This is a genomic window from Thalassospira xiamenensis M-5 = DSM 17429 (assembly GCF_000300235.2).
GTDB classification, from domain to species: Bacteria; Pseudomonadota; Alphaproteobacteria; order Rhodospirillales; family Thalassospiraceae; genus Thalassospira; species Thalassospira xiamenensis.
The window spans coordinates 3,746,224-3,803,894 of the sequence record NZ_CP004388.1; the positions used below are offsets into that span (position 1 = coordinate 3,746,224).

The following is a 57,671-nucleotide window of genomic DNA, read 5'->3' on the forward strand; positions in this document are numbered from 1 at the left end:
ATTGTCGCCCGGATATTTCGGGTCGGCCCGCAGATATGCCGCACAGTGATCCAGGAAATCCCCGGCATTGAGCATCGCCATTTTCGGCTTGGACGTCGTGCCCGACGTGGTGCACAGGATCGCGCATTCATCACCGCGCGTATCGGCCACCATCACGTCATAGGCACCGGGATCTTTGGCCTCGACCTCGCGGCCAAGTTCATAAAGCTTTTCGATATCCATCAGGCGCGGGTCGTCATATTTCCGCATCCCGCGCGGATCGCAGTAAACGATATGTTCGACCGTCGGGATTTGTTCAGCCAGTTCGATCAGCTTGTCGCACTGTTCCTCGTCTTCGGCGATCAGAACACGCGCACCGGAATAAGTGATCAGATAGGCGACTTCTTCATGAAGGCTGTCCTGATACAGACCGACCGACATCGCACGCAGCGCATGGGCAGCGATTTCACCCCAGACCCATTCCGGCCGGTTTTCACCAATAACGCCAATCACGTCACCGGGCTTGATTCCCATATTGCGCAGGCCAAGCGCCATCCATTTGACGCGGTCGTTATAATCTTTCCACGTGAATTCCTGCCAGATGCCGAATTCCTTTTCGCGCATGGCAATTTCGTCAGCCCAGTGGCGCGCGTTATACGCCAGCACCTTCGGAAAGGTATCAAGCGCCTGCACATTGGCATATTCAGGGGTATAGCTGCTCATGTTCAGGCCACCTGCTCGTCTTCGTCGGTTGCGTCATCGTCTTCGCCGAGATAGGCCTTTTTGACATGCTTGTTGGCCATGACTTCCTCGGGCAGGCCAGCGGCAATCTTTCGACCGAAATCAAGAACCATGACCCGGTTGGAGATATCCATCACCACCCCCATGTCATGTTCGATCATGACAACCGTCATGCCCCATTCTTCATTCAGGTCGATGATAAAGCGCGCCATGTCCTCTTTTTCTTCGAGGTTCATGCCCGCCATCGGCTCATCAAGCAGGATCAGATCGGGACGAAGCGCAACCGCACGCGCCAGTTCGACACGCTTGCGCAAACCATAGGACAGCGTCCCGGCGGTTGCCTTGCGGATATGGGAGATTTCAAGAAAGTCGATCACATCCTCGCAGAAGCGCCGATGTTCAAGCTCTTCCTTCTGCGCGCCGGAAAACCAGTAAAGCGGCCCGGTAAAGCAATTGTTTTTAAGCAGGTGGTGCCGCCCGACCATGATGTTGTCAAGGACACTCATATGACCAAAAAGGGCCAGGTTCTGGAAGGTACGCCCGATGCCAAGTTCCGCCCGGTCATTGGGCTTGAGCCCCGTGACATCCTGCCCCTTGAAGGACACTGACCCGGTGGTTGGCTGATACCGACCCGAAATGCAGTTCAGCATCGATGTCTTGCCGGCCCCGTTCGGGCCAATGATTGAAAACAGCTCGCCGGGCTGGACGGAAAAGCTGACGTCGCTTAGCGCGCGCACGCCGCCAAACACAAGCGATACGTCGCTGATCTGCAAAATGGGACCCTGTGACGTCATAACGTCGCTTATCCTCCCTGACTTGGGCCGCAGGCACCCCTTCTTCCGGTTGACCGGATTTTAAGGTGGATACCCCGTGCCTCTTGTTCAGTTTCCCTGATGATGTGCCGGTTTTTATCTGACCCGGACCTTACGGAAACCGGGCTTGGCACATTTAATACGTATTTAAGTACCAATTTCAGCAAATGCCGTCAACGTGTTGCACAGCAACGCATTGAGACTTTTCACAAATTCGCGCCGCACAATTTTTGCGTTCTGGTCTGATGAATGCATTTCCACCTATAATTCCGTAAGGTCATCACGACACAACCCGCATACTGAAAGGCTGAAAATTATTGCATCGCAACATTCAGGTTCCTGTTCGCGCTGCACCAACTGTGCTCTGACAAATGCCGAAATTGTCCCCTGTTGCATTCAGGCGATCACCCGATTCGTTCCCCTTCGGACAGGATTTCCCCCGATAGTACAGGGCATCCTCTACATTCGAGTCTTTCAAGATATGGCGGCGATCCTGTGGACTCGCGAATGATCTCCGGGCGGATTTACGGTGTTTTTCACCCGAATCAGATACCTTCTGATTGCCATTACGCGCCAACCATTCACCAATTCGTTGTTATCGCAGGGATTTCAAGAATGACCCTTTTGCGGGTCTGGACTTTCCGGGGGAATTGTGGTGTAACCCCGTGGCACATACATATGTAGCCGTGACCCGCGTCACGAGATACAGATAGCCCACCGCTCGGCGCTCCGACGGTCGGGGTGTCTTGTCACGACAAGCCCTTTAACCACCTTGAGGAGGGTCTGATGTCCATTTGTGGCAAAGACAACCTGCAAACGCGCCGCACGCTGAATGTCGGGGACAAATCCTACGACTATTACAGCCTTAAAGTTGCTTCCGAAAAAATCGGCGACGTTTCCAAGCTTCCGTTTACGCTGAAGGTCGTTCTGGAAAACCTTCTGCGCTACGAAGACGATTTCACTGTCAAAACCGACGATGTCAAAGCTGTTGTCGAGTGGCTCAAATCCCGTTCGAGCTCGCACGAGATCAACTATCGTCCGGCCCGCGTTCTGATGCAGGACTTCACCGGCGTTCCTGCCGTTGTTGACCTTGCCGCGATGCGCGATGCCGTCGTCAAGATGGGCGGCGATGCCCAGAAGGTGAACCCGCTTTCACCTGTTGACCTCGTCATTGACCACTCGGTCATGATCGACTTCTTTGGCACCGACGACGCACTCGACAAAAACATGGAAGTCGAGTTCGAACGTAACGGCGAACGCTACGAGTTCCTGCGCTGGGGCCAGAATGCGTTCAACAATTTCCGCATCGTTCCGCCGGGGGCTGGCATCTGCCACCAGGTGAACGTCGAACATCTCGCCAAAGTCGTCTGGACCGGCCAGGATGATAACGGCAAAACCGTTGCCTACCCCGATACGCTGGTTGGTACCGATTCCCACACCACCATGGTCAACGGCCTTGCCGTTCTGGGCTGGGGTGTTGGCGGTCTCGAAGCCGAAGCAGCCATGCTCGGCCAGCCGATCTCGATGCTGATCCCCGAAGTCGTCGGTTTCAAACTGACCGGCTCGATGAAAGAAGGCATCACCGCAACCGACCTCGTGCTGCGCGTCGTTCAGATGCTCCGCGAGAAGGGCGTTGTTGGCAAGTTCGTCGAATTCTATGGCGACGCGCTGGATCATATGAGCCTGCCGGATCGTGCGACCATCGGTAACATGGCCCCGGAATACGGTGCGACCTGTGGCTTCTTCCCGATTGACGATGAAACGCTGAACTATATGCGTAACACCGGTCGTTCCGAAGAACAGATCGCACTGGTCGAAGCATATGCCAAAGAACAGGGCATGTGGCGCGACCCGAGCTTCGAAGCCGAATATACCTCGACCCTTGAACTCGACATCTCGACCGTTGAACCGGCTCTGTCCGGTCCGAAACGTCCGCAGGACCGCGTTCTGCTCAAAGATGCCGTTTCAAGCTTCACCAAGACCTTTGCCGACATGGCACCGGGTGTTGATGCGGATCGTTCTGTTCCGGTTTCGAACGAAAACTTCGCAATGAAAGACGGTAACGTCGTTATTGCCGCCATCACGTCCTGCACCAACACCTCGAACCCGAGCGTGCTGATCGCAGCCGGCCTGCTGGCGAAAAAAGCGGTTGAACTCGGCCTTAAAAGCAAACCGTGGGTGAAAACCTCGCTTGCACCGGGCTCGCTGGTTGTTGCCGACTATCTCGAAAAAGCCGGTCTTCAGACCTATCTCGACAAGCTCGGCTTTAACGTTGCCGGTTTCGGTTGCACCACCTGTATCGGGAACTCCGGTCCGCTGGCCGACCCGATCATCGAGGCAATTGACGGCAACGACATGCTCGTGACCGCCGTTCTGTCGGGCAACCGTAACTTCGAAGGTCGTATCAGCCCGCAGGTCAAGGCAAACTATCTTGCCTCCCCGCCGCTGGTTGTTGCCTATGCCCTTGCCGGTAACCTGAAGGTCGATCTGAACAAAGACCCGATCGGCACCGACAAAGATGGCAAAGACGTCTTCATGAAAGACATCTGGCCGACCAACAAGGAAATCGCGGACACCATCGCGTCCTCGATCTCTGCTTCGATGTACAAAGATCGTTATGACAACATCTTTGCCGGCCCGAAACCGTGGCAGGAAATCGAAGTCACCGAAGGCGAAACCTTCGAATGGGATGGCAAATCGACCTATGTCCAGAACCCGCCCTACTTCGTCAATATGGCGAAAGAACCGGGTGCGTTCTCGGAAGTTCATGGTGCACGTCCGCTCCTGATCCTTGCTGACTCCGTGACCACCGACCACATTTCTCCGGCCGGTTCGATCAAGGAAGAAAGCCCGGCAGGTGAATACCTCAAGGCGCACGGCGTTGCGGTTCGTGACTTCAACTCCTATGGCGCACGCCGCGGGAACCACGAAGTCATGATGCGCGGCACCTTTGCCAACATCCGTATCCGCAACGAAATGGCACCGGGCACCGAAGGCGGTGTGTCGGTTCATTACCCGTCTGGCGAACAGGGCTGGGTCTATGATGTTGCCATGCGTTACCAGGCAGAAGGCACCCCGCTGGTTGTCATCGCGGGTAAGGAATACGGCACCGGTTCGTCCCGTGACTGGGCAGCCAAAGGCACCAACCTGCTTGGCGTCAAAGCTGTTCTGGCCGAAAGCTTCGAACGTATCCACCGCACCAACCTGGTCTGCATGGGCGTCCTGCCGTTGCAGTTCAAGAATGGTGAAGGTCGTGCGACTTACAAGCTGGATGGCACCGAAGTCTTCGACGTTCTGGGTATCGGCAACGGTATCAACCCGATGCAGGACGTTACGGTTCGTATCACGCGCAAGGATGGCTCCACCGAAGAGATCATCGCCACCTGCCGTATCGATACCGAAAACGAAGTCCTTTACTACCAGAACGGCGGCATTCTGCAGTTCGTTCTGCGTAACATGATGAAAGCTGCCTGATTTCGTCTGAAATCAGAAGCTTGCTGAATGCGAAACACCCCCGTCTGTCAAGGACGGGGGTGTTTTTGCAGAAACCCGCACCTTTAAATTGCGCCAAATCCAAACCACATCTATCCATTGATTTATAACAAGTCAGCCGTCCCGACGATTTGATAGGGATGAGGCTAGAGCAATAATGCCCGCAAACCGGGCACCTGACAGGATTTGGACAGCAACAGGTTATCATGACGCGCCCCAGTTTTGCCGATGGCAATACCACCCACCTGACCGTAGGTACGATTTCCCCCGGCATCGTGTTGCGTTGCGGGCCGGAAACCGCGATTGGTCAGGCCATCGACATGATGCGCGAAGCCAATTGCAGCTCCATCATCGTGACACAGGATCACCTGCCGATCGGAATCTGGACGGAAAAGGATTGCCTGTCCCTGCCCGCCGACTGCGAAGCCACCCTGAACGAGCCGATATCGAAATGGATGTCGGCCCCGGTTCACAGCATATCGGTCCATGCCACGCCCGAAGCCGCCATCATCCGTATGCGCGAACGCCATGTCCGTCATCTGGTCAGCGTGGACGCGGAAAACCGCCTTGCCGGAATCATCAGCCAGTCTGACCTGATCCGCCAACAGGGCAGTTGGCGCAAACTGGGCGATGGGGATGTCGGGGCCGCCATCCGCCGCACGACAATCTTTGTCGATGGCGATATCCCGATGTCGGAACTGCGCGCGCGCATGCATGATGCCAAATGCGATTGTGCGATTGTCTATGATCCGTCGGTCGCGACCGACCCGGTTTCGATACTTGATCACACCGGGATCATTACCGAACGCGATATCCTGCGCAATCTTGCCAATGGCGATCACGCAACACCGGCCATCGAAATTGCCAGCCGCCCGCTGCGTGTCATTTCCGCCAAGTCCAGCCTGAACAACGCCCGCGACACGATGCTGGCCCAACATATCCGCCATCTTGCGGTGATTGATGAAACCGGCAATGTCATCGGTGTTCTGTCATTCGCCGATCTGCTGGAATTCATCGAACAGGATTACTTCGCCCATCTCAGGTCCGTGATGGAAGGCCGCGATGTCGAACTGACCAAGGCGCGCCGGTCGCTGTTTCTGGCAGACAAGATCATCGAAACATCACCTGACGGGATCATGGTCTGTGCCGCCGATGGCACGATCGAACTGGTCAATCCGGCCTTCACCCGGGTCACGGGTTACAACGCATCGGACGTGATCGGCAAAAACCCCAATATCCTGCAATCGGGTCGTCAGTCTCGCGAATTTTACACCTCGATGTGGCGCGATATTCAACAGCACGGCAAATGGGAAGGCGAAATCTGGAACCGCCGCAAATCCGGCGAAATTTATCCCGAATGGCTGTCGATCATCGCGATCCGTGATGCCGATGGCCAGATCAGCCAGTATGCCTCGATCTTTACCGACATCAGCGAACGCAAGAAAAACCGCGAAGACATTCTGCGGCTTGCCCATATTGACGAACTGACCGGCTATCCCAATCGCCGCCGGTTCCTTGAACTGCTGGCCCACGGCATCGGCGAGTCCCGCCGCAAGGGAACCCGCCTGACGATCCTGCTGCTCGATATCGATAACTTCCAGCGGGTGAACAACACACTGGGACACAGTGACGGTGACGACGTTCTGGTCGAAGTTGCGCGTCGCCTGCATCGCCGTCTGGATCAGGGGGGTGTTCTGGCGCGTGTTGGTGCGGATGAATATGCCATTCTGCTTTCGGGGGGGACTTCCGCCGATGATGATGCCGCACTGGCCGATGATCTTTTAAAAGCGTTAAACCAACCGCACCTGACCAGCAAGGGACAGGAAATCTATATTTCGGCCAGCATCGGCATCGCATCCTTCCCGCACGACGCCAACGATACCGCCAATCTTTTGCGCAATGCCGAAATTGCGATGATGCATTCCAAGGAACAAGGACGAAACCGCTTCAGCCGCTATAACCGCGCCAGTCATTCACGCAGCGATGCCGACCTTGCCCTTGAAAGTGCCCTGCGTCAGGCGCTGGATCGCGATGAATTTCATCTGGTCTATCAACCGCAATTCGAAGCCCGCACCGGCAACCTGCACGGGGTCGAAGCCCTTTTGCGCTGGAACCACCCGCAACGGGGGGCGATCCCCCCCTCGGTCTTTGTTCCGGTAGCCGAGGAAATGGGCGTGATCGGCGAACTGGGGCGCTGGGTATTGCGCCACGCCTGCCGTCAGGCGGTCGCATGGCGTGAAAAGGGCCTGCACAACGTCACGATGGCGGTGAATGTCTCGGTCCAGCAATTCTATGGCACCATTGATCTTGCCGAACAGATCAGAACCATTCTGGTCGAAAAGGGCATGGCGGCAGACCGGCTGGAAATCGAAATCACCGAAAGCCTGTTCATGCAGAATATCGAAGAAATGCGCGCCAACATGCAGCGCATTCGCGATCTGGGTGTCAAAATCGCACTCGATGATTTTGGCACCGGTTTTTCCAGTCTCAGCTACCTGCGCAAGCTGCCGTTTGACACGATCAAGATGGATCGCAGTTTTGTCGACGACATCAATCAGGGACGCGAAGGCAGTGCGCTTGCGATCACCATCCTGAATATGGCGCAGAACCTGCACAAAAAATGCGTCGCCGAAGGTGTCGAAACCAACGCGCAGCTCAAACTGCTGCGCGATGCCGGATGCGATTACATACAGGGATACCTTCTGGGCAAACCGATGTGTGCGGATGAAATCCTCACCCTGTCTCAGCAAAGACCGGCCGAAGCCTCCTGATCCGGTTTGATCCCCAGCAAAAAGGGCGGGGAAATTCCCCGCCCTTCGCATGTCTTCTGCTGTGAAAAAAGCGGCCTAAAGCACGCCAAGTCCCTTCAGCAGAATGAAGGCAATCGCAAGCGGTGCGATGAACTTCACGATAATGCCCCAGCCATTGATCCAGAACGGCACCACGCCATTATGGGCGGCAATATCTTCCTTGGCCTTGCCCCAGACAACCCAGCCAACAAACAGCGAGATGAACAGGCCACCAATCGGCAGCAGCAATTTCGAGCTGACATAATCCATCAGATCAAAGAAGCCGAGGCCAAAGATCTTGAACTCGCCCATAAGCCCCATCGACAGCGAGGACGGAATCCCCAGCAGGAAGATGATCACCCCCACCGTGATCGATGCCCATTTGCGGCTGATGCCACGGTCATCAACGAAATAGGCAACAACCACCTCAAGGATCGAAACCGCCGACGTCAATGCCGCAATACCCAGCAACAGGAAGAACATGAACGCAAAGATCGACCCCATCGGCATATGCGCAAACACCGCTGGCAACGTAATAAAGGTCAGCCCCGGACCGGCACTTGGATCAAAGCCGAATGCAAACACGGCTGGCAGGATCAAAAGACCGGCCATGACCGCAACCGACGTATCAAGCAGCGTCACCCAACCGGCCGAACTGGCGATATTTTCCTTTTTGCTCAGATACGAGCCATAGGTAATCATCGCCCCCATCCCAAGCGAGAGCGAGAAGAACGCCTGCGAAAGCGCTTCCGATACCGTTGCCCATGTCACTTTGGAAAAGTCCGGCGACAGCAGGAAGGCAATGCCTTCGCCCGCACCTGGCAGGGTCACGGAACGCACGATCAGCACCAGCAACAACGCAAACAGGGCCGGCATCAAAATCTTTGACGCACGTTCAATACCCGAACCAACACCCGCCAGGACGACAAAAACCGTCAACGCCATGAAGATCGCATGATAGATCAGCGGCGAAACCGGATCGGCAATGAACCCGCCAAAGATGCTGCCCAATGCGGCCGGGTCTTCAATCGCCAGCGCCCCGGTGATCGATTTGACCATATAGGAAATCGTCCAGCCAGCGACGACACTGTAAAATGACAGGATGATAAAGGCAGCCGCAACACCACAAAGCCCCACAAGCGGCCATGCACCGCCCTTGAGCTTTGCAAACGCGCCAATGGCGTTCTTTGCCGTCATCCGGCCAATGACCATTTCAGCCAGCATGACCGACAGGCCAATGGTGAAAACCAGCGCCAGATAAATCAGCAAGAAGGCACCACCGCCATTCTCGCCCGCCATATAGGGAAACTTCCAGATGTTGCCCAGCCCCACCGCCGACCCGGCAGCCGCCAGGATAAAGCCGAGGCGTGACCCCCAATGCTCTCGTTTAATCATTGCCTGCAAACCTTTCTTGGACTGGCATCCGCGGTAAGTCGCTCCCGCCGCAGTGCCGGTTCCTCATTTTTCTCTATAAACGCAAAGGTGATTTCACCTCACGCATTCCGTGAAGACCTTTTGCCTCCTTTCGGAATTGACCGGAGCTAATAACACCGATCTCCCGAAATCTCCTGTCTAAATTGCCGTGTTTTGCGCAAAAATCGGTCGTTTTGGCGCAAACGGACCTTTCAACGCCTTGTGATTGGTGGTTGATAGGCATTTTGGGGCATCATCCATCCATGAAACAGCTTCGCCCCATTATCTTCATGCTTGGAACCGCGTTCATGGGTGGTTTATCGCTGGCACATGCTGGCGAGTCCACGTCACCCCGCGCCGTGATCGAGCTTTACACATCCGAAGGATGCAATTCCTGCCCTCCGGCGGATCGTGTTCTTTACGAATTAAATCAGGAACATGGTGACCTTCTTGCCCTGTCGTTTCATGTCGATTACTGGAACTATCTGGGCTGGGAAGATCCGTTTTCCAGTGCGGCCAATACCGAACGGCAACGCGAATATGCTGGTCGCATGCGTGAACGCTATGTCTACACCCCGCAGGTCGTGATCAATGGCGATCAGGTCGTTCGCGCCACCGAAAAAGGCCGAATCGTCACCACCAGCAATGAAACGACCCCGCTTCGGGAATGGGCGGAACTGGCCCTGCTATCGGATAATCAAACCAGCCCCGCCAGTGGCAAATTAAAGCTCGGCATGCTCAATACCCCACCTGCCGGGCAGTCCTATCAGCTTTGGCTGATCGGGTTTGATCGCGAACAGGCACGCGACGTCCGGTCTGGCGAAAATGCCGGACGGCGTCTGGTTCATGCCAATGTCGTGCGCGAAATGATCGATCTTGGGCAGTGGGACGGCATGCAGCGCGAACTTGATTTCGCCCTGAACCAGCCTTGCGACGGCGGTGTCGCGGTCCTTGTTCAGGAAGGCCGCGGCGGCCCGGTTCGAAGTGCCTCGGTCATCCGCTTCTGATCTGCTATCGCTTTGCCCGCGCCGCAGCCGATTTTTGATCGCTGCGGCGTTTCGCGTCTTTTTGGATTGATTTGAAACAATGTCATCACATCCAATGTCGGATAAAGCATGATTAATGACGTCGGGCGCGGTATAGAAAAAGCGCATCCGGCACGAATTCCGACAGTCAAACGAGTTAGATGACAGTTTTTACCGGTTCTGATCTGACCTGTCTGCGTGGCGAACGTCTGGTCTTTGGCGATCTTTCCTTTAGCGCCAATACCGGCGATGCCGTGATGCTGCGCGGTCGCAATGGTGCAGGAAAATCAAGCCTTTTGCGCCTGATGGCGGGCCTCATGGCCCCGCGCCGCGGCACCATCCGCTGGCAGGGTGACGATATCGCCGATGATAAAATCGGCCATCGCGCGCGCCTGCATTACCTTGGTCATCAGGACGCGATCAAACCGGTCCTGACCGTTCGCGATAATCTGCGCCTGTGGGCCGAACTGCGCGGTATTTCCGATATTGATGCCGAAATCGATCAGGCGCTTCGCGCCCTTGATATTCATCACCTTGGCAAAACCGCCGGGCGATATCTTTCAAGTGGTCAAAAACGCCGCACCGCCCTTGCCCGTATCCTGCTGGGTCAAAGCGACCTTTGGCTGCTCGACGAGCCGACCGTTGGCCTTGATCGCGAAAGCTGTGCCGAACTGGCGCGTCTGATCGCCGAATTCCGGGCCAAAGGCGGCATCGTGATTTATTCCACCCATGTCGATCTGGATATCGCGGCACCGATCATCCTTGATCTTGATCCGTTTGCCATCCCGATGATGGAATGGCTGATCGAACATGATGATGAAGATGCCAACCAGCATCTCTCACTCGACATGGATCAAGGCAGAACGACGGAGGCCGCGATATGAATGCCTTTGTCGCCATCCTGCGTCGTGATTTGCGATTGGCCCTGCGTCAGGGCGCGGATTCCGTGATGGTGGTTGCCTTCTTTATCGTAACCACCACCCTGTTTCCGTTTGGTGTCGGCCCCGAAGCCAATATTCTGGCGCGCATTGCATCGGGTGTGATCTGGGTCTCGGCCCTGCTGGCGGCCATGCTGTCACTCGAACGTGTCTTTCAGACCGATTACGAGGATGGCACGCTGGAATTGCTGACCCTGTCGCCTGCACCGCTGGAATTGCTGGTTCTGGGCAAGGTGTGCGCCCATTGGCTGACGACCGGCCTGCCGCTGATTATTGCGGCACCCGTGATGGCCGTGATGCTCAATATGGATCAGGATGGCTTTGGCACCCTGATGATCGCCATGCTGATCGGCACACCGGCACTCAGCCTGATCGGGGCGATTGGTGCGGCACTGATTTTGGGAGCACGACGCGGCGGTGTGCTGGTGTCATTGCTGGTCCTGCCACTATATATACCGGTACTGATTTTCGGTGCCGGTGCGGTCGAGGCCGCATTGCTTGGCATTTCCGCCCAGGCACAGTTACAGATCATGGGGGCGATCCTGTTACTGTCTTTGGCTGCTGCCCCGTTTGCCACGGCCCACGCCATCCGGCAGGCCGTGGAATAACTTAAAACAGACGACCTTCGGCGGCATCGCCGCAAACGGACGAGAGAAAATGCATCGTTTCGCCAAACCAAGCGTGTTTCTGAAACTGACCGGGGCCATGATGCCCTGGGTGGTCGCGCTGACCGTCATTCTGACCGCCACCGGGCTTTATCTGGCCCTGATCGGATCGCCGGTTGACTATCAGCAGGGCAACACCGTCCGCATCATGTATATCCACGTGCCCGCGGCATGGATGGGCCTGTTCTGTTATGTCGGCATGGCTCTTTGCGGGGCCATGAGCCTGATCTGGAAACATCCGCTTGCCGATATCTGCGCGCGCGCCACCGCACCGGTTGGCGCAACATTCACCGCCCTTACGCTTATTACCGGGTCGCTTTGGGGCGAACCGATGTGGGGAACATGGTGGGTGTGGGATGCGCGTCTGACATCAATGCTGATCCTGCTGTTCCTCTATCTTGGCTATATCGCGCTTGTGAATGCCTTTGACGATCCCGAACGCGGATCAAAGGCCGGATCGGCCCTGGCACTGGTCGGCGCGATCAATGTGCCGATCGTCAAATTTTCCGTCGACTGGTGGAATACCCTGCATCAACCGGCATCGGTTGCCCGCATGGGCGGGCCCAGCATCGATCCCAGCATGCTCGCCCCGCTTCTGATCATGGCCTTTGCCTTCACCGGTTATTATTTCATCGTTCTGGTGCTGCGCGTTCGCCTTGAACTCAACCAGCGGCGCATCCGTGCGCTTCAACTCAGCGGCCTGTTTGACGAACGCCCCGTTGCCAGCGGCGATCATGACGAACTCGCCTATGATCAGGGTCACAACGCCGGAGCCAGCAAATGAACGAATTCTTCTCAATGGGCGGCTATGGCAGCTATATCTGGGCCAGTTACGGTATCGCAGCCCTTGCGATGATCATTCTTCTGATCATGACCCTGCGTGGCCTTCGTCAGAGCCAGACCGAACTTGATCAGCTTGAAACTGTTCTGAAAGCTCGCCGTCCCAGACGTGCCCGCACAACAGACCAGTCCCCGACTTCCTGAGCCCAAGCCTTCCTGAGCGGAGAATATCAAAGTGTCTCTTTCGCGTGCCAAATCCCGCAAACGTCAACGCATGTATATCGTCATGGCTGCCCTTCTGGCGGTCGGGGCGGCGGCTGCCTTGGCCCTTACGGCATTTGAAGATTCGGTTGTGTTCTTCTTCAGCCCGACCGAAATCGCCGAAAAATCGCCGATTGATCCCGATCAGCGCCTGCGCGTCGGCGGCCTCGTCGAAGAAGGATCGCTTAAAAAACTCGGCGGCGGTGAAACCGTCACCTTTATCGTCACCGACATGGCAAATGCGGTCACCATTTCCTATACCGGCATCCTTCCCGACCTGTTCCGCGAAGGCCAAGGCGTCGTCGCCGAGGGCCATATGGGTTCCGAGGGCCAGTTCATCGCATCCGAAGTTCTGGCCAAGCATGATGAAAACTACATGCCGCCCGAGGTCGCTGACTCATTGAAAAAAAGCGGTTATTGGGAAGAAATCGAAGCCCGCAACGCCGAAGAGATGCGTAATTAAGCCACATTCTGCCATCATAAAAACCTCATATTGAAGCCATCAAAGCGGCATTAAACTGGGTGGATGCCTTGCTGTTTGACAGCAGGGGCTGAGTGGTGTTCGTTTGGTGAACACCACATATCGGGGAAATCTGAAGAACGCATGATCGCAGAGTTTGGACATTTTGCCCTTATCCTGATTCTTGCATTGGGAACCTGTCAGGCCGTCCTGTTCTGTCCGGCCCTGTTTCGCGCAAGCTATCGCGCGCTCGGCCCGACAACGGCCCCGACAACGACAATGACACCGGCAATTGCTGGCGGAACCTTGCCAGATGGACTGACCGGCAATATCCGGACTTCCGAAAATGTCGGTGTCGGTGTCTGGCCCCTGCCCTTTGCCATGTGCGTTCTGGCAATCATTGCCGAAGCCGCCCTGATCCATTCCTTTATTGTCAGTGATTTTACCCTGCCCGTGGTGGCCGATTACAGTCATTCATCTACCCCGATGATTTACCGTATCGGTGCCTCCGTCATCTCCGATAGCGGCGCCATGCTGTTCTGGGTTGCGACCAGCACACTGGCGACACTGATATACGTCCTGCAAAGCATTGCGCGCGGCGTTACCGAACAGGATCGTGTCGCCCTTGGTATCCTTGGCATCATTGTCGCCCTTCTGGCGGCGGTAACAATCATTGATGCCGATCCGTTTATCCGGTCGGGCATCGCACCGCTTGACGGCAACGGTCTTGATCCGGAATTGCAGGACCTTGCCGGTATGGCACGCGGGCCGATCCTGTATGCCGGTCTTGCCGGATTATCGGTGATTTTCGCGGTGACCTTTGCCGCACTGCCGGGTGCGAAGCTTGACCGTGCATGGTCGGAACAACTACGCCCGTGGACGATGGTTTCCTGGACATTGCTGGGCGGTGCCATCGCCATCAACGCCTACCGTGCTTATACCGAACAGGCATGGGGCAACTGGTGGTACTGGGATACATCCGAAAATGCATTATTGCTGCCCTGGCTGTTGACCACGGCATTCCTGCATTGTCGGGCTGTTCTTGAAAAAACCGAAACCCTGAAACCCTGGACGGCTCTTTTGGCGCTATCGGCCTTTGCTGCGGGCTGGTTCGGGACATTCCTCGTACGCTCCGATCTATTGGGTCCGTTGCCAACCGCCCTGCTCAGCAGCGGCGACGCTGTTGCCCTTCTGGTTGCCTTCTGCGTTCTGTTTGGCGGGGCCTATTTCATGTTCTGGCGGTGCGCGACCGACATGATCGATGACAAGGACTTCTCGCTGGTATCGCGCGAAAGCGGCATGTTCCTCAACAGTGTGATGCTCTCGGTTGCGGCGGCCACCGTTCTGATCGGCACCATTTATCCGCTGTTCCTGCGCTGGCTGGGCGGCGATATCATAACGGTTGGCCCACCGTTCTTTGTTCAGGCCCTGATCCCCATCGGTTTGCCACTTCTGTTTCTGATGGGCTTTGCCCCGACGCTGCGCTGGCGCAAGGACGAAACATGGCAGATCGGGCGGCGGATGAAGCTGGCCGCCATGATGTCGCTGATCGTGATCCTGTTTGTCTGGATGCGCTTTATCGATGCGTCTCCCCTGCCATTGCTCGGGATCGGTCTTGCGGCCTGGGTCTTTACCGCTGCCCTTGGTGATCTTTGGGAACGCCTGTGGCGTCAACCCGACCACGGCGAAGGCAAATACCGCAATCTGCAGCTTCTTGGTCCGCGCTATCTCAGCATGACCTTTGCCCATATCGGGATCGCCATCCTGATCGCCGGGGGATCGGCCAGTGCCATCTGGGAACAGCAGATATCGCTTTCGGCGCGCACCGGACAAAGTATTCAGATCGGCCCCTATAACCTGCAATACGAAGGTGTGGCGCTGCTGCCCGGTGAAAACTTCGCCACCCGCAAGGCGACCTTCATCATCTATCGCAACGCCCAGCCCGTCGCCGAACTGTTCCCCGAAGTCCGCTATTATCCGATCCGCGGCATCGAAACCAAGGAAGCCGATATCTGGCATGGACGCGATGGGGATTTGCATGTTTCCGTCGGCGAACGGGCCGAAGATGGCGGGCGTGTCGTGACCGTCCGGTTCCTGCCAATGATGCCCTGGGTTTGGGGCGGAATGTTACTGATGCTGATCGGCGGTGCCATCAGTATCTGTACGCGCATTGTCCTGCGCTATAAGAAAAACGGAGTTCCCGCTTCATGAGATTCTGGATCGCAGTCATCCCGCTGGTACTCTTTGCTGCTCTTGCCGGTGTCTTTCTGACGAATATTGGTAAAGATACATCTGTTGTGCCGTCGGCCTTGCTGGGTAAACCGGCCCCCGATTTCCAGTTGCCCCCATTGCCAGGCCGTGACCGCGGATTGTCACGCGCCGATATTTCAAAGGGCGAGGTGTCGGTTCTGAACGTGTTCGCCAGCTGGTGCATTCCATGTCGTGCGGAACATCCGCTCATCAAGCGCCTCGCGCGTGAGGCTGACGTTCCGGTTTATGGCCTGAACTACAAGGAAAAAGACCCGCAGGACGGTGTCAACTGGCTTGATGAACTTGGCGATCCCTATGCAGCGGTCGGGATGGATTTATCCGGGCGGACCGGTATTGATTTCGGGGTCTATGGTGTGCCGGAAACCTTTATTATCGATGGCACCGGTCAGATCCGGTACAAACATGTCGGGCCCATCTCAAATCAGGTTCTTGAAGAAGTCTTACTGCCAAAGATTGCGGAGTTAAAAGGATGATCCGTCGAAATTATTCACTGTTCGCGGCCTTTGTCATTCTGCTGGGCCTGCATACGGCACCGGCTTTTGCGGTCAATCCTGACGAGATGCTGTCCAATCCCAAGCTTGAAGAACGCGCGCGCGACATCAGTCAGGGCTTGCGCTGTCTGGTCTGTCAAAACCAGTCGATTGACGATTCCGATGCCGATCTGGCCCGTGATCTGCGCATTCTGGTGCGTGAACGTCTGGTTGCTGGCGACACCAACGAAGAAGTCGTTGATTACATCGTCGAACGCTATGGCGATTATGTTCTGCTGAACCCGCCGCTGAAACCCGAAACCTACATCCTGTGGATCAGCCCCGCCGTTCTGGCATTTCTGGCCCTGATTGCGGTGATCGCCTTTTACCGCCGCAAACAGCGCGAAGACGGTGCGGGCCCGAAATCGCTTTCCAATCAGGAACAGAAGCGGCTTGATGAAATCCTTGGCACGTCACAGGATCGCTCGTAACGATGCAGTTTGGCCGCCCCGCATATAGTATTCTCCCGTCGCGAGGTTCCTTTTGATCTGGCTTGGCCTTGTCATACTTGCCGCGTTTGGCGGGCTTGCGATCTATGCCAGCCTGCCGCGTCGGCCTGCGGGGGTGGATAACCACAATACACCCGATGCCCGCCGCGCCTTTGGCCCGATGGCGCGGATCGGCTTTTCAACCCTGCCCATGATTGCCGCAGTTATTTTGTATAGCGCGATCGGCATGCCACAAATTCCGTCGCGCCCCTATTCCGAACGGGCGGGGGAACGCAATCTTGCCGCCGCTGCGGCCGCGGCAAACGATGTGACTGATCCCGACTTTCAGACCGATCAGCAGATCCGCCGTCTGCTCAGCCAGATCGTCCTGTCGCTTGAAGCCAATCCCCGCAATTTGCAGGGCTGGGTCGTTCTGGCGCGTGGGTCATTGCGTCTGGGCGATATCGAGCGGGCGGTTGCCGCCTTTGCGCGTGCCTATGCGCTTTCCGGTCATAATCCGTTACTCGCCATCGAATATGCCGATACACGCATTACCGCCCAACAAGGCCAGATTGACAAGGTGTCCCGCGATCTGATCCTGCATGCGCTTGGCCAGATGCCCAACCATCAGCTCAGCCGCTATTACTATGGCATGATGCTCAAACAGCAGGACAAGTATCAGCAGGCCCTGAATGTCTTTACCGATCTCTATCGTGACATTCCAAAGGACGACCCGCTCAGCGGTGCGACCGAGGCGGAAATACAATTGCTGAACGCAGAAATCGCCGACGCAACACAGGCCGAACCGAACTAAAGCGTTTTGTGCCCTTCGCTATTGCGTAATCAGGGGACAACCGGTTTTGGTTGCCAGTTCCGGATCACATTTCGGATCGGTACAGATCATGTCGAACTGCTCCAGCTTGGCAAAAAGCATCGGCTTGATGACATTGAACTTTGTTGAATCGACAACAAGGATCTTGTTGGCCGCGGTCTCAAGAACCGCCTGTTTGATATCAACCTCATGGGGGTTGGAACAACTGACACCCCGGCTGATATTGACCCCGCCCGCCGACATGAAGGCGGTATTGATATTCAGGTTCAGAATGGCATTCACGCTGTTGCTATCGGCAAAGGATGCCGAAGACGCGTGATACATCCCGCCCAGCATGATGACCCGAAGGCCCGGCTTTTTGCACAGGATTTCGGCAACATTGATCGAATAGCAGATCGCCGTGATATCCCGATTTTCTGGTAACGCATTGGCGAGATAGGGAATGGTCGTCCCGCAATCAAGAAATATGGTATCGCCCGGTTTGACATAACGCGCGGCAATCTGACAGGCTGTGCGTTTGAGATCGGTATGCGAACCGCGTTCACGGTCCAAGATGTATCCAAGGCCACCGGCTGCTGGCGACTTGAGCGTGATGTACCCCCCCATATATGTGAAAATATTTTCACAATTGGCGACATCACGGCGGACCGTCATTTCCGAAACGCCCAGCAGATCGGCGGCATCTTTCAACCGAATGACATTGCTGACCTCCAGATTGCGGGTCAGGGCTTCTATCCGGTCCTGCGATTTGATCGACATTCAGACTCCGTTCACTGCCGATATACTGGCTGACAGGCCGCAGACACACCTGAAATGATGTCGGCAACCGCTCAGCACAACCATAAATTTCATCCTAAAACCCCTGATTATAGCGAGACGGGCAGCAACTCAATCAAGTTCTGTTCTGATATGTTTTTGGCTTGACCGGATGTTAACCCGATGACAGGATCATTTCAATAAATGTTAAAAATTTAACAAAACGGCGATAGCAACCCGTTATCGTCGAGGGAAACGTTACATGTCGAATGCTCCACTTCCCGCCGTTGCAGGCGATCTTGCCGCTTATATTGATCACACCCTTCTGGCGGCCGATGCCACCCCCGATCAGATTGTCTCGCTGTGCGCCGATGCGCGAAAACACGCTTTCAAGGCGGTCTGTGTTAATCCGATCTATATCCCGCTGGTCGTGCGCGAACTGGCCGATACCAATGTTCTGGCATGCTCGGTGGTGTGTTTCCCGTTCGGGGCCGATCCGGTTTCCGCCAAGGTTTCCGAAACCCGCTGGGTGGTTGAACAGGGTGCCCGCGAAGTCGATATGGTCATAGCACTTGGCCTGCTCAAGGCTGGCGATACCGATGCCGTTCGCGCCGATATTGCCGCGGTAAAAGAAGCCTGCGGCGATGCCACCCTCAAGGTCATCATCGAAACAGCCCTGCTCACCGACGAACAGAAAGTCCTTGCCTGCGAACTGTCCAAACAGGCCGGTGCCGATTTCGTCAAAACCTCGACCGGTTTCGCCGGCGGTGGTGCCACTGCCGAAGACATCGCCCTGATGCGCAAAACCGTTGGCCCGGATATCGGGGTCAAGGCGTCGGGCGGGGTTCGCACCACCGAAGACGCATTCAAGATGATTGCAGCCGGGGCATCGCGCATCGGTGCCAGCGCCAGCATTAAGATTATCGGTCAGTAAACGGTGCCGGTGGCCGCATCCCGGCCACCGGAAAATTGCTGTTTTCGGAACGAACCGCATGAAAAGCCTTGGCTTTCATGCCAATAAGACGCAGAAAACTGCCAGCTATAAAAACGATTTCAATTTGGAGGTAACAATGAACAAGCTTCTTTCATCGCTTGTCGTCGCCGGTTCCCTGCTTGCAGGTGCGGCCCACGCAGACGAAGCGGTCAAAACGCCGGACATCATTTCGAAATTCACATCCGAAACCACCGGCAAGGAATATTCCATCGCCACCGTGGTCAAGGTTGACGGCATCGCATGGTTTGACCGTATGCGCGAAGGTGTCGAACAGTTCGGCGCAGACACCGGTCACGATACCTGGATGGTCGGACCGAGTGCCGCGGACGCTGCCGCACAGGTGCAGCTGATTGAAAACCTGATCGCACAGGGCGTTGATGCCATCAACATCGTGCCGTTCTCGGTCGAAGCCGTCGAACCGGTTCTGAAAAAGGCCCGTGACCGCGGTATCATCGTGATCGCCCACGAAGCATCAAACCTGAAAAACGCCGACTACATCCTCGAAGCGTTTGATAACAAGGCATATGGCGCGAAGCTGATGGAAGTCCTCGGGACCTCCATGGGTGGCAAGGGCAAATATGCCGCCACCGTCGGCAGCCTGACCTCCAAATCCCAGAATGAATGGATCGACGGTGCCGTCGAATACCAGAAAGAACATTTCCCGGACATGGAACTGGCGACCGAGCGTCTCGAAACCTATGACGACGCCAACACCGACTACACCAAACTCAAAGAAACCCTGACCACCTACCCGGACCTTCAGGGTATCGTTGGCGGCCCGATGCCGACCTCAGCAGGTGCCGGTCGTCTGATCGCCGAACGCGGTCTTCAGGGTAAACTGCACTTCGCAGGGACCGGTCTGGTGTCGGTTGCCGGTGAATATCTGGCAAATGGCGACATCGAATACATCCAGTTCTGGGATCCGGCGGTTGCTGGCTATGCCATGAACATGCTGGCCATTATGGCGCTCGACGGCAAAGGCGACCAGATCAAGGCTGGTCTCGACCTTGGCCTTCCGGGTTACACCAACCTCAGCACCCCGGAAGGCAGCAATGCCAACCTGGTTTATGGCCAGGGCTGGGTCGGTGTGACCAAGGAAAACATGGACAAGTATAACTTCTGATTTCATCCTTTGGTGAAGGCGTCCATTAAGGACGCCTTCATTTTATTATGAGATCAGGCCCTTTGTTTCACGTTGACGGGCTTGTCATGTCTGAAAATTTCATTGAATTGCGAAACGTCCGGAAAGAATTTGCCGGCGTTGTTGCGCTTAAGGATCTTTCGCTGACGATCCGAAAAGGCGAAATCCACTGTCTTGCCGGTGAAAACGGTTCGGGCAAATCGACCCTGATCAAGATCATGTCCGGTGTATATCAGCCAAATGCCGGCGAGATTTACATTGATGGCAACAAGGTTGAAAGCCTGTCTCCCATGGCCTCCATCGAACATGGGGTTCAGGTGATCTATCAGGACTTCTCCCTGTTCGGGAACCTGACCGTGGCCGAAAACCTTGCCATGAATGTGCAGCTTCGCGAACAGCGTCAGGTTCTGAACTGGCGCAAGGTCCGCGAGATTGCCAAGGAAGCGGTCAAACGTCTCGGGGTTGATCTTGACCTTGATACCGATGTCGAAAAACTGTCCACGGCGGGCAAACAGCTTGTCGCGATTGCCCGTGCGCTGATGTCAGATGCCCGTCTGATCATCATGGACGAACCGACAACCGCCCTGACCGGCAAGGAAATCGAAACGCTTTTTCGCATCGTCAAGGATATCCAGTCGCGCGGGATTGCCATTTTGTTTGTCAGTCACAAAATGCGCGAAATGCTGGAAATCAGCGAACATATCACCGTCATCCGTAACGGCCAGAAAGTGGCCGACGGCCCGACCGGCGATTTTGACGAAGCCCTGATCACCCGTCACATGACCGGGTCTGATATCATTTCCGAACCCTATATCTGGGACCAGCAGAAATATGGTTCGATGCCGCCGCGCATTGAAACCAAAAACCTGACCCACGGAAACGATCTCGACAATATCAACCTCGCGATCAAACCGGGCGAAATTGTCGGTGTTTCCGGCCTGCTTGGATCGGGTCGCACCGAACTTGCCCTGTCCCTGTTTGGCATGATGCCCGGTTACAGCGGCACCATTTCGATCAACGGCACGCAAACCGTACTTGATACGCCGCAAAAGGCGATCAGGGCCGGGGTTGCCTATGTTCCGGAAGACCGTCTCAGCGAAGGACTGTTTCTAACCCAGGGCATTGATCGCAATATGCTTGCGACCAGTTACGAAAAACTGGCCCCCGGCCTGCTGATTGATCATAACAAGGCCGAAGAATGGGTTGAAACCATGATCCGCGACATGCAGATAGCAACCCCCACCGGCAAAAAGCTGGTCAAGGAACTGTCGGGCGGCAACCAGCAACGTGTGGTGATTGCCCGCTGGCTTCTGACCAATGCCAAATTCCTGATCCTGAACGGCCCGACCGTCGGGGTGGATGTCGGATCGAAGGCGGAAATTCACCGGATCATTCGCGAACTGGCCCAAAAAGAAGGGCTGGCCGTGCTGATGATTTCCGACGACGTGCCGGAACTGGTCCATAACTGTAACCGTATTGTCCTGATGCATCGCGGAGCCTTTGTCGAGGAAATGGCATCTGCCGATACCTCCGAAGACCAGATCAGCGACAAGCTCAAGAATTTAACGTAAGGAAAAACTCGATGGCCTGGTTTCAAAAATCAGAGGTGGTCATCGCGGGCATTCTTGTGCTTGCCATGATCCTGATCGGGCTGGTCAACCCCGCCTTCTGGAGCCTGGACAACATGTTCAGCCTTCTGCGCAGCAACGTGATCATCGGCATCATGGCGCTTGGCGTTTTGCTGGTGATGATTTCCGGCGGGATTGATGTTTCGTTCCCGGCATTCGCTGTTGCCGCGATGTATCTGACCATCAAGGGCATGCTGTATTTCAATTATGACGGTGTTGTCCTGCCCTTCGTTGCCGCGGCGACGATGGGGGCGCTGTTTGGCTGCCTGAATGCGTTCTTTGTTTATAAATTCCGCATGATCCCGCTGATCGTGACCTTGGGTACGGGCAGCATGGTGCGCGGGTTCCTGCTGGGCGTTGTTGGCACCAGCATGATCAACATCAACAAAATGCCCGATGCCCTGATTGATTTCGGAAAGTCCGATATCATCAGCATGGTCAAACCCGATGGCACAACCTATGGCCTGACCGCGATGGTTGCTGTCTATGTCGTTCTGGCCGTGGCCCTGCATATTGTGCTGCGTTACACCATGATCGGCCGCGGGGTTTATGCCATGGGCGGCGATCCCGAAGCCGCCAGCCGCGTTGGCTTCAACATCCGCAAGATCACCTTCTTCATCTATTGTGTGGCCGGGGCCTTGGCCGGGTTTGCCGGCCTCCTGCACAGCGGCATGATCTGGCTTGCCAACCCGCGCGATTTCGTCGGTCTTGAACTGGACGTGATCGCGGCTGTGGTTCTGGGCGGTGCTTCCATCTTTGGGGGGCGCGGTTCCGTTCTGGGAACCATGCTGGGTGTGTTCATGCTGGTGATGGTGAAAAACAGCCTGATCATCATGAAGATCGACACGACGTGGCAGCGCGTTGTTGTCGGCGTCATCATTGTAATTGCCACCGCCATTACGGCATGGCGTGACCGCCGTGCGAATGCGTGAGGGGGCCGATATGAAACGTGAACTCGATTTCCGCAACCTTCTGAACAAGGACAACAATATCGTTCAGCTGATCGCCATGACGATCCTGATCTTTGTTGTCATGACCGCCCTTAGCCCAGACAAGTTCCTGCGCTATTACAATTTTGAATCCATCACCTACACCTTCCCGGAACTGGGCCTTCTGTCGATTGCGATGATGATTGCCATGCTGACCGGCGGCATTGACCTTTCGGTGATCGGCATTGCCAACCTGTCGGGGATCTTTGCCGGGGTGATGTTCAAGAAATTCGCTACCGACGCCGGTGTTGCCGATACCGGTTTTGGCATTGTTCTGCTGGGTGGTGTTGTCGCCCTTGGCACCGGGCTTGTCGCTGGGGCTTTGAACGGTCTGTTGATTACCCGGTTAAAAATCACGCCCATTCTGGCCACCCTTGGCACCGGGCAGGTCTTTACCGGCCTTGCCATCGTCATGACCGGCGGTCCGGCAATTGTCGGCTTCCCCGAAGCCTGGGCCTTTATCGGCAATGGCAAGATCTTTGGTCTGGCAACGCCGTTTGTCCTGTTCGTGGTTCTGGCCTGCCTGATTGCCTTCATGCTGCGCCGCACGACCTTTGGCATCAATCTGATGCTGATCGGTACCAACCCGAAGGCCGCCCTGTTTGCCGGTCTGAAACGCGAAAAGATGGTCCTGCTCAGCTACATGCTGACCGGGGTGATGGCGTCCATCGCCGGAATCATTCTTTCGGGGCGCACCAATGCGGCAAAGTCGGATTACGGCACATCCTATCTGCTTCAGGCGGTTCTGATTGCGGTTCTGGGCGGCACCAACCCGGCCGGTGGCCGTGGCACGGTGCTCGGTGTGTCGATCGCGGTTGCGGCCCTGATGCTGCTGTCAAGCGGCTTCCAGATTCTGCGGTTTTCCAACCATCTGATCGATTTTATCTGGGGCGTGTTCCTTCTGCTGGTGATTGCGCTCAACGCCTATAAAAACCGTTCGCGTTAAACGAGGTGACTTCATGACTGCGTCAACCAAGGTTAACCTGCGCAAAACCTTCTTCGGCGACGCCGAACATGTCATCGCATCGCACGGTGGCATGTCGGCCAGCCTGTTTCGCTATGAAACCGGCATCGAAGCAGTCCGGCTGAAAAACGAACGCGGCTATCTGGTCATTCTGCCCTTCATGGGGCAGATGATCTGGGATGCGGTGTTTGATGGCGTGGATCTGACCATGGAAAACATGTTCAGCATGCCGCGCCCGGCCAACGTCATTGTCGAAACCTATGGCTGTTTTGCGTTCCATTCGGGGCTGCTGACCAATGGCTGCCCCGGTCCGACCGATACCCATCCGCTGCATGGTGAAATGCCCTGTGCCGAAATGGACAGTGCCGCCATTGAATTTGGCCATGACGACGACGGTGCCTTTATGGCGATCAGTGGCACCCGCGAATATGTCATGGGCTTCGGTGCGCATTACATGGCGCGGCCCCGTGTGGTTCTGCGCCCGGATGCGACGCTTTTCGATATTCAGATGAATGTCGAAAACCTGTCGGGTGCGGCAATGGACCTGATGTATATGTGCCACGTCAATTTCGCGTTCTGTGACGGCGCACAAATCATCCAGCCCGCCGGTTTCACTCCCACCGACACCATCGTTCGCACCGAAGTCCCGGCACATGTGCCGCGCAACCCGGATTACGATGCGTTTCTTGAAACGCTGGCGCAAAATCCGGCGGCGATGGAAACCCTCGACGAACCGCATCGCTATGATCCCGAACAGGTGTTTTACATCCGCAACGCCAAAACCGATGCGCATGGCAACACCGCCTGCATGATGCGCCGGGTCGAAGGCGATGGCTTCCACATTGCCTATAACACCAATGATTTTCCCAAAACGGTCCGCTGGATACTGGCAAATCAGGATCAGAAGGTCGCGGCCTTTGCCCTGCCATCCACCTGCGAACCCGAAGGCTTCAACGCCGAAAAAGCCAAGGGACATGTCATTTCCCTGCGATCTGGCGAAAGCCGGAATTTCTCGGTAAGGCTGGGCTATATGACGCAGGCCGAAAGTGACACGGCCGAACAGGCGATCCGTTCGCTGTAAATCAGGAGAATGAATATGGCAGGCAAAATTGCCATTGTCGGAAGCAACATGGTCGATCTGATCACCTATACGGATCGTATGCCGTTGCCCGGCGAAACCATCGAAGCACCACGTTTCGAAATGGGATGTGGCGGCAAGGGTGCCAATCAGGCCATCGCGGCGGCACGTCTTGGCGCCGATGTCATGATGGTCACCAAGGTCGGCGACGATATCTTTGCTGATAACACCATCCGCAATTTCGAAACATCGGGCATTGATACCCGCTTTGTCGAACGGGTACCGGGCACCTCAAGCGGCGTCGCCCCGATCTTTGTCGAACCGTCAGGCGAAAACTGCATCCTGATTGTCAAAGGGGCCAATGCACAGCTGTCCCCGGCTGATGTCGACCGTGCTGCCGATGCGCTCAAGGAATGCGACCTGATTTTGATGCAGCTCGAAATTCCGCTGGAAACGGTGTATCACACCGTCGCCTTTGGTGCCGAACATGGCATTGAAACGCTGGTTAATCCGGCCCCGGCCCCGGCTGACCTCGACAGCACCAAAATCGAAAAGGCCACATTCCTCGTCCCGAACCAGACGGAACTTGCGACGATTTCGGGTATGGCCGTGAATTCACTGGCCGATGCCGAAGCCGCCGCAAGAAGCCTGATCGCACGTGGTGTCAAAACCGTAATTGTGACACTGGGCGGCGATGGCGCGCTTCTGATCAATGGGAACGATGCGGCGGTTCATATTGATCCGGTATCGGTCAAACCGGTTGATACGACCGGTGCTGGCGATGCCTTTATCGGCAGCTTTGCGCGCTACTATGCCGAAAACCGTGACGTCAAAGCCGCCCTTGAAATGGCCGTGCGGTATGCGGCTGACAGCATCACCCGTCCGGGTACCCAGAAATCATATGCAACCGTGCAGGATTTCGAAAAGTTCTGCCAATCGCTGTAATCAGGTCTGATCTTCGGACAACAAAAAAACGGGTGCAGGAGACTGCGCCCGTTTTTTATGTGGTCCGACGACACGGCACAGATTGCACCGTCCCCTAGGAACCAATCAGATACAGCACACCCAGCAAAGCCGCGACAATAAGAATGAAAGTTCCCGCGACCGCCACAAATCGCATCACCGGATGCAGTTTGGCAAGTTCCGTGGTTTCATCGCTCTGTGATTTATGGCCGCCTGCTTCGCGTTCCTTGTGAAACCGGCGAAGCGCCTCATCGCCACTCATCGGTGGCATCTGCATCCGGTCGAGAACCGTTCCCTGATCACGACGATCAGATGCCGGTTCACCATTGCGATTATTGTCTGCGGTCATCAATCCCGGTCAGCGTTCGGCGGTCAGGCCGTCATCACCAGCACCAAGGTCCTGCGATTGGTAAACCGGCCACTTCCCCGCAGCAAGACGATCAAGCGACGGGCTGTCCTGCCCCAGACGCGAACGATACATCCAAAGGTTCGCCATCACACGCTCGATAAACAGGCGCGTTTCACGCGACGGAATGCTTTCGATGAAATAAAGCGGATCTTCGTTATCCTTCAGCGCCTTCTGCCAGCGCCCCAGATTGCCGATCCCGCCATTATAAGCCGCCATCAACTGCAAGAAGCCGTTATCGACCCCGTTCTGCCCCAGAAGATGATCGACATATTTCTGCCCCAGCGACAGGTTGACTTCCGGCTCGTAAAGTTCTGCACGCTTTTCACCGCGATAACGGGTATTGCCGATATAGCTTGCGGTTGCGGGCATCAGCTGCATCAAACCACGCGCCCCGGCGTGGCTCCGCGCCTCGGCATTGAAGCCGGATTCCTGACGCATCAACGCATAAATCAGCGCCCGGTCGACTTCATAACCGCCTTCCGGTGCCCAAGGCGGAATCGGATAAAGCGCATTGACGATGACCTCGCCGGTTTTCTGCGCGATATAACCGCCCAGACGCATGGTCAGCGACGCAAAATTCGCACTATCGGCAAGCGCCAGGGCCGCACGGCGCAGTTTGGCATCGTCGCTGGCTGCGGCCTTGCGCAATTCCTGTTCGGCCTCTTCACGCCTGTCGATCTGGATCAGGGCAAGGGCACGACGGCCATGCGGATCAAGCTTCAGCTTGTTGGCACGATTTTCATCAAGCGCCAGACTGTCCCAGTCAAACACGTCATCCCGGCCAAGCGACCGCAACGCCAGAAGCCCATAAAACGACCGCGGATATTCCGCGGCCATCTGCAACAATTTGTCCGCTTCAACAAAACGCCCGGCGGCCAGATCAATACGTGCCGCCCAGAACGCCCCGGCCGACCGCGTCCAGCTTGACGCATAGTCGTTCTTGGTCAGGGCCACAAAATGGTCATGCGCCTGATCCATCTTGCCCAGCCGCCACGCCGTCAGGCCCGCCGTCCAATGCGCCTGCGGCAGATATTTGCCCGACCGCTTTGCGGCTTCGGCGGCATGGCGCAAAGCCAGATCCGGCTTGCCGAAATAATAATATCCCGATGCAATCGACGTCCGCGCTTCGTCCTGCTCATAGGCATCAAACAAACGCTTGGTTTCCAGTGCCTCAAGCACCTCAAGCGCGCCTGTCGGCCAACCGCCGCCGATCCGCTGGCGAATGCGGCGTTTCAGAACCGAAGCGCGCGAACGCTGTGCCGATGAAAGGCTTTTGGTCGATTTATGGTGATAAGGACGGATGTCTTCGTAATCATATCCGGCACCGTTGACATACCCGCCCACCGGCTTTTTCGGATAGGTGGCATTGCCACGGCGCTGCAACGCCAGTTTGTAGATGGTCGGCGCTTCGGGCAGATCAGCATAAAGTGCCAGCCAATCCTTGAGTTCCTTGTAGCGCGACCGATACGCCGTCGGATGCAGATAGCGCTGTGCTTGGACATGCCCCATCAGCAGGTCATCGGACAGACGCGAAATCAGGTTGTCCGCATCTTTCCAGCGGCCCTGCTCCTGCACGGCAAAAATCTGTTCATAAAGTTCCGCATCACGCTTGGACAGCACAGTCGGTGTTTTGACCGATCCCGCATCATCACTGGCCGCAGGCGCACTAAGGGCGGCCTGTTCCTTGGTCGCCTGGGCGTCGGTTACAGGCAGCGCCAATGCAATGGCACCCAGTGCGGTAATGAAAACGGTGCGCCGAAATGCCGATATGGCACGCGGCAGGCTTGTTTGTAGTGCTTCGATCAAAACCAGTCTTTCCCCTACGAGACTCCGGCAAAGCCGTGTTTGTATCCCGAAGCAGTTTCTCGTCGCAACCTGTAGAGTGCGGTGTCCCCCCGCATTTGGCAGAGATATATACCAGCAAAAGCCGGTGCCGCGAAATGATTTCTCCGAAATCAACCACTTGGCGGGGGTGGCCGCACATTGCCTGCCCGCTGCATATCGGCCATGCATCGTGCGTTTCGTAAGGTAATTTACGACAATTTCTGCGCCACGGCCCGCAAATCGCGCCACGCCATCCGTTTCTGTTCCGGTGTCCGAAGCAGATAGGCCGGGTGGAACATCGCCGTCACATCGGCAACACTGGCAGCCCCCAGCGGAATTTCTTTCCACGTGCCCCGCAACCGGGTGATGCCGCGGTCTTCTTCCATCAGGGTCTTGGCCGCACTGCCGCCAAGGCAGATAACAACCTTTGGCCCGATCAGTTCAAGATGACGGCGGACAAATGGTTCGCACACCGCGATTTCGGCGGTGGTCGGCTGCCGGTTTCCCGGCGGACGCCACGGCAGGATATTGGTGATATAGACTTCCTCGCGCGCAAAGCCGATGGATCGCAACATCGCATCGAGCAACTTGCCGCTCGGTCCGACAAAGGGTTCGCCCTGCCGATCCTCTTCAGCACCTGGTGCCTCACCGACCAGCACCAAACGTGCTTCGGGGTTCCCCACGCCAAAGACGGTATTGCTGGCCGATTTCTTAAGCGCGCAGCCCTCGAACTTTTCGACCGCTTCCTTAAGATCGGCCAGATTTGTTGCCGCCGCGGCAAGATCACGGGCCGATTGCCGGGCTTCGTGTGGCGTATCGGATAACAGGAACCCCGCCCCCGGTGCCATTGGCGGCGGTGGGGTCATCGGGGTTGCACCACCGGCGGGCCGTGGCATCGCCGGGCGGGCGGCCGCGCCACCATTGGGCGGCAATGAAGCACGGCCGGGCTGGCCTGCTGCCTGTCGGCTCAGGCTTTCGGATGCCTTGAAACGGTCCAGCGGCTCGTCGGCGATTGCCTCGTCCGCGCCCATTTCAAACTGCCAGATCAATGCCTGCAGCGGGTCCAGGTTATTTACATCAAAATCTGTAATTGGTTTGCTCATCTACACAGGAACGGTGTATGTTGCGGCGCACTCTTTGGAATGGCGCATGGATTTCAATCGACTTTAACGATTTTGGATCACTTGCACCATATACAAACGTGACTCAAATCGGTACACCTATACCGATTAAACAATGAATGTGAGAAATCAGGGCTTGGGCGAGACTCTGATCGGTGAATACCGGCTTGTGACCCATACGGACGAAAACAGTCCGAAACGGTCGGCAGCCAAAGGAGAGAGGCCATATGGAACGCGAATCCATGGAATTTGACGTGGTTGTCGTCGGTGCCGGTGTATCCGGTCTGTCGGCTGCCATTCGACTGATGCAACTCGCCCAGGAACATGAAAAAGAAATCACCGTCTGTGTGGTGGAAAAAGGTTCCGAGGTCGGCGCGCATACGCTTTCGGGTGCGGTGATGGAACCGCGTTCGATGAACGAACTTTTCCCCGACTGGAAAGAACGCGGCGCACCGCTGAATGTCCCCGCTGGCAAGGACGAGTTCCTGATGCTGAGCGAAACCGGCGGTATCAAGCTCCCCACCCCGCCGCAAATGCATAACAAGGGCAACTATATCGTCAGCCTCGGCAATGTGTGCCGCTGGATGGGCGAACAGGCCGAAGCCATGGGGATCGAAGTTTATCCCGGCTTTGCCGCCGCCGAAGTCCTGTTTAACGAAGACGGCTCGGTCAAGGGGATCGCGACCGGCGATATGGGCATCCAGCGCGATGGCACGCCCGGCCCGAACCACGAACCGGGCATGGAACTGCATGCGAAATACACCTTCTTTGCCGAAGGCTGCCGTGGATCGCTTTCCGAACAGCTGATCAAAAAATTCGATCTTCGCAAAAATTCCGATCCGCAAACCTATGGCATCGGGATCAAGGAACTGTGGGAAGTTGATCCCGAAGTTCACGAAGAAGGCAAAATCACCCACACCACCGGCTGGCCGCTCGATAAAAACACCTATGGCGGGTCGTTCCTGTATCACCTTGATAACAATCAGGTCGTGGTCGGCTTCGTGATCGGGCTTGATTACGAAAACCCGCATCTCAGCCCGTTTGACGAATTCCAGCGGTTCAAAACCCATCCGAAAGTCCGCAAGATTTTCGAAAAGGGCCGCCGCATTTCATACGGTGCGCGTGCGCTGAACGAAGGCGGTTTTCAATCGATCCCCGATCTGGTCTTCCCCGGTGGCTGTCTGATCGGCTGTTCGGCCGGTTTCATGAATGTGCCGAAAATCAAGGGTTCGCACACCGCGATGAAGACCGGCATGCTCGCCGCCGAAGCCGCGTTCGAGGCGCTAACTGCCGAAACACCACCCGCCTCGATGGAAAGCTACCCGGAAAAGCTTAAAAACAGCTGGGTCTATCCCGAACTGCACAAGGTCCGCAACATCCGCCCAAGCTTCGCCAAATGGGGCTTCTGGGGCGGCATGGCCTATAGTGCGGTCGATACCTATCTGTTGGGCGGCAAGGCCCCCTGGACCTTCAAGAACCATGCGGACCATGCCTGCCTGAAACCGGCGGCCGACATGCCGAAAATCGACTATCCGAAACCGGATGGCGTGGTCAGCTTCGACAAGCTGTCTTCGGTGTTCCTGTCAAACACCAACCACGAAGAAGATCAGCCGATCCATCTGATGCTCAAGGATGCCAGCGTGCCGGTGAACGTCAATCTTGCGGTCTATGACGGGCCCGAAGCCCGCTTCTGCCCGGCTGGCGTTTACGAATTTGTCGCGGACGAGGACAAAGGCGGCAAACGCCTGCAAATCAACGCGCAGAACTGCGTGCATTGCAAGACGTGTGACATCAAGGACCCGACCCAGAACATCGTCTGGGTAGTACCCGAAGGGGGCGGTGGCCCGAACTATCCCAATATGTAATCGTCAAAAGGGCCGCGTCGTGCGGCCCTTTTTCGTAATGTCGATGATCGATATGCACCCTATTCCGGGGCATAACCAAATGCGGCGGGCGGATTGGCCGCCGTTTCGGTCCAGACACTTTTGGGCTGCATATATTCCATCAAGCCTTCCTTGCCGCTCGACCTTCCATAGCCACTGGCACCAAATCCGCCAAACGGCGACATGACATTGATCGTCTTGTAACTGTTGATCCAGAACGTCCCGGCCCGGACATTCGCCGCCACCCGGTGCGCCCGGTCCACCGATTGCGTCCACACCGCCCCGGCCAGACCAAATTTGCTGTCATTGGCAATCGCAACCGCCTCGGCCTCATCGTCAAACGGGATGACGGAAACCACCGGGCCAAAGATTTCCTCGCGCGCAATCGCCATCTCATTGCGCACATTGCCCAACACCGTCGGACGCAGGAAATAACCCTCCTCATACCCATCCGGGCGAACGCCCCCGGCCAGCAGTTCCGCGCCTTCTTTCTGGCCTGCTGCCACCAACCGGCGCACCGTCTGATATTGCGCGTCATTGTTGATCGGGCCGATCTGGGTTGCGCTATCCATCGGATCGCCGACCGGAATGCGATTGGCCCCATCGACCAGCATATCAAGGAAACGGTCAACCACATTACGCTGCACCAGCAACCGCGATCCCGCGACACAGCTTTGCCCCGCCCCGCTGAATATTGCGGCCTGTGCGCCCAGCACCGCCCGTTTAAGGTCGGCATCGCCAAACACGATATTGGCCGACTTGCCGCCAAGCTCCAGCACGCAGGGCACGATATTCTGGGCCGCCTGTGCGGCAATAATCGCCCCGGTGCGCGGCGATCCGACAAACACCACCTTGCGTGTCACGTCATGGGTGGTCGCCGCAACCCCGGTCGTGGTGCCAAGCCCGGTCAGAACCGTAATCACCCCATCGGGCAATCCGGCCTTTTTCGACAGAACCCCAAGGGCCAACGAGGTCAACGGCGTCATTTCCGATGGTTTCAGAACCGCCGCATTGCCGGTGCAAAGGGCCGGGGCCAACTGCCATCCGGCGGTAAAGATCGGCGCGTTCCACGGCGTAATCTGTGTCACCACGCCATACGGCTCGGGCCGGGTATAGTTCAGATGGCTGGTCGGCACCGGGATCACATCACCATGCAACTTGTCGGCCCAACCGGCGTAATATTCAAACATCTCGGCAACTTTAAGCACCTCGACCTTTGTATCGCGGATCGGCTTGCCCGCGCTCACGGTTTCCAGCAACGCCAACTGATCAAGGTGATCACGCACCTGCTGCCCGATCCGCCAAAGGATGCGGCCACGTTCGGCCGCCGTCATGCCCCACCAGACTTTCTGCCCGGCACTGGCCGCCTTCATTGCCGCATCGACAACCTCCGCCCCAGCATCCTTAAGCGTCACAAACGCCTTGCCGGTCGCCGGATCAATCAGGTCGAACATATCGCCACGTCCGGGCATCATCGCCCCATTGACCCAGCTTCCGATCTCATCGCTGCCAAAAAACGGCGCCATGGCCTTGTGATAGTCACGCGCCATCAGTTTGCTATCGCTGCTCATGATTTGGCTCCTGCATGGGTCGGGTCGCATTCGGTGATACGGTTGAAATCGGCATTGTCAGACAGCAGTTCCTCGCTCGCCGCCCAGATCTGCCCCGCCAGTTCCGAAACCGGCATCGCAACCTTCTTGTCCTTGGCCAACGCCATGGCAAGGCGCACATCCTTTCGCATCAATCCCATGGTAAAGCCGCTGTCAAAGGCCCCGTTCATCACCCATTTCGGATAATTGACCTCGCTGATCGCACTGCGGCCCGATCCGGCATTCAGGGCCGCGATCAGGTTTTCGGTGGTTACCCCCGCCGCATTGCCAAGCCGCACCGCCTCGCTCATGGTCAGAAGGTGACTTGCCACCAGCATGTTGTTAACGATCTTGACAGCATGACCCGCCCCCACCGGCCCGACATGGGTAATCTTCCCGCCCAGTGAATTCAGAACCGGCATCGCACGCGCCACATCGGCATCCCCGCCGCCAACCATCATGGTCAGATTGCCGCTATTGGCACCGGCCGGGCCGCCACTGACCGGGGCATCAATCAGGATATGCCCCTGCATGCGCAGCACCGCATCAAGTTCGCGGGTCACATCGGGCTCGGACGTGGTGGTATCAATCACCAATCGCGGATCGATATCGCGTCCGCCAAGGCCCTCATCACCGCCAAGAACCTTGCGCACATGGTTTGCCGTCGGCAATGACAGGATGATCGTCGGGCACGCCTCAAACAATTCGGACAGTCCGGCGACAATCGTCACCCCCGATGCGGCGGCCTTGGCCTGGCATTCCATCGAAACATCAAACCCGATGACCGAAAAACCATCCCGCAACAGGGTGCGCGCCATGCCCAACCCCATATTGCCAAGACCAACGACACCAGTGGTGCCGGTTTCTGGATTACTCACGATATTTGCCTCTTTGCTTTCAGACAGCCGGGCACAGCCGGTCAAGGCACGCGCCTTCCCGTCACGGCACCGATGCGGTCCGATGTGATTTTTTGATTTTGCCCCCGAACTTTCCGGTGGATACCCGGCGAACTCAAGATCAATTGCCGGAACATGTTGTTGCCGAAACAGCAACACATGTGGTCTGATTAGGTGATCAGGCACACCGCCCGAAACATCGACCACCATTGTCATGCAGTAACATCATGAAGATCGACGACAAGCCGCTGCGTTATTTCCTTGCCGTGTTCGAGGCCGGATCCATCCGCACCGCGGCCGAAAATCTGCGCATCGCCCCATCCGCGATCAGCCGCCAGATCGCCGCCCTCGAAGCCCATCTTGAAACGCTTCTGATGGAACGCACCAAACGCGGCATCATCTTTACGGAATCGGGCCATATGGTTGCCGCCCATGCCAGACGCCGCTTTGAAATGGACGAAGCCTTTTCGGTCGATCTGGCGGCTGCGCGCGGTGCCATTGCCGGAACCGTCCGCATTGCGACGGGCGAGGGCTTTGTGGTTGATCTGGTCAATCACGTTGTCCGCCCGCTTCGCGATGAATTCCCTGATATCCGCCTTGAAATCGATGTCGCGGGCACCGAAAAAATCACCCACGGCATCCTGCGCGATGATTACGATATGGGGCTTGTATTCAACCCGCCGCGCAATCCCGATCTGGAATTGCTGGCCGAGGATCACGCACCGCTTTGCGCCCTTGTCCCGCCGGGATTTGATCTGGCGAAAAAGGAAAGCTGCACGCTTTCCGATACGCTGAATTACCCGGCGGCCTTGCTTAACCCGCATTTTGGCGTTGCCAAACTTCTGGCCAATGTCGATCAGGGCAACCGGCTGGCCCGCGATGCGTTCCTGACCGCCGATTCGATCAATGTCGCGGTGCATTTCGTGCTGTCAGGCGGCGGCATCACCTTTCTTCCGGCCTTTGCCGTATCGCGACAATTACGCAGGGGCGAGGTGGTTGCGATCCCGATGACCGACCCTTTTCTCGCCCGTGTTCCATCCCATCTTCTGGTGCGCAAGGGACGCCCGAAAACCGCCGCTGTTCGGGCGGTTACCGGCATGATCCGCGACCGGATGGAAGCCTTCGGCTCCGCCTGGTATCCCGAAGAACACGCATAGCATCAAGGCACCTGTTGCCGTTCTGGCAACACAAGCATCCCAAAATGGCACTTGCTCCACCCCGGTCGAGTTTTCATTGTCGGACAAAATCCCCGGCGCCAAAAATGGCAGAATTGTGAAATATGCCAATGCCGGGATACCGCAGGGATGATGCAACAGTTCTGGCCTTTTTTGACCGTGGCCATGGTTGCGTCGAACACGCCACGTCAAGGAGACTGGGAAATGAACGCGCTTCGGGGACAATTGGAGCTCTGGCGGCTCCACCTCGCCGTTATCGTACTCGGCGCCATCGCCGAACTGATCGGCATTCAGAAAATTCCATTTGGCATCGGCGCGATTTTGCTGCTGCCGCTGCTTTACGCCTTCGTCATGGCGGCATTGATGAACCCCAATATCATGCCGAAATTCGGGAAATTCATCCGCCAGAAGGAAGTCAAGGCCGCATCGCCGCTGATCGTGATTGCGATCATGCCGTTTATTGCGAAATTCGGCACCACGATCGGCCCGGCAATCAATACCATCATCGATGCCGGTCCGGCCCTTCTGTTGCAGGAACTGGGCAACCTTGGCACCATCGTTCTGGCCTTCCCGCTGGCGGTCTGGGGCCTGAAAATGGGCCGCGAGGCGATTGGTGCGACCTTCTCGATTGCACGTGAACCCAACCTTGCGATCATCGCCGACCGCTATACCCTCAAAAGCCCCGAGGGCACGGGTGTGATGGGCGTTTACGTGATCGGCACCCTGTTTGGCACCTTCATCTTTGCCATTCTGGCGTCCCTTTTCGCCAGTGCGGATATCTTTGATCCGCGCGCCCTTGCCATGGCATGTGGCATCGGCAGTGGCTCGATGATGGCGGCCTGCACCGGCGCGCTGACCGAAGTCATCCCATCCATGAAGGACGAAATCCTTGCCCTTGCCGGGGCCAGCAACCTGCTGACCTATGCGACCGGGCTGTATGCCGGCCTGTTCATCGCCCTTCCGATTGTTGAAAAACTCTATAACGCGACGGCTGGCAAAAACGACATCGCCACCACAAACAAGAAGGAGGCCTGATCATGTCCGAGAACGCAATTGCAATGGAACGTACCCGTCCGAACATTGATCTGACAGATCACGCCGTCACTCTTGTCATCGTCTGCCTTGTCGGGCTGGTGATGAATACGGTCGGCCCGGCCATCCCGCTTGCCGATGGCTTTGTCGGCATGGTGGTGATTTATCTGATCACCATGGTCGGCCTGCTTCTGACCCGCTTTGCACCGTTTTACCTGCCAAGTGTCGCATGGATTTCGCTGGTCGGTATTCTTGCAACCCTGCCCTGGACCCCGGGGTCGGAATGGATCGTCGCACAGGCCAAATCGGTCAATTTCCTGGCCCTTGCCACCCCGGCCCTTGCCTATGCCGGTTTTGCGATTGCCAAAAAGGAAATCGAAGTCGCCAAGCATTCCGGCTGGAAACTGGCACTGGTTGCCTGCCTTGTCTTCCTTGGCACCTATGCCGGGTCGGTGCTGGTTGCCGAACTGATCCTCCGCCTGCAAGGCGTCTGATCCAACACCATATAAACGGGGGCCATCACGCCCCCGTTCTTTATGACACGCAACAGAGTATGCAGATGACTGTCACCCAATCCTCCCTTCATCCTCGCGCCACCGAACTCGTTGATGAATTCACCCAATGGCGACACCATCTGCATGCCCATCCCGAAACCGCGTTCGAGGAAAAGCTGACCAGCGCCTTTATCGCGCAAAAGCTTCAATCCTTCGGGCTCGATGTCAAAACCGGCATTGCCAGAACCGGCGTGGTCGCCACCCTTCACGGCAAAAAGGGTTCAGGTAAACGCATCGGCCTTCGCGCCGACATGGATGCGCTTGATATCCACGAAACCACCAATCTGCCCTATGCCTCGAAACATCCGGGCAAAATGCATGCCTGTGGCCATGATGGCCATATGACCATGCTGCTGGGGGCTGCCAAAATCCTCGCCGAAAATCCCGATTTCGCCGGCACGGTCGATTTCATCTTTCAGCCCGCCGAAGAAAACGAAGGCGGCGGGCGTGAAATGGTCGAAGAAGGCCTGTTTGACAGCCACCCGGCCGATGCGGTTTACGGCATGCATAACTGGCCCGGCCGCGATGTCGGCACCATGGCGATGAAGCCAGGCCCGATGATGGCCAGCTACGATATTTTTGAAATCATTGTGGATGGCCGGGGCTGCCATGCCGCCATGCCCCATCTGGGCCGCGATCCGATTACCGCTGCCGGTCAGGTACTGCTGGCCCTGCAAACCATTACCGCGCGCAATGTCAATCCGCTGCAAAGTGCGGTGATCTCGCCGACCCAGATTTTCGCGGGCGACACATGGAATGTCATCCCCGACACCGCCACCATCCGCGGTACGGTCCGCACCTTCGCGCCCGACATTCAGGATCTGGTCGAAGAACGGCTTAAAACCGTTGCCGATGCCACCGCGCGGGCCTTTGATTGCACCGCGCGCGTTATGTATCAGCGCCGCTACCCGGCCACGATCAACAGCGAAGCCGAAACCGGCATCGCCTTTGCCGCGGCCTCACGCGTCGTCGGCGCCGATCAGATCGACCAGAACCCCGAACCCTCCATGGCGAGCGAGGATTTCGCGTTCATGCTCAATGCCAAACCCGGAAGCTATGTCTGGCTTGGCAACGGCCCGACCGATGGCAACTGCCTTTTGCATAACGCCGCCTATGATTTCAATGACGCTGCCATCCCATACGGCATCAGTTACTGGATATCACTGGTCGAAGAATGCCTTTCCGCATGATTTTCTGACGGAAATATCGCATTTTCCTTGTCTAAGCCCCAATCTGCGCGTTCAATAGCCGCCCTTTTTTGACTGGCGATGGATGTGTGATGGAAATCGCGATTGTAACGCTTGATGGTTTTAACGAACTCGACAGTTTTGTCGCGCTCTCGATCCTGAACCGGGCCAAGGGCAATGGCCTTCGTGCCGTCATTACCGGCGCGGGCCAGTCCGTGACCTCGATGAACGGGATCGAAGTCAGGGTACAGGAACCGTTATCCTTCACCGCCACCGCCGACGTCGTCCTGTTTGGCAGTGGCATCCACACCCGCGATCATATCAATGATCCCGACCTGATGGCACAGATCAACCTTGATCCGTCACGCCAGATGATCGGTGCGCAATGTTCGGGTGTGCTGTTCCTGCATAAACTGGGCCTTCTGCCCGCAACCATCACGACGGATACCAAAACCCGGTCCCTTCTGGCGCGCACCGACACGGTCCTTGAAGACCGCCCGCTGGTCGCGCAGGGCAATATCGTCACCAGTGGCGGCTGCCTGTCGTCGCAATATCTGGCGGGATGGGTTCTGGCGCGTGCGCTTGGCACCGACAGGGCAATGTCGATCCTGGAATATGTCGCCCCGGTCGGCCAGAAATCTCAATTCACCAAACAGGCGCGCGACATCATCGTGCCGCAGCTTGATGTTCCGGCCAAACGCCCGCTTTACTGCTAGGCTCAGGACCCATCACGAGAACGTTTCTGGCTTTGCGCAACCACCTGTGGGAAGTCATCGTACAATCACGTATGCTGGCTCATGACCGGTTGCGCGAAATGGCAAATGTTTTGCCTTATATTTGCCGACTAGTTAGGGTTAGCTCAACAAAAGTTAGTGGCCCGCATTGAAGGCAAAAAATGCGGCCGGTTGCGAATTGCAGACGCAGGACAAGTTTTTGAAACGCCATCTGTTAAACATCGTCATTCCGATGACGGCTCTTGCCCTTTCGGCCTGTGGCACCATGTCGCAGCGCGCCGACCGTGCCGAGTTCGATTATCCGCAAAGCAACAGCTTCTCTGGCAACTTCCTTGCCGGCAAGGCCGCCCAGATCGAAAACCGCACGGATTATGCTTCGCGCTATCTGCTGCGCGCCCATGAAATCGACCCGGGCAACGATGATCTGCGCCGCCGCGCCTTTCTGGCCCTGATCGCCGAAGGCCGCATTGCGGACGCCGAACCGATTGCCCGCATACTGGTCGATGAAAACCCCGAAGACCTGTTTGCCGTGATGGCCGTCATGGATGCCGAAATCCGCGATCAGGATTATCAGGCCGCCCTTGATACCGTATCAACCCTGCCGCAACGCGGGATCACATCGCTGATTGTGCCGCTCGCCAAGGCATGGCTTTATACCGGCCTTGATCAGCCGCAAAACGCCATGACTGCCCTTAACGAATTGCAGGGCAACGGGTCGCTTAATCCGCTGTCGGAATATCATCGTGGCCTGATCCTTGCCTATTTCAATGACCTGAACGCCGCCGAAGTCGCCCTTGCCAGCGCCTATGGCGATCCGGCCGATGCGCCGCTCCGCGCGGCCGAAGCACTGGGGTCGGTCTACGAACGCAAAGGCCAGACGCAAAAGGCATCGCTTTTGTATGAAAGCTATATGGATCGCCATCCGCAGTCGCTGGCGATGCCCTATCACCTTGACCGTCTGGCAAAGGGCGAACCACCAACCAGCACGGTTGTGACCCCGGCATCGGGTCTGGCGGAGGCATATCTTGATATCGCGACCCTGCTCAGCCAGGAAAACGCGGTTGATCCGGCCCTGCTCATGGCGCGCTTTTCGCTGTCGCTGCGCCCCGGTGATGACATAACCCGCCTTCTGGTCGGCGAAATCATGGAAATCCAGAAACGCTTTGACGCGGCGATCATTGTCTATCAATCGATCCCCATCGAATCCCCGCATAGCTGGAACGCGCGCCTGCGCGCCGCCTCAAGCTATGAACAGCTTGGCAAGACCGACGATGCGATTGCCCTGCTCGAAACCATGGTCAATGAACGCAGCGACCGTCCCGATGCCCTGATCCAGCTTGGCGATATCCTCCGCTTTGATCAGGACTTCGCCGGTGCGGCCAATGCCTATGACCGGGCGATTGAACGTCTGGGCGGGGCCGATGCTGTCGGCTGGCGTCTGCTCTATCGTCGCGGCATTGCCTATGAACGCGCCGGAAACTGGCAAAAGGCCGAGGCCGATTTCCTCAAGGCGCTCGAACTTGAACCAGATCAGCCCTATGTCATGAACTATCTTGGCTATAGCTGGGTCGATATGGGCAAAAACTTCGATCAGGCCGAAGACATGCTCAAACGCGCGGTCGAACTGCAACCTGACGACGGTTACATCATCGATAGCCTTGGCTGGGTCTATTACAAGCTCGGCCGTTATGACGACGCCGTCGAACAGCTTGAAAAGGCGGTTGAACTCAAACCCGATGATCCGACCATCAATGATCATCTGGGCGATGCCTATTGGCAGACCGGCCGCTTCCACGAAGCCCGTTTCCAGTGGCACCGCGCCCTTTCCTTCAACCCGACCGAAGAACTGCGCGCCGATGTTCAGGCCAAGCTCGAAGGCAAAACACCCCTTGTTGGTGCGGTTGCCGCAAACTGATTGATCGGGGATATCGGGCATATGTCTTCGACCCATACCGAACCGGCCTCGGCCAAGCTGAACCTGTTCCTGCATGTCACCGGCAAACGCGACGATGGCTATCACCTGCTTGATAGCCTCGTCTGCTTTGCCGATTGCGGCGATGTGATTACCGCAACCGCGCGCGATGATGCTGAACTCACCCTTTCGATCACCGGCCCGATGGCGGGCGACCTTGCCACCGGCAATATCGAAGACAACCTGATCCTGCGCGCCGCCCGCCTGCTTCGGGCGGAGGGTGCGGTATCACAGGGTGCCGACCTCACACTTGAAAAAAACCTGCCGGTGGCATCGGGCATCGGCGGCGGATCGGCAGATGCCGCCGCCGCCCTTCGCGTGCTCTGCCGGGTCTGGCAGCTTGATATCCCGACCGACGCCCTTGAAAAACTCGCCCTTAAGCTCGGGGCCGATGTGCCGGTGTGTTTGCATGGCAAAACCGTTTTGATGCAGGGGATCGGGGAAAAGCTGATTGACCTGCCGGAATTGCCCAGCCTGTCACTGGTGCTGGTCAATCCGGGCAAGGCGGTTTCAACGCCTGAAATCTTTGCTGCGCGCGATGCCGCTTTTACCGACGAAAACCTGTGGGATCGCACGGCAAAGTTTAACAGCGGGGCATCGCTTGCCGCGGCCCTTCAGGACTGCCGCAACGACCTGACCCTTCCGGCATCGGGCATATTGCCCGAAATCTGTGACGTGCTAAATGCGCTGGCCCGCGAAGACGGCTGTCTGCTGGCCCGCATGTCAGGCAGCGGGGCGACCTGCTTTGCGATTTATGACACCAGCGATCAGGCAGAACGTGCCGCCAATGCCATCGCCGAAAGCCAGCCCGACTGGTGGGTACAGGCCACCGGAATTCAAACAATGCAGGATCGCGCACGCGCGCAAATCGGCGCATCCTTCCCGGCCTAAATCCCCGGCAAAAAAAGGTTCAAATAGAGGGTTGCACTCCGGCGCGGGGAACGCTATTTTCCGCGCCACACACGCTGATGGGGCGTGGCCAAGTGGTAAGGCATCGGTTTTTGGTATCGTGTACCGTAGGTTCGAATCCTACCGCCCCAGCCAAATGTGATTTTTCCAGTAAAATCAACGAGTTACTACCCTGCCATAGCGCGGGGTAGTACACGTTGGTGGTACACATTTGTTGTACTGCTGGGGCGGCTTGCAGCCATCAAATACCCTTTGTCTTCGAGCTACTTTACCCAATCCGGCATGTTCGTAAGAGCCTGCTGTCCGGGTAAAGTAATTGAAGGCCGTCCGTTAAGGTTCATATCAGCCCGATAAACAGGATCATCCGTAAGTTCCTTGATGATCTCGTTACGCCTGCGCCGTATCACTGCCAATGACACTTCGGGGCTTTCGGTAAGGAACTCTGACATTTCCTCCTGATAGTGCATGATTGCTTGAACCACTAACGCACCGTTGGTTTCCTGCCCCATACCATCTGACTTAGAAAGAATGCGGCTCAAGAAAACCTCCCCTTCATCCGCCGTCTCTTTGATACGTGCTCCGCTAGTTTCTATTTGAGACTTATAGCGGTACTGCGAGCCCCATCTGGCGATCAAGCGTCCCATAGTAGACGCATCAATGCTTTTGCTCTTAACCGCCTCCAGAACATCCTGAACCGTCGCATCGCCACGGATGATGTCCACTTCAAGCTGACCGGCAGCGGCTACAAGTTCCGGGGTCATGTTCACGTCGGCCTGTGCATTCATCCGCTGAGACCACGCAGATCGCAATGGGGAGACCAGTGGCGCATAGTTCGGGTCATTCGCAAGTTCCGCCAGAAGCGGCTCATGGTCCTTCCCCGGCTCCAGAAGCACCGCTGAGAGGCTTTCAGCAAACTTCAGGTCTCTTGCGTCCGCGTCCTGTTGATCCTTCTCAGCACGTTCACGCTGTTTCTGGATGTACGGGATATTGGCCGCGTTGTTCTCCAGCATTAGCCTGCGATTTGTCTGACCGCATGACCAACTTATAGAGGCCACTTTCGGAAATGAGCCAAACTGCGCGGCCCCTCCCGAGGTTAAGTGAGGCTCGACCGCACAATTGTTTTTCGGCATCGTCAAGGTGATCATACATCCCGCCGTAATGGGAAAGACCCAACACGTCGCGGCAATCCGCAGCCACAAACCAAGGGGCACCATCAATCGTCACAACCCGGATGTCATGCTTGTGGTTCGGACCTTTGGTTGGGCTGGTCTGGAAGGTGAAGGTGGTCAGTGTATTAGCGGTTCTTTTTGGGGAACGATAACTTGAAAAGAGAATTTAAAATCAGAACCAACAAATAAAAACACTATTGATCATTTTTACCTAATATGATAAGTAAAAACTTTTAAGGAGATATATTTATGAGAGTAGCTATAGAGAACGTGAATACAGTTAAAAGCAAAAACCCAAGAACGCAGGCAAAATATGATCTTAATGAGAAAATTTCACCTTATGAATTACTAAAAAAAATAAAGAAATCTTATAGAATATTTAAAGGATAATATTAAAATTTAAACCAACCAAGCGTTCGCTTGCTCCTTAAGTTTCGCCTCCATGCGGTTGAACTCCTCGATATACCGGAGCTTGAACTGCATGGTTTTCTTGCCGGTGTACCCCATGACCAGCAGCGTGAAGCCATCCTTGGTCATATCCCAAGAGCGATACGTCTGTTTGTTCTGCGGGTTAACATACGGCTTTGGGAAGAACATGCGGAGGTCTCCTGAGATTTCAGGACGCCTCACTTGCATCACGAGCTTTTCAACATCGTAAAGCACATTGTCATGGCGCTTCCCAAAGAACTCCGCCACGTCCCGGCTATTGGCGAACGCTTGGTTGTCTTTGAGGGTGACGATAGGTGCTGTGTTGGTCGTGGAGTGCTTTTGGTGGTGCCCCGGAAGGAGCAAATGACCCGTCACTGGAAAGCTTCAATGATGCCTATACGGAAATATTACCGCAATGTTTCCAAAGGTCGAAAAGCGCTCGGAAAGTGGGCGGGTTATAGGGCGAAATGGGAAAAAAATCAACAAAACTTTCTCGGTTTTCCGCCGTTTTTTGGGTCACTCGTCGTTGACAAAACAAAAGAAGAACGCGACTATACGTTTGACCAAGAAAAAGCCCATGACTTGCAGGTCACGGGCTTTACTTAAATCTCCCATATCAGTCCAATTTCTGGAGCCGCTATGGGGCGATATCAAGCTTACAAGTACAGTTTGTACCAATTTGGTATCTCTGGTCAAGCGGCCCCTACCATTCAGTGTAAGGATTAAGACCGATGACTAAACGTATTGCAGACGCCCGTGCTGATGAGGATGGCGATATCACCCATGTTCGTTTCGAGGGAAACACTCGTTTTACAAGCGTAGAACGGGCAATTCCGATGGCAGAACGTGGAGAGATCGAAAACACGCATGTCGTGCATCCAACTGATGGACGCAAAGACCACCTCAGGACTAATCCTGATGGTCGGAACTACAACAATCTTGATGATATGGCTGGCGATAAGTAACCAGAGATAAATCTCGGAGCCGCACCTAGACAATTTGGGTGCGGCTCTACCCTCCACCTATTTTCCGACAATAACAAAACATACCGTTAGCAACCTTGTCCCCCTAGCCTCGTTATGAGATATTCGGAGGGACCAAAGGTTAGCTTGAAGCCAACCCTTGGCCTCGTTACGGGTTACTGATCAGGTCTGTTAAACGCCAATTCAACAATTAGCCTGATCAGTTCCCTTACGAGGAGCCTCAGCAGCAATCCCCGCCTGCCTGCTGGCTTCCTGATCTACCCGTTCATTCTCGGGGTGCCCTGCGTGTCCCTTGGTCCATTCCCAAGTGACCTCATGCTTCTGACAAAGCTGATCCAGCTTTTGCCATAGCTCAGCATTCTTGACCGGCTTGCTCCCTGATTTGTTCAAAGACCAGTCCTGGGCTTTCCATTTGATGATCCAACTGGTCATCCCATCGACCACATAGCGACTATCGGTTACTACATGAACGACACGAGGCGACTTGAGCGCTTCCAGTCCTTTGATAACGGCAGTTAGCTCCATCCGGTTATTGGTCGTATGGCGGTCTTTACCGGCCCTGAGCCTCTCTTTACCGGGCTTCCGTAGCAAATAAGCCCACCCACCGGGGCCGGGGTTTCCGAGGCAAGCGCCATCGGCAAACAATTCAATTTTGGTCATTGGTCAGTACCTTGTACAGGGAAGTTCATTAACTCATGAAAAAAGACCCCATACTTTGAAGCATGGGTTCATAGCTGTGTGGTTGATTGGAAAGGACAGGAAACAGGGAGAGACAAGACCACTCAAAGAGACCTTGAGAGGACTTGAAGCAGACCTTAAGCAGGCTTGAAGCTGGCTATGAGCGGAGCACGGCCATACTTAAAGACAACAACAGTATGTTGACTAGATTGAGCCTGTTTAAACACCTTAAGTCACCCGTCTTACTGACCCCTTTCAGGTGCCCGGACCCTATCGAGCGTCACCACTTCTCGATAAGTCCTATGCCCGGTTCACGCTTTGCACATTGCCCTTTTCAGGGGAGAGGTGGCTCATGCCGAGAAGGCTAAACAGTAAGGAGGTGACTGACACGAAACTCGTTGTTGACTGAGTGTCGCCCGCCGTCACACCTGAGCAGAGTTTCCCCTTCTCTTAGGTGCAACCTAATCACATATCGCTTAAAGCCGATTTTCGGGCGATGGAGAGGATTTGGGTTTCTTGGTTGAATGGGTGCCGTTTTCCCAGAAGGCCTCTGTGCGGGCTTCTGGCGAGCCATGTGTTGACTTTAAGCTTGGTCATCCCGCCAGCTAGAACAAGCGAACAGATGATAATAGATTGATGTGGTATATAAATACCACCTCCCTCAAAGGTGCAACCTAATAACCCTTCTATCTCGTAATCGAAGGCCAATAGCTGGCTATCATCTGGCACACAGCCTCGATGTTTTTCTGGCGTGTAGCGTTTTGTGGTGGTGCAGAAAAAACCTCACCACACTGTATATCAATCGACATGCAAAACTTGTTCGAGACCAAATTATCACCGCTTAAGTTTTGATCTACGTGCATTCGCAAAATGGTCGCGGCAAACATTCCCATTTCACGGCGTTTCGATTTTGCAGCTTCAGTCTCGGAGTTATCCTGAGTCATTCGTAAGATAGCTGCGCCCCGCTGTTTAACCCCCTTGATTAATCCTTCGACAATCAAGTCGGCGTAAACTGAAACTCGTACATTAGAAATTACAAGGTGTGATTGGTTCTTTGGCGATGGATGGAAATCGTATGCAGAAAGCTTATTTGACATCCTCGCAATGCTTTTAAGAACTTCGATAGAATTTGATGCATCATCTTGCATCAATGAGCTAACAGCCGGGTCTTCCATTCGTTGCTCAAACATTTGTTCAGCATTAAGTAGAAGATCAAGATTTCTAGTGCGGTCTGATAAAAACTTGTTTATTACGCTGCGCACATCTTTATAGCGGATCACTGTGGATGTAGACGGGAACTTGGCTCGCTTAAGAATTCCTAGTCTCCCCTGATCAGTCGCCATCATGTAGTTTGCAAGTTCATTTGCAGATAGGCGTGGAGCGTTGTTAACCCTCGGAGCAGCAGCCATGGATGATATCCTCGCCAGCACAACTTTATCAGATGGCTCGAATATACACATTGCAACCCTGTCGCGCAAAACGATTGTAAATTCAGGCGCAGAACACTTGGGGTTTGATGGGTACTTTCTATTTGAGGCGATAGATCGACCCGAAGTAAAGGGGATCAGCGTACTTGCCAAAGTTGCATCACTAGATGCGGCATTTCGGCTTATCGACTTGTGGGACACAAGAGACAGAAACCAACAGAACCCTATCGCCTAAGCTTAGCAACAAAAGGCTTTTATTTCGCAACTCGATCCAAAAGCCTTTTGACTTGCGGTGCCTGCCACTTGCCGCCTCTTGGCGTTGCAATCCCTGCTGAGTTAAGCGCGGAAGCTATTGCTCGCATACTATCCCCCCTCTCCCGCATTGGAACCACGATATTCTCCAGCTTACCAGCTCGCTGTTGCGCTTGAGCCTTAAGCACGTCATTCCGCTTCATGGTGCTGTCCCGGAGACCACCAAGCTTAACCCCTCTCCGCTTAGCCTCTTTGAGTGCAGCCTTGGTACGCTGAGAGATAAACTCACGCTCCTGTTCGGCCAGTGCGGCATAGATATGTAGCTGGAATGGTGTGGCGGTCGGCATTGCCGCAACGCGGAAGTCTAACCGCTTGTCTTCCATGAGTTGCGAGATGAACGACACCTTGCGGCTTAGTCGGTCAAGCTTCGCAACAAGCAGTGTGGCCTTGGCAGTCTTGGCATGTTCAATAGCCTTGAGTAACTCCGGGCGGTCATCATCCTTACCTGATTGCACATCAAGATACTCCCCGATCACTTCGAAAGGCTCAGGGCTGAACGTATCCAGATAGAGGGTAATATCTCTCGTTTGCGCTTCCAGCCCCAATCCACTCCGCCCTTGATCTGCTGTACTCACACGCTTGTAGATCACATATTGCTGCATGGTCCCCACCTGCTTCACTACCTTGTTACAGGCACATAAGACAGGATGTTACAAATGTCAACGAACGTTGTGAGTGTTACAACGGAACTTTCCGGTAAGAATGAAGGCACTCCAACTACCCACCCCTCCCCTTTGCGTTATAGCCACAGCATACGAGAACGAAATGACATCAGCCCCCACGGGGGGAAGTTACTGCTTCGGTCATAGCGTATGCCCATTCAGATTTTTGACCCCAAAAGCCCCCCGCATGACCTCAAATTCCCACTTAATGAACGGCTTCTTGTGACCAAAGATCGCTTCAAGTATCGCGGCGAGAGATGAAGCTGTCTTCCCGGTGTGAGGGCACGGCCAGATGTCCTTACCTAATGCTTCGACAATCGGACTAATCTTGGCTGCGGTGTTATTGATAAAGCGCCAACGCCCCCAAACACCCTCAACCTCCCGGTCATGCCGTTCAGTTTCAAGTTTGTTCCATTGTGCATATTTAGAAGGCTCCCAATAGAGAGACCCAAAGTAAGGCAAGCGAATGAAACCGCGTTCGACTTCGAAGCTGTGACCAATGGTGAAACGCATGATTTTTCCTCGTGCATATGGTTGAAAACACGCCAACCATGGGTCACCACGAGTCATATCGTCAACATAAAAAAAATCAACAATATCAATTGACTAATACACATGTGGAGAGCACCCCCGAGCCGTCTCAAGCCCAACAATCGTTTGATCTTTTACACTTGTGGATCACATGCTAGGAAAATTTCCGCTTTCAGGAGATCATCCTCCTTACGCAACAAATTTTGAGCCCCGGTGGTCTTGTAAAAAGCATCATGCTCCGCTTGAAACCGCGAGAGGTCGAATAATAGGCCCTACAGTTAGAAAGCCTACTGGAACGCCTCTAATGAGCCGAAAGTCCAATCACTCTGACACCATAAATCAACACACGACACCAACCCATAATTCAACTTTGAGAAGTACGCACCACAAATATAAGAAACTCAAAATAAACAAGTTCACAGACCAGCCATCTATACGATAGGATACTCGCAATTGTTACTTTTACACGAGGTAACCAGATGGCGACATACCACGTACTGGCGCTCTCCGGCGGAGGCTTCAGAGGACTTTATACAGCAACGGCACTTGAGATATTAGAAAAGTCTGCTGGTGAACCACTCGCGAGAAAGTTTGATCTAATCTGCGGCACGTCAGCAGGTGGCTTATTGGCTTTAGGCCTCGCAAACGAGCACTCTGCATCTGAATTGAAGAAGTTGTTCGTAGACAATGGAACTTCAATTTTCCAAAATCGTAGCCTGCCAAGAAAAATCTTTGGTTTTTGGTGGTGCGCAAAACACTCGCAAAGCGGATTAAAAAGCTCTCTAGAGAAGATTTTTAAAAACACTCAAATAGGCGACCTCAAACACCCGGTCCTCATTTCCACGATTAACTACTCGACCGGCTTATTCAAAACCTTCAAGACTCCCCACCATCAAGACTTCAGTCGTGATTGGGAATTACCGATCATTGATGCCGCCCTCGCCACCTCGGCAGCACCTGTATATTTTCCTCTGTTCAGAAATGAACGCGGAGTGTTTGCGGACGGTGGATTGGCCGCAAATGCTCCCGGACTGCTGGGTGTACATGAGCTCAAACATTTTTTAGGTGCAACTGATAAGGACGTCATTCGCGTTCTTTCAATCGGGACGATGACTAAAGGAGCAACCTTTAGCGGGAAGAACCTAGACCGAGGCTTCTTCCGATGGAGGGCCAAAATATTTGACCTGACAATTTCTGCCCAAGAGTCTCTAACCCATTACATGTTGTCACATACTCTCGGTGACAATTACTTCCAGATTGATGATGCGATCACTCCCGACCAAAGCAAAGATATCGATAAACTCGACAACGCGAGCGAAAGCGCGAAGAGCACACTAATCTCGAGAGGCGATCATGCCGCGCAGGCAGCCCTTGGTGATCACAGATTCAAAGAATTTATGCACCACACTGCAGCTCAGCCCATATTTTTCCATGGCCCTCAAAAGAACGGATAGGAAGATGTTGAACCTTAGCTCACTGCTTTATAGCACTGCCAACGACAACCTACTTAAACAACTCGACTTGGAAGCAAATGAAAAGGACTTCATCTCGAAATGTAAGAACAAGGTGAGGGCATGCATCCGCGACGAGCTTACTGCTACACTCAAAGAGACTTTCTCTGTTGAGCAAACCGTCTCCCCAAAGTTCTTCACACAAGGCTCATGGGCTTACAAAACCCTAAACAGCCCTTGTCACACACCTCCTCAACAATGCGACATTGATGACGGGGTCTATTTTCCTTTGAGCATCATGCAAGAAGAGAAAAAACCCAGCATCGCTAGTACAACTCTGTTTGCTGCAATTGAAGGTATTTTGGAGAAGCTCGCGAAGAAAGAAGGCTGGACGCTAGATTCAGGCAAGGATACCTGCGTACGCCTTATATTGACAGAGCGGGCTCACCTTGACATTCCGCTATACGCTATCCCGGATGGTGCGTTCACCCAAATGGCTACTGAAGCTATTGATCGCGGGTACGGGAATTTTGCTGATGCCCTAAGCAAAAGGGATCAGGAGAGCTGGACGCAATTACCCTCGGATGAGGTGCTACTCGCCCACAGGAAAGAAGGCTGGATAACCTCTGACCCGCGACCAATCAAGCAGTGGTTTCTTGACGAAGTTGATGCCAAAGGCGAACAGCTAAGAAGGGTAGTCCGCTATCTAAAGTCGATACGTGATATGCACTGGAAATCGGGCGGGCCTTCTTCAATTTTATTGATGGCGGCATCCGCTCCACTATTTAAACGCCATGACAAACGAGATGACCTTGCATTACTCAATGTACTGCAACAGTTACCTGAACACCTTCGCAATGGAGTGAACAACCCAGCAAAAGGCCAAACAAACGAGAGTTTGACTGACCGCTTGAGCCAAGAAGAATTGAATACTGTAGTTTCTCTGTTTGAGAAAGTTTCTAGCGATCTAAACACAGCTATTTACGATTCAGCACCTCATGCTGCCTGCGAAATACTAATCGGCATCTTTGGCGCTCGCCTACCAAACCTTCCTAATGAAGCTACTCAATCTGCAGCTAAAGACGTTCTCGCGGCAACCCCTGTCATTTCTGGCCCGGACGAACCTATTACAAGAACAAAGGCAGGATGAGCAGAGTTAGCGAAGGTTTACCTGAGGTCACGGAGCAATTAGCCCGCCAAGGGTATAGATACTTAGGAAGAAATCTGCACAGAGACCTCGTCTTCACTGGCAACCTTTTGTCATCCAGTGAACACTTCGCCGTTGAGATGACGGTTGATCGACATTTGTTCAGCCTCCCAAGGATAAGGCTACTCGAGATACCTGACCGTCTTCGCCCAATTGCACCTCACATTGGAGAAGATGGTTCAATTTGTTATGTATCGCCTGGCACAGCCATTCTCGACATTTTCAACCCTGCACGAAGCATAACAAGTTGCATAAAGAAATGCGAAGATGTCTTAACAAAAGTGCTCTCTGGAAAAATGAACGACAACCTACGAGAGGAGTTTTTCACTTATTGGCGAGCGCGTTCAGCATACTCCGACACGGATACTCACTCTCAATTCACTCGTAAAGTTTATAGCGGTGATCGCCAATTTCTATTCATATCTGACAACCCAAGAAGAACGGAATGCAAGGTACAAAATGTTGTATTCTTGGAAGAACTTGCCTGTGAGTTGATTGAATTTAGCACAGAAGAATATTTACGGCCCTCCAACCAAATATGGCCTCCCTCAAACGTGGGAGAAATATTGGACTGGATTGAACACATAGACATTAGCTTAAAGAAAAAAATACTCCGCAAAATTAGGGTTTACAATTCTTACGAGAACGATGCGATATTAGTTTCTATAAGATCTATAAATTGCCACATCGGTTTCCTAATAAGATTACAGAAAGGAAAAAACAAAAATAAGCGGCAATCAAAATCACTGACGAGAAGTCAAATCATAGACCGTTACTTGTTCCTAAGAATTGATGATGAGTTCATTTTGACTCGAAATACACCACATAAAAACACGCTTCACGGAAAGAAAATAACCTTGATCGGTGCCGGGACCATTGGTGGATATCTGGCCGATTTTCTGGTGAAATCTGGCGCAGGAATGCTCGGGGGTGAACTGAGGATTGTTGACGACCAGTACATTGGACCAGAGAATATTGGTCGACATCGATTGGGTATCGATAGCTTGTTTCGTCTAAAAGCAAAAGCATTGCGCTCAGAATTGATGCGGACATCGCCAACCTCCAACATCATTGACGTACCCTACGACGCTAGAGAAGCAGCATTAAACCGAGCAGACTTGATAATTGATGCAACAGGCGAAGAACCTCTCGGGCAATGGCTCACTGAGAACTTAGCAGGCAAAACCCCTCTGCTTACTACTTGGATTGAGGGAAATGGCATCGCAGTTAGATCACTACTCAGGGCCAACGTTGAACAAGCCTGCTTCAAGTGCCTCTGCGATTTCAACAGAGAAGACCGGTTCAAATCAACCGTCGAGAAATGGGAACCAAACTTTGAAGGTGGCGATTGTAGCAGTCTCTATGTACCGTTTTCTCTTTCGGTATCTGTTCAAGCAGCAAGCTTAGCACTTGACGCAGCTATTGATTGGGCTAATGGCATTACGTCTCCCCAACTCCGCACAAGAATTACTGACCCCGCTTTCAATTTGGCAACGCCTGATACCGACATACCTCAGCGAGAAGAATGCCCCGCATGTCATTCTTAAACGACTGGATAACCCCCAACCACTTACAATTGCTTCGAATTGAAGACGACGTAATGAGCAATCTTCTTGGTTTTAGGCAAGTTAAAGAAAGCGACACAGAAGCAGGTGGACTTCTTCTAGGATTACGAAAAGGCCCTCATTTTCATCTAACTCACTTAACTAGTCCCACAAAAACAGATCGACGAACCAGATACTCTTTTGAGCGAGACAAGTTCTACCACTCATACGTTACATCTAAATTATGGAATGAGACAGAAGGGCAAGTCCGTTATTTGGGTGAGTGGCACACACATCCAGAGAACGATCCAACTCCTTCGTGTATAGATATAAGTGAGTGGATAAAACTCGCGAAAAATCGAGTAGACAAAGAACCAATGGTAGCGGTGATAGTAGGAATTAACTCTCTAATAGTTGAACTGGTTTTTGAAAACACCCAGCGAATTCGCCTTATCCCATCTCAATAATTTCTACGGTTTCACCAGTTATAGAGTGATTTCATATCGTATTGCCTCAACAACATCCTTGAGTGTCTCTACTTCCAATCCGTCTGGATTATACGTGCCGAAGGTAATCCCTGCCTTCTCATGTCCCACAACCTGCGCCACTTCTGTCTGTGGAAGCCTTGCGCGTTCCAAGACCTGAATGACACTTCGTCGGAATGAATGGAAATCTACCCGATCACGTTTGTTATCCGGGTTAAGATGCGTCACGCCAAGCTTGCGGCGATAGGTCGTGAATGTCTTTGAAAGATACCAAGAACGCTTCTGGTCTGGCCCACCGGGCTTCAGAACCGGAAACAGCCAATCACCCTTCTGACGCTTCAAATAGTCGATAAAGCCCAACTCGATCAAACGGCTATGGATCGGCACCAGACGATCACCTGCTTCTGTCTTGGCGTTCGTGATGTCAAAACACCAGATACCGTCTTTTTGCTTGATGTCGGCAATAGTGCGACTACAGATTTCATTCAGGCGCATTCCGCTATAGGCAGCAATCCAACAGACCCAACTTAAAGTCGTCTCGTAACTCGGCTTCTCGGGATTAACTTCAGGTTTTTCTTTGAGCAGGATTTTCAGTTCGTCCACTGTAAAGGGCAGCTTCCCAACCTTGCGCCTATCACCTTCACGCCGCTGCTGACCTTCCCAAGGATTATCACCGCTGAACTCACCAACGCGCTTGGCCCACTTCCAAACAAGCCCCAAAGCCATCGAATACCTGTTAATAGCCCGATTACTCAAGCCAACATCATGATCCCCGTAAAACTCCATGATTTCGCTGAAGGTTCTTCCCTTTGTCTTCGAGCTACGTCCCCAGTTCGGATCAAGCCCGCTAATCAAGGTTAGGAACTTCGACGCCTTCGCACGATCAATATCTTCAAACGTTGGGCTGTCCCCCCATTGGTCGAACAGACGGTAAACGGCTTCATATTGCCCCTTGGTTTGCGCAGTGATGCTCGCAGAACGGTCTCGCTGCACCTCCTCAAGGTAACGAGTTGCTACGTCCTTGAAGGATGCCCCTTTGCTTTTCTTGACCACTGTTACTGGTCTTAGCGTCAGCGGATCGATTGCAGAACGACCAAACGTCACAGGTCTCTCAAAGACTTTACCGTTTAATGCCGCTATCCGGCCATTTGCTGCTTTGATACGGGCAAATGAAAGGGCGTATTCTAAATCACTGAGCCGACCCGTCTCAATCTTGTCGCCTTCATGGCCGATCAGGATGCCACAAGCATCTTCATCCTGTTGATAATCTTGCATTTCTTGCAAAGCACGGTCGAATTCATGGCTCGCCCGATCTTCGATTTCGGCAGGTGTTAACTCACGATGCCCTCGAACCACATCAATCCGGGCTTTGTACTCTGCTACCAGCGGCCATCGGGCACTTTGCGCCTTAGTCAAATCACGCGTCCCAAGCGACCTAACAACCTCTGACTTTCCATCGAAGGCATGACGCACATCCGCCGGGATTTTCATTGCGAAGTACCACGTCTGACGACGTTTCTTAAGGTAGGTCGTATCGGCCATTTTCGGTCCCGGTAGTACACGTTGGTAGTACACGCTCCTAGTACACGGGGCCTCTTAAAGTCAACAAAATCAATACACTCAATGGATTGAGGCCTACTCGATTTAGGCTCCTACCGCCCCAGCCAAGACAAACCGCTTTGAGGTTTTCCCTCAAAGCGGTTTTCTTTTGTATAGGGATGACGTAAATAACAACGTCACAAAACACCAATTAAAAATAAATACATATCAATTTATATGTGAATCAAATCAACGATGATTTTTAATAAAAATTTAAAAATCAATATATTCAAATATAACATATTATAAATGATAAGTTCTAAATTAAATCATCAAACTCAGACCTGATATCATCAATCATTTTCTGAAAAAGAATCAGACGATCACGCTGCCTAAGCACATATCCAATATTAGTGGATACTCTATCAACAAAATCTTCTACACCATAATCACCTGTGCAGCTTTCTTCTATATTTTGGAAAAATTTTTCAAACGCCTTTGCAAAAACTTGAATCGTCTCACGCAACCATAGCAATCGATTTGCAGCGTCACTTTCTGCCCAAATGACTTCACTTGCAGATAGAGAAATGGATGCATCGCGGATGTTCTCCAAAACACGTTCAGAGATTACCCTAGAAGCTCTGGAAGCTAAATCGGCTTCTTCGTAGTTACGAGCGATATATTCGTAACCCTCGTGTAGCTCCCATACCTGCAAAGCGTTGCGAGTGCGCGCCGGACTAAAAGCATCAAGTACAAGCACAACCTTTGTGTTCAGCACATCCAAACACCATAGAACATTCTTAATTTGCTTCTTTCTTGCATCTTTCTGGTCGCATATCCTCTGCACCCAAAACACCGCAAACGCAAATACCCCGCTAATAAAAGCGCCTACCAAACTGCCCCAGCCACTGTCAATACTCTCCGGCAGCAATACACTTACAAGATGAAAACCGAATAAATCCGTCAAATAAATGGCGGTAACAAGCCCTCCCAAAACGCTTCCCAAAAGCAATAAAAGGCCAGGATGTTCCCACTTTCTCATCGCGCTCACCTAATAAGAGAACATTAATATATAACTTACAGAAGAATAAATCTCATGGCATCAAAAGCTTCGAATAAAAGCGGTGCAGCCTGAATAGGGCAGCGCCATTTTCATTTATATCGCAAACCCCGCCATCACCGCCTTAAGCTCCCGGACGATTTCGCCATCGGTGGCGACCCGTCCGGCAGCATAACCGTCCCCCGCCGGGTTCGCTTTCTTGCACGATGCATGCAGTTCCGTTGCCCCGGTTGTGCGCAGCAATTTTGCCGCATTTTCCGGCGTGATGCCCGATCCGGGCAGGATCGTGATCCGCCGGTCGGCCTGTGTGATCAGGCGCGCAATCATGTCCGCCCCCTGTTCGGCGGTCGGCTGCTGGCCCGATGTCAGGATGCGGTCAAAGCCAAGGTCGATGGCACCTTCAAGCGCGTCAAACGGATCGGGCACTGCGTCAAACACCCGATGCAATGTCGCGCCAAGCCCGCCCGCCACGGACAGAAGATCGGCCAGCATGTCGCGATCAAGCCGCCCGTCCGGCGTCGCCGCGCCCAACACGATCCCCTCTGCCCCGTGGTCGCGGGCAAGGGCGATGTCATGTTTCATCATCGCCACGTCAGACGCGCCATAGGTGAAATCGCCGGGCCTTGGCCGGATCATCACCCGGCAGGGCACCGGGATATCGCGCAAACGGGCCATCGCCCCGGCACTTGGCGTCACCCCGCCCACTGCAAGGGCCGCACAATATTCAATGCGGTCCGCCCCGGCGCGCGCGGCCACCATCGCATCGTCAAAACTTTCAACACAGATTTCCAGAAGCGGTTTGATCCCGGTTGTCATACACCCGCCCCGCCATCCAGAAGATGCAGCATCGCCGCCCCGCGAAGCCCGCCATCGCGGCTATGCTGCCCCGGCACCACCAAAGGCGCGTCATAGCGGCCCAGAACCCGTTTGCGGACCGCGTCATCGATCATCGCAATCAGGCGGCTTTCGGATGCCAGCCCGCCGCCGACCGGCACGCAATCGGGGTCAAGCACATTGACCATCAATGCAAGCTCCCCCGCGATCAGATCAACAAAGATGTCCACCGCGCGGGTCGCCAGTGCATCCCCAGCCTGCCAGCCGTCGGTGATCTCGTAACTCGGCCGTTCCTGTCCGGGGGAAAGTCCGGCAATCTGCGCGTAAATCCGTTCAAGCCCCCGCGCCCCGCCCCAGGCATCAAGGCACCCGGTCCGGCCACAGCCGCACACCACCGGCGCAAGCCCATGACGGATCAGCGCACCCGACACATCATTGCCATGGCCCCATTCGCCGCGAATGCCGCTGCGCCCGCCAATGAACTGCCCATCCACCACAATGCCGCCGCCGACCCCGGTGCCAAGGATGATGGCAAAAACCGTCCGCGCGCCCTTGGCCGCCCCGCTGCGTGCCTCGGCGAGTGCAAAGCAATCGGCATCATTGGCAACCCGCACATCGCGGTTCAGAATTCTGGAAAGTTCCGGGCCAAACGGCCATCCCTTGATCGCCGGAATATTGGCCGAAATCACCGCCCCGGTCTTGGGATCAAGCCCCCCGGCAAAGCTGATGCCGATATCGGCATTCTCGCCAAATTCGCGGTCCGCATCGGCAATCAGCCCGGCAATCGCCGCAACAAAGGCATCGCGATCTTGCGTGGGTGTCGGCACCTTGATCTGGGACCGGATATCGCCCCCGCCATCAAACACCCCAAACTCGATTTTCGATCCGCCAATATCAAATGCGTACTGCATGCCCGTCTGCCCAAAACCCCGTGATCTTTCCTATCGGATATACCACAGGACCGCCGCCCGCAAAAACAAACGGCGTCCGCCACATGTGCGAACGCCGTTCCATATCGACAATCAGATTGATCAGGCGCGCAGCCGTGCCGCCAGATCATCATAACCCGGCATGCCCTTGACCGGGCCAAGGGCTGTCACCGTCGGTGTCCCGCCCAGAAGCGACTTGCCCGCCGCACGCACCCGTTCGAGGTCAACCGCCTCGACCTTGGCAATGATTTCTTCCATGGTCTGCGGACCACCGAAAATCTGGATCTGGCGCGCAAGCGTTTCGCAACGGCCGGAATTGCTTTCCATGCCCATCACGACCGACGCCTTAAGCTGTGCGCGCGCCCGGTTCACTTCTTCCTCGGTCAAATCGACCGTGGCGCGCACCAGTTCGTCACACATCACCGGCATCAATTCGCCAATGTCATTCGGCCCGGTTCCGGCATAAATCGAAAACAGCCCGCCATCGACATAATGTGACGAGAAGCTATAGACCGAATAGACAAGCCCGCGCTTTTCACGGATTTCCTGGAACAGCCGCGAAGACATGCCGCCACCCAGAAGCGTGTTGAACACCTGCAAATCATAGAAACTGTCATCGGTGTACGAAACCGTCGGCAGGCCGAAAATCACATGCACCTGTTCAAGGTCGCGCTGCTCGATCCGGTTGCCACCTTCATAGCGAAGGGCTTCCATCTCATGATCTTCATGCGCCGGAAGGTTATCGAACTTTTCCGATACCAGATCGACAATCTGCTGATGATCAACCTTGCCCGATGCCGAAAACACCATGCGTTGCGGGCTATAGCGGCGTGACATGAAATCAAACAGATCATCACGGGTTAACGACGATACATTTTCCGGGCTGCCCAGAATGGACCGCCCCAACGCCTGATCCGGCAGGGCCGTTTCCTGGAAATAATCGAAAACAATGTCATCGGGCGTATCATTGGCCTGCCCGATTTCCTGCAAAATCACCTGACGTTCGCGTTCAAGTTCCTTCGCATCCAGCGTCGAATTTTGCAAAATATCGGCAATCACATCAATCGCCAGTTCCTGATCTTCATGCAGGACCTTGCAGTAATAGGCCGTATTCTCGCGCGAGGTATAGGCATTCATCTGCCCGCCAACATTTTCGATTTCCTCGGAAATCTGAAGGGCTGTGCGACGCCGCGTGCCCTTGAACGCCATATGTTCAA

General features: G+C 54.7%; 55 protein-coding genes and 1 tRNA gene (2 of these 56 only partly in view). 35 read left to right on the forward strand and 21 right to left on the reverse strand.

The features are described 5' to 3' along the window. Positions 1–702, reverse strand: partial view of a long-chain fatty acid--CoA ligase gene (locus TH3_RS17450; RefSeq protein WP_007090216.1) — the 5' portion only. The gene continues 1,248 nt to the left of window position 1, outside the view; only the first 702 of its 1,950 coding nucleotides appear in the window; the start codon lies at positions 700–702; its stop codon lies off the left edge, out of view. 2 nt (positions 703–704) lie between these two features. Next, the gene (locus TH3_RS17455; protein WP_007090217.1) at positions 705–1,514 is read right to left on the reverse strand and encodes an ABC transporter ATP-binding protein; all 810 of its coding nucleotides are present in this window, start codon (positions 1,512–1,514) and stop codon (positions 705–707) included. 804 nt (positions 1,515–2,318) lie between these two features. Between TH3_RS17455 and acnA the strand changes: the two genes are divergently transcribed. Both acnA and TH3_RS17465 read left to right on the forward strand, forming a co-directional pair. Beyond that, positions 2,319–5,006, forward strand: coding sequence for an aconitate hydratase AcnA (acnA, locus tag TH3_RS17460; protein ID WP_007090218.1), 2,688 nt, complete (start codon positions 2,319–2,321; stop codon positions 5,004–5,006). Between the two features lie 224 nt (positions 5,007–5,230). Beyond that, positions 5,231–7,795, forward strand: coding sequence for an EAL domain-containing protein (locus tag TH3_RS17465; protein WP_007090219.1), 2,565 nt, complete (start codon positions 5,231–5,233; stop codon positions 7,793–7,795). Between the two features lie 75 nt (positions 7,796–7,870). Here TH3_RS17465 and TH3_RS17470 read toward each other — a convergent pair whose 3' ends face one another. Further along, complete coding sequence (locus tag TH3_RS17470; RefSeq protein ID WP_007090220.1) at positions 7,871–9,208, reverse strand: sodium-dependent transporter; 1,338 nt, start codon at positions 9,206–9,208, stop codon at positions 7,871–7,873. A gap of 281 nt (positions 9,209–9,489) precedes the next feature. Between TH3_RS17470 and TH3_RS17475 the strand changes: the two genes are divergently transcribed. From TH3_RS17475 to TH3_RS17520, 10 genes are all read left to right on the forward strand, one after another. Then, on the forward strand, positions 9,490–10,233 hold the full coding sequence (locus TH3_RS17475; RefSeq protein ID WP_007090221.1) for a DUF1223 domain-containing protein: 744 nt from the start codon (positions 9,490–9,492) through the stop codon (positions 10,231–10,233). A gap of 179 nt (positions 10,234–10,412) precedes the next feature. After that, positions 10,413–11,135 (forward strand): heme ABC exporter ATP-binding protein CcmA, encoded by a 723-nt coding sequence (ccmA, locus tag TH3_RS17480; RefSeq protein WP_007090222.1) that lies wholly within the window; start codon positions 10,413–10,415, stop codon positions 11,133–11,135. Then, entirely contained in the window at positions 11,132–11,797 is a 666-nt protein-coding gene (gene ccmB, locus TH3_RS17485; RefSeq protein WP_007090223.1) for a heme exporter protein CcmB, read from the forward strand. The genes ccmA and ccmB overlap by 4 nt, the downstream gene beginning before the upstream one ends. Before the next feature lie 49 nt (positions 11,798–11,846). Further along, the gene (locus TH3_RS17490; protein ID WP_007090224.1) at positions 11,847–12,638 is read left to right on the forward strand and encodes a heme ABC transporter permease; all 792 of its coding nucleotides are present in this window, start codon (positions 11,847–11,849) and stop codon (positions 12,636–12,638) included. Further along, positions 12,635–12,838: a heme exporter protein CcmD gene (ccmD, locus tag TH3_RS17495; protein WP_007090225.1), complete on the forward strand. Its 204-nt coding sequence runs from the start codon at positions 12,635–12,637 to the stop codon at positions 12,836–12,838. Before TH3_RS17490 ends, ccmD begins: the two co-directional genes overlap by 4 nt. 31 nt (positions 12,839–12,869) lie before the next feature. Further along, positions 12,870–13,358 (forward strand): cytochrome c maturation protein CcmE, encoded by a 489-nt coding sequence (gene ccmE, locus TH3_RS17500; protein WP_007090226.1) that lies wholly within the window; start codon positions 12,870–12,872, stop codon positions 13,356–13,358. 141 nt (positions 13,359–13,499) lie between these two features. Then, the gene (locus TH3_RS17505; protein WP_007090227.1) at positions 13,500–15,566 is read left to right on the forward strand and encodes a heme lyase CcmF/NrfE family subunit; all 2,067 of its coding nucleotides are present in this window, start codon (positions 13,500–13,502) and stop codon (positions 15,564–15,566) included. Beyond that, on the forward strand, positions 15,563–16,099 hold the full coding sequence (locus tag TH3_RS17510) for a DsbE family thiol:disulfide interchange protein (RefSeq protein ID WP_007090228.1): 537 nt from the start codon (positions 15,563–15,565) through the stop codon (positions 16,097–16,099). The genes TH3_RS17505 and TH3_RS17510 overlap by 4 nt, the downstream gene beginning before the upstream one ends. Continuing rightward, the gene (locus TH3_RS17515; protein WP_007090229.1) at positions 16,096–16,587 is read left to right on the forward strand and encodes a cytochrome c-type biogenesis protein; all 492 of its coding nucleotides are present in this window, start codon (positions 16,096–16,098) and stop codon (positions 16,585–16,587) included. The genes TH3_RS17510 and TH3_RS17515 overlap by 4 nt, the downstream gene beginning before the upstream one ends. Positions 16,588–16,639: 52 nt before the next feature. Continuing rightward, complete coding sequence (locus TH3_RS17520; protein ID WP_007090230.1) at positions 16,640–17,398, forward strand: tetratricopeptide repeat protein; 759 nt, start codon at positions 16,640–16,642, stop codon at positions 17,396–17,398. An 18-nt stretch (positions 17,399–17,416) separates the two neighbouring features. Here TH3_RS17520 and TH3_RS17525 read toward each other — a convergent pair whose 3' ends face one another. After that, positions 17,417–18,175, reverse strand: a complete 759-nt coding sequence (locus tag TH3_RS17525) for a DeoR/GlpR family DNA-binding transcription regulator (RefSeq protein ID WP_007090231.1) — start codon at positions 18,173–18,175, stop codon at positions 17,417–17,419. A 259-nt stretch (positions 18,176–18,434) separates the two neighbouring features. On the opposite strand from TH3_RS17525, the gene deoC reads away from it, so the two are divergent. The 7 genes from deoC to rbsK all read left to right on the forward strand — a co-directional run bounded on the left by deoC (position 18,435) and on the right by rbsK (position 25,911). After that, positions 18,435–19,106 (forward strand): deoxyribose-phosphate aldolase, encoded by a 672-nt coding sequence (deoC, locus tag TH3_RS17530; protein ID WP_007090232.1) that lies wholly within the window; start codon positions 18,435–18,437, stop codon positions 19,104–19,106. 136 nt (positions 19,107–19,242) lie between these two features. Further along, a complete protein-coding gene (locus tag TH3_RS17535) occupies positions 19,243–20,289 on the forward strand; it encodes an autoinducer 2 ABC transporter substrate-binding protein (RefSeq protein WP_007090233.1) in 1,047 nt (348 codons plus the stop codon). An 86-nt stretch (positions 20,290–20,375) separates the two neighbouring features. Continuing rightward, positions 20,376–21,878, forward strand: a complete 1,503-nt coding sequence (locus TH3_RS17540) for a sugar ABC transporter ATP-binding protein (RefSeq protein ID WP_007090234.1) — start codon at positions 20,376–20,378, stop codon at positions 21,876–21,878. An 11-nt stretch (positions 21,879–21,889) separates the two neighbouring features. Beyond that, the gene (locus tag TH3_RS17545; protein ID WP_007090235.1) at positions 21,890–22,867 is read left to right on the forward strand and encodes an ABC transporter permease; all 978 of its coding nucleotides are present in this window, start codon (positions 21,890–21,892) and stop codon (positions 22,865–22,867) included. A gap of 10 nt (positions 22,868–22,877) precedes the next feature. Beyond that, complete coding sequence (locus tag TH3_RS17550; RefSeq protein WP_037987469.1) at positions 22,878–23,870, forward strand: ABC transporter permease; 993 nt, start codon at positions 22,878–22,880, stop codon at positions 23,868–23,870. A gap of 13 nt (positions 23,871–23,883) precedes the next feature. After that, positions 23,884–24,969, forward strand: coding sequence for an aldose 1-epimerase family protein (locus tag TH3_RS17555; protein WP_007090237.1), 1,086 nt, complete (start codon positions 23,884–23,886; stop codon positions 24,967–24,969). A 15-nt stretch (positions 24,970–24,984) separates the two neighbouring features. Further along, entirely contained in the window at positions 24,985–25,911 is a 927-nt protein-coding gene (gene rbsK, locus TH3_RS17560) for a ribokinase (RefSeq protein ID WP_007090238.1), read from the forward strand. Between the two features lie 94 nt (positions 25,912–26,005). Here rbsK and TH3_RS17565 read toward each other — a convergent pair whose 3' ends face one another. From TH3_RS17565 to TH3_RS17575, 3 genes are all read right to left on the reverse strand, one after another. Further along, positions 26,006–26,278 (reverse strand): hypothetical protein, encoded by a 273-nt coding sequence (locus TH3_RS17565; RefSeq protein WP_007090239.1) that lies wholly within the window; start codon positions 26,276–26,278, stop codon positions 26,006–26,008. Between the two features lie 9 nt (positions 26,279–26,287). Next, the gene (locus TH3_RS17570; protein ID WP_007090240.1) at positions 26,288–28,144 is read right to left on the reverse strand and encodes a lytic transglycosylase domain-containing protein; all 1,857 of its coding nucleotides are present in this window, start codon (positions 28,142–28,144) and stop codon (positions 26,288–26,290) included. Between the two features lie 227 nt (positions 28,145–28,371). Continuing rightward, positions 28,372–29,265, reverse strand: coding sequence for a uracil-DNA glycosylase (locus TH3_RS17575; RefSeq protein ID WP_007090241.1), 894 nt, complete (start codon positions 29,263–29,265; stop codon positions 28,372–28,374). A 245-nt stretch (positions 29,266–29,510) separates the two neighbouring features. On the opposite strand from TH3_RS17575, the gene TH3_RS17580 reads away from it, so the two are divergent. Next, positions 29,511–31,148: an electron transfer flavoprotein-ubiquinone oxidoreductase gene (locus tag TH3_RS17580; protein WP_007090242.1), complete on the forward strand. Its 1,638-nt coding sequence runs from the start codon at positions 29,511–29,513 to the stop codon at positions 31,146–31,148. A gap of 59 nt (positions 31,149–31,207) precedes the next feature. Here the strand turns inward: TH3_RS17580 and TH3_RS17585 are convergent, their stop codons facing one another. Both TH3_RS17585 and TH3_RS17590 read right to left on the reverse strand, forming a co-directional pair. Continuing rightward, positions 31,208–32,737: an aldehyde dehydrogenase family protein gene (locus tag TH3_RS17585; protein WP_007090243.1), complete on the reverse strand. Its 1,530-nt coding sequence runs from the start codon at positions 32,735–32,737 to the stop codon at positions 31,208–31,210. Next, positions 32,734–33,633, reverse strand: a complete 900-nt coding sequence (locus TH3_RS17590) for an NAD(P)-dependent oxidoreductase (RefSeq protein ID WP_040061198.1) — start codon at positions 33,631–33,633, stop codon at positions 32,734–32,736. Before TH3_RS17590 ends, TH3_RS17585 begins: the two co-directional genes overlap by 4 nt. Positions 33,634–33,878: 245 nt before the next feature. Between TH3_RS17590 and TH3_RS17595 the strand changes: the two genes are divergently transcribed. The 8 genes from TH3_RS17595 to TH3_RS17630 all read left to right on the forward strand — a co-directional run bounded on the left by TH3_RS17595 (position 33,879) and on the right by TH3_RS17630 (position 41,349). Beyond that, a complete protein-coding gene (locus tag TH3_RS17595) occupies positions 33,879–34,808 on the forward strand; it encodes a LysR family transcriptional regulator (protein WP_007090245.1) in 930 nt (309 codons plus the stop codon). A gap of 222 nt (positions 34,809–35,030) precedes the next feature. Continuing rightward, the gene (locus tag TH3_RS17600; RefSeq protein ID WP_007090246.1) at positions 35,031–35,861 is read left to right on the forward strand and encodes a DUF3100 domain-containing protein; all 831 of its coding nucleotides are present in this window, start codon (positions 35,031–35,033) and stop codon (positions 35,859–35,861) included. A gap of 2 nt (positions 35,862–35,863) precedes the next feature. Continuing rightward, positions 35,864–36,352 (forward strand): hypothetical protein, encoded by a 489-nt coding sequence (locus tag TH3_RS17605; RefSeq protein ID WP_007090247.1) that lies wholly within the window; start codon positions 35,864–35,866, stop codon positions 36,350–36,352. 65 nt (positions 36,353–36,417) lie between these two features. Then, on the forward strand, positions 36,418–37,602 hold the full coding sequence (locus TH3_RS17610; protein ID WP_007090248.1) for a M20 aminoacylase family protein: 1,185 nt from the start codon (positions 36,418–36,420) through the stop codon (positions 37,600–37,602). A gap of 89 nt (positions 37,603–37,691) precedes the next feature. Beyond that, positions 37,692–38,315 carry a DJ-1/PfpI family protein gene (locus TH3_RS17615; protein WP_007090249.1) on the forward strand — a complete coding sequence of 208 codons (624 nt, stop codon included), beginning with the start codon at positions 37,692–37,694 and terminating at the stop codon, positions 38,313–38,315. Between the two features lie 217 nt (positions 38,316–38,532). Further along, complete coding sequence (locus tag TH3_RS17620) at positions 38,533–40,248, forward strand: tetratricopeptide repeat protein (protein ID WP_052268432.1); 1,716 nt, start codon at positions 38,533–38,535, stop codon at positions 40,246–40,248. Positions 40,249–40,269: 21 nt separating this feature from the next. After that, positions 40,270–41,196, forward strand: coding sequence for a 4-(cytidine 5'-diphospho)-2-C-methyl-D-erythritol kinase (locus TH3_RS17625; protein WP_007090251.1), 927 nt, complete (start codon positions 40,270–40,272; stop codon positions 41,194–41,196). Positions 41,197–41,274: 78 nt separating this feature from the next. Beyond that, a tRNA-Gln gene (locus TH3_RS17630) sits at positions 41,275–41,349 on the forward strand. A gap of 128 nt (positions 41,350–41,477) precedes the next feature. On the opposite strand, the gene TH3_RS17635 is transcribed toward TH3_RS17630, so the two are convergent. From TH3_RS17635 to TH3_RS17640, 3 genes are all read right to left on the reverse strand, one after another. Next, positions 41,478–42,224 (reverse strand): hypothetical protein, encoded by a 747-nt coding sequence (locus tag TH3_RS17635; RefSeq protein ID WP_076519552.1) that lies wholly within the window; start codon positions 42,222–42,224, stop codon positions 41,478–41,480. After that, positions 42,175–42,438: a BRO-N domain-containing protein gene (locus TH3_RS23595; RefSeq protein WP_076519554.1), complete on the reverse strand. Its 264-nt coding sequence runs from the start codon at positions 42,436–42,438 to the stop codon at positions 42,175–42,177. The genes TH3_RS17635 and TH3_RS23595 overlap by 50 nt, the downstream gene beginning before the upstream one ends. A gap of 344 nt (positions 42,439–42,782) precedes the next feature. Then, complete coding sequence (locus TH3_RS17640; protein ID WP_082242514.1) at positions 42,783–43,187, reverse strand: Rha family transcriptional regulator; 405 nt, start codon at positions 43,185–43,187, stop codon at positions 42,783–42,785. Here TH3_RS17640 and TH3_RS17645 point away from each other — a divergent pair. Beyond that, entirely contained in the window at positions 43,176–43,418 is a 243-nt protein-coding gene (locus TH3_RS17645) for a hypothetical protein (RefSeq protein WP_007090254.1), read from the forward strand. The genes TH3_RS17640 and TH3_RS17645 overlap by 12 nt on opposite strands. A 125-nt stretch (positions 43,419–43,543) precedes the next feature. Continuing rightward, positions 43,544–43,777: a DUF3892 domain-containing protein gene (locus TH3_RS17650; protein ID WP_007090255.1), complete on the forward strand. Its 234-nt coding sequence runs from the start codon at positions 43,544–43,546 to the stop codon at positions 43,775–43,777. Between the two features lie 201 nt (positions 43,778–43,978). Here the strand turns inward: TH3_RS17650 and rnhA are convergent, their stop codons facing one another. Together rnhA and TH3_RS17660 are read right to left on the reverse strand one after the other, a co-directional pair. Next, positions 43,979–44,455 carry a ribonuclease HI gene (gene rnhA, locus TH3_RS17655; protein ID WP_007090256.1) on the reverse strand — a complete coding sequence of 159 codons (477 nt, stop codon included), beginning with the start codon at positions 44,453–44,455 and terminating at the stop codon, positions 43,979–43,981. A 704-nt stretch (positions 44,456–45,159) separates the two neighbouring features. Beyond that, positions 45,160–45,882 carry a hypothetical protein gene (locus TH3_RS17660; protein ID WP_007090257.1) on the reverse strand — a complete coding sequence of 241 codons (723 nt, stop codon included), beginning with the start codon at positions 45,880–45,882 and terminating at the stop codon, positions 45,160–45,162. Between TH3_RS17660 and TH3_RS17665 the strand changes: the two genes are divergently transcribed. Further along, on the forward strand, positions 45,881–46,135 hold the full coding sequence (locus TH3_RS17665) for a hypothetical protein (protein WP_007090258.1): 255 nt from the start codon (positions 45,881–45,883) through the stop codon (positions 46,133–46,135). The two genes, TH3_RS17660 and TH3_RS17665, sit on opposite strands and share 2 nt — an antisense overlap. A 19-nt stretch (positions 46,136–46,154) precedes the next feature. Here TH3_RS17665 and TH3_RS17670 read toward each other — a convergent pair whose 3' ends face one another. Next, positions 46,155–46,814: a recombinase family protein gene (locus TH3_RS17670; protein WP_007090259.1), complete on the reverse strand. Its 660-nt coding sequence runs from the start codon at positions 46,812–46,814 to the stop codon at positions 46,155–46,157. Positions 46,815–47,015: 201 nt separating this feature from the next. Further along, positions 47,016–47,387, reverse strand: coding sequence for a hypothetical protein (locus tag TH3_RS17675; protein ID WP_007090260.1), 372 nt, complete (start codon positions 47,385–47,387; stop codon positions 47,016–47,018). 497 nt (positions 47,388–47,884) lie between these two features. On the opposite strand from TH3_RS17675, the gene TH3_RS17680 reads away from it, so the two are divergent. Genes TH3_RS17680 through TH3_RS23600 form a run of 4 tightly spaced genes read left to right on the forward strand, consistent with a single transcriptional unit; the run spans position 47,885 to position 52,074 of the window. Continuing rightward, entirely contained in the window at positions 47,885–48,859 is a 975-nt protein-coding gene (locus TH3_RS17680) for a CBASS cGAMP-activated phospholipase (protein WP_007090261.1), read from the forward strand. Between the two features lie 4 nt (positions 48,860–48,863). Next, positions 48,864–50,006, forward strand: a complete 1,143-nt coding sequence (locus tag TH3_RS17685; protein ID WP_007090262.1) for a CBASS cGAMP synthase — start codon at positions 48,864–48,866, stop codon at positions 50,004–50,006. Next, complete coding sequence (locus tag TH3_RS17690; protein WP_040060147.1) at positions 50,003–51,610, forward strand: ThiF family adenylyltransferase; 1,608 nt, start codon at positions 50,003–50,005, stop codon at positions 51,608–51,610. Before TH3_RS17685 ends, TH3_RS17690 begins: the two co-directional genes overlap by 4 nt. Positions 51,611–51,663: 53 nt before the next feature. Further along, a complete protein-coding gene (locus tag TH3_RS23600; RefSeq protein WP_167710587.1) occupies positions 51,664–52,074 on the forward strand; it encodes a Mov34/MPN/PAD-1 family protein in 411 nt (136 codons plus the stop codon). Positions 52,075–52,092: 18 nt separating this feature from the next. Here TH3_RS23600 and TH3_RS17695 read toward each other — a convergent pair whose 3' ends face one another. From TH3_RS17695 to TH3_RS17715, 5 genes are all read right to left on the reverse strand, one after another. After that, positions 52,093–53,634: a site-specific integrase gene (locus TH3_RS17695; RefSeq protein WP_007092262.1), complete on the reverse strand. Its 1,542-nt coding sequence runs from the start codon at positions 53,632–53,634 to the stop codon at positions 52,093–52,095. 316 nt (positions 53,635–53,950) lie between these two features. Next, on the reverse strand, positions 53,951–54,673 hold the full coding sequence (locus tag TH3_RS17700; RefSeq protein WP_007092263.1) for a hypothetical protein: 723 nt from the start codon (positions 54,671–54,673) through the stop codon (positions 53,951–53,953). 114 nt (positions 54,674–54,787) lie between these two features. After that, positions 54,788–55,507 carry a copper homeostasis protein CutC gene (locus TH3_RS17705; RefSeq protein WP_007092264.1) on the reverse strand — a complete coding sequence of 240 codons (720 nt, stop codon included), beginning with the start codon at positions 55,505–55,507 and terminating at the stop codon, positions 54,788–54,790. Beyond that, positions 55,504–56,436 carry an ROK family protein gene (locus TH3_RS17710; RefSeq protein ID WP_007092265.1) on the reverse strand — a complete coding sequence of 311 codons (933 nt, stop codon included), beginning with the start codon at positions 56,434–56,436 and terminating at the stop codon, positions 55,504–55,506. Before TH3_RS17710 ends, TH3_RS17705 begins: the two co-directional genes overlap by 4 nt. Before the next feature lie 120 nt (positions 56,437–56,556). Beyond that, positions 56,557–57,671 carry the 3' portion of a M16 family metallopeptidase gene (locus TH3_RS17715; protein ID WP_007092266.1) on the reverse strand. 145 nt of this gene lie beyond the right edge of the window, so the window shows 1,115 of its 1,260 coding nt (coding positions 146–1,260); its start codon lies off the right edge, out of view — the gene reads right to left on this strand; the stop codon is at positions 56,557–56,559.

Excerpts from the sequence above, each read along its gene's own strand:
- acnA (WP_007090218.1), top strand. The coding sequence starts at position 2,319 with ATGTCCATTTGTGGCAAAGACAACCTGCAAACGCGCCGCACGCTGAAT.
- rnhA (WP_007090256.1), bottom strand. The coding sequence starts at position 44,455 with ATGACCAAAATTGAATTGTTTGCCGATGGCGCTTGCCTCGGAAACCCC.
- TH3_RS17550 (WP_037987469.1), top strand. The coding sequence starts at position 22,878 with ATGAAACGTGAACTCGATTTCCGCAACCTTCTGAACAAGGACAACAAT.
- TH3_RS17580 (WP_007090242.1), top strand. The coding sequence starts at position 29,511 with ATGGAACGCGAATCCATGGAATTTGACGTGGTTGTCGTCGGTGCCGGT.
- TH3_RS17470 (WP_007090220.1), bottom strand. The coding sequence starts at position 9,208 with ATGATTAAACGAGAGCATTGGGGGTCACGCCTCGGCTTTATCCTGGCG.
- TH3_RS17540 (WP_007090234.1), top strand. The coding sequence starts at position 20,376 with ATGTCTGAAAATTTCATTGAATTGCGAAACGTCCGGAAAGAATTTGCC.
- TH3_RS17605 (WP_007090247.1), top strand. The coding sequence starts at position 35,864 with ATGTCCGAGAACGCAATTGCAATGGAACGTACCCGTCCGAACATTGAT.
- TH3_RS17565 (WP_007090239.1), bottom strand. The coding sequence starts at position 26,278 with ATGACCGCAGACAATAATCGCAATGGTGAACCGGCATCTGATCGTCGT.
- TH3_RS17635 (WP_076519552.1), bottom strand. The coding sequence starts at position 42,224 with ATGCTGGAGAACAACGCGGCCAATATCCCGTACATCCAGAAACAGCGT.
- TH3_RS17610 (WP_007090248.1), top strand. The coding sequence starts at position 36,418 with ATGACTGTCACCCAATCCTCCCTTCATCCTCGCGCCACCGAACTCGTT.
- ccmB (WP_007090223.1), top strand. The coding sequence starts at position 11,132 with ATGAATGCCTTTGTCGCCATCCTGCGTCGTGATTTGCGATTGGCCCTG.
- TH3_RS17650 (WP_007090255.1), top strand. The coding sequence starts at position 43,544 with ATGACTAAACGTATTGCAGACGCCCGTGCTGATGAGGATGGCGATATC.
- TH3_RS17700 (WP_007092263.1), bottom strand. The coding sequence starts at position 54,673 with ATGAGAAAGTGGGAACATCCTGGCCTTTTATTGCTTTTGGGAAGCGTT.
- TH3_RS17680 (WP_007090261.1), top strand. The coding sequence starts at position 47,885 with ATGGCGACATACCACGTACTGGCGCTCTCCGGCGGAGGCTTCAGAGGA.
- TH3_RS23600 (WP_167710587.1), top strand. The coding sequence starts at position 51,664 with ATGAGCAATCTTCTTGGTTTTAGGCAAGTTAAAGAAAGCGACACAGAA.
- TH3_RS17695 (WP_007092262.1), bottom strand. The coding sequence starts at position 53,634 with ATGGCCGATACGACCTACCTTAAGAAACGTCGTCAGACGTGGTACTTC.
- ccmD (WP_007090225.1), top strand. The coding sequence starts at position 12,635 with ATGAACGAATTCTTCTCAATGGGCGGCTATGGCAGCTATATCTGGGCC.
- TH3_RS17665 (WP_007090258.1), top strand. The coding sequence starts at position 45,881 with ATGGATGATATCCTCGCCAGCACAACTTTATCAGATGGCTCGAATATA.
- TH3_RS17545 (WP_007090235.1), top strand. The coding sequence starts at position 21,890 with ATGGCCTGGTTTCAAAAATCAGAGGTGGTCATCGCGGGCATTCTTGTG.
- TH3_RS17555 (WP_007090237.1), top strand. The coding sequence starts at position 23,884 with ATGACTGCGTCAACCAAGGTTAACCTGCGCAAAACCTTCTTCGGCGAC.
- TH3_RS17675 (WP_007090260.1), bottom strand. The coding sequence starts at position 47,387 with ATGCGTTTCACCATTGGTCACAGCTTCGAAGTCGAACGCGGTTTCATT.
- TH3_RS17505 (WP_007090227.1), top strand. The coding sequence starts at position 13,500 with ATGATCGCAGAGTTTGGACATTTTGCCCTTATCCTGATTCTTGCATTG.
- ccmA (WP_007090222.1), top strand. The coding sequence starts at position 10,413 with ATGACAGTTTTTACCGGTTCTGATCTGACCTGTCTGCGTGGCGAACGT.
- TH3_RS17575 (WP_007090241.1), bottom strand. The coding sequence starts at position 29,265 with ATGAGCAAACCAATTACAGATTTTGATGTAAATAACCTGGACCCGCTG.
- TH3_RS17465 (WP_007090219.1), top strand. The coding sequence starts at position 5,231 with ATGACGCGCCCCAGTTTTGCCGATGGCAATACCACCCACCTGACCGTA.
- TH3_RS17690 (WP_040060147.1), top strand. The coding sequence starts at position 50,003 with ATGAGCAGAGTTAGCGAAGGTTTACCTGAGGTCACGGAGCAATTAGCC.
- TH3_RS17475 (WP_007090221.1), top strand. The coding sequence starts at position 9,490 with ATGAAACAGCTTCGCCCCATTATCTTCATGCTTGGAACCGCGTTCATG.
- TH3_RS17600 (WP_007090246.1), top strand. The coding sequence starts at position 35,031 with ATGAACGCGCTTCGGGGACAATTGGAGCTCTGGCGGCTCCACCTCGCC.
- TH3_RS17710 (WP_007092265.1), bottom strand. The coding sequence starts at position 56,436 with ATGCAGTACGCATTTGATATTGGCGGATCGAAAATCGAGTTTGGGGTG.
- TH3_RS17670 (WP_007090259.1), bottom strand. The coding sequence starts at position 46,814 with ATGCAGCAATATGTGATCTACAAGCGTGTGAGTACAGCAGATCAAGGG.
- TH3_RS17645 (WP_007090254.1), top strand. The coding sequence starts at position 43,176 with ATGACCCGTCACTGGAAAGCTTCAATGATGCCTATACGGAAATATTAC.
- TH3_RS17625 (WP_007090251.1), top strand. The coding sequence starts at position 40,270 with ATGTCTTCGACCCATACCGAACCGGCCTCGGCCAAGCTGAACCTGTTC.
- TH3_RS17685 (WP_007090262.1), top strand. The coding sequence starts at position 48,864 with ATGTTGAACCTTAGCTCACTGCTTTATAGCACTGCCAACGACAACCTA.
- deoC (WP_007090232.1), top strand. The coding sequence starts at position 18,435 with ATGTCGAATGCTCCACTTCCCGCCGTTGCAGGCGATCTTGCCGCTTAT.
- TH3_RS17660 (WP_007090257.1), bottom strand. The coding sequence starts at position 45,882 with ATGGCTGCTGCTCCGAGGGTTAACAACGCTCCACGCCTATCTGCAAAT.
- rbsK (WP_007090238.1), top strand. The coding sequence starts at position 24,985 with ATGGCAGGCAAAATTGCCATTGTCGGAAGCAACATGGTCGATCTGATC.
- TH3_RS17455 (WP_007090217.1), bottom strand. The coding sequence starts at position 1,514 with ATGACGTCACAGGGTCCCATTTTGCAGATCAGCGACGTATCGCTTGTG.
- TH3_RS17525 (WP_007090231.1), bottom strand. The coding sequence starts at position 18,175 with ATGTCGATCAAATCGCAGGACCGGATAGAAGCCCTGACCCGCAATCTG.
- TH3_RS17615 (WP_007090249.1), top strand. The coding sequence starts at position 37,692 with ATGGAAATCGCGATTGTAACGCTTGATGGTTTTAACGAACTCGACAGT.
- TH3_RS17510 (WP_007090228.1), top strand. The coding sequence starts at position 15,563 with ATGAGATTCTGGATCGCAGTCATCCCGCTGGTACTCTTTGCTGCTCTT.
- TH3_RS17595 (WP_007090245.1), top strand. The coding sequence starts at position 33,879 with ATGAAGATCGACGACAAGCCGCTGCGTTATTTCCTTGCCGTGTTCGAG.
- TH3_RS17705 (WP_007092264.1), bottom strand. The coding sequence starts at position 55,507 with ATGACAACCGGGATCAAACCGCTTCTGGAAATCTGTGTTGAAAGTTTT.
- TH3_RS17535 (WP_007090233.1), top strand. The coding sequence starts at position 19,243 with ATGAACAAGCTTCTTTCATCGCTTGTCGTCGCCGGTTCCCTGCTTGCA.
- TH3_RS17515 (WP_007090229.1), top strand. The coding sequence starts at position 16,096 with ATGATCCGTCGAAATTATTCACTGTTCGCGGCCTTTGTCATTCTGCTG.
- TH3_RS17585 (WP_007090243.1), bottom strand. The coding sequence starts at position 32,737 with ATGAGCAGCGATAGCAAACTGATGGCGCGTGACTATCACAAGGCCATG.
- TH3_RS17490 (WP_007090224.1), top strand. The coding sequence starts at position 11,847 with ATGCATCGTTTCGCCAAACCAAGCGTGTTTCTGAAACTGACCGGGGCC.